Origin of the sequence: Streptomyces alboflavus (assembly GCF_000716675.1) — a bacterium.
Classification (GTDB): domain Bacteria; phylum Actinomycetota; class Actinomycetes; order Streptomycetales; family Streptomycetaceae; genus Streptomyces; species Streptomyces alboflavus.
In genome coordinates this window covers 1-57,671 of sequence record NZ_JNXT01000039.1, presented here as the reverse complement: position 1 = coordinate 57,671, position 57,671 = coordinate 1, and the positions used below count along the sequence as shown (strand labels likewise).

Genomic DNA, 57,671 nt, shown 5'->3' with positions numbered 1-57,671 from the left:
CCCCGAACTTGTGACCTACACCACATAAGAATTCTGTGAGTTCCAGGACAACCATTCCCGGCCCACGCAGGTCATCCATGCGTAACAACGGCCACTTCCGCGCCCCGCCGCGGAGGCCTCCACCTCCGTACCGCGCGGGCGCGGTGCGCCGGACTCTCTGAGGTCTTCATGAAGCTTCGCCGTGCTCTGGCCGCCGCGGCCGCGACGGCCGTGATCGCCCCGGTCGCACTGCTCTCGGCACCGGCCGCGTTCGCAACTGGGGACGCGAACACCACGCCGTCCGCGAGCGCGGGCGAGACGCCCCCGGCGGAGTCCCCCGGCCCGGAGGACCCGGCGAAGCCCGGCGACGACACGAAGCCCGGCGACGGCGACACCAAGCCCGAGGACCCGACGAAGCCCGAGGACCCGGCAGAGCCCGGCGACGACACCAAGCCCGAGGACCCCGCCGAGCCGGGTGACGACACCAAGCCGGGCGACGGCGACACGAAGCCCGGCGACGGCGACACCGACCCCGGTGACGACGCCGACCCCGGCGAGGACACCACCGAGCCCGGCGACGAGACCACGCCCACCGACGAGCCCACCGAGTGCGCCGTCGACGAGGAGACCGGCGAGGACGCCGAGAACCAGCTGGATCTCAAGCTCAAGGGCCTGCCCGGCAAGATCGTCGCGGGCAGCGGCTGGCACGAGTTCAAGCTGATCGCGGCCAACCCCAGCGACGAGGACCTCGGCAAGGTCCGCTGGCTGGCCGCCGCGGACAACTTCTCGGAGAGCGAGGACGAGAAGGACTGGCTGAGCAGCTACACGCGGATCCAGTTCTACGACCCCGAGGCCAAGGGCTGGAAGTCGATCGTCGACGAGGTCGAGAGCGGTGTCACCTTCGGCACGACGACGCTCGCCGCCAAGGAGCAGGTCGAGATCAGGCTGCGCCTGAACATCAACAAGAAGGCCCCGGCGGGCGACGGCTACGCGTTCGGCCTCGGCGGCTACGTGGACTCCGAGCTGAACTGCGAGCACAACGCCTTCGCGTTCTTCGACTTCACCGTCCTGAAGCCCGGCAGCGACAACGAGCACCCCGGTGAGGCCATCCCGAGGCCGGACGTCACCGAGCCGCCGGTCAACAGGGAGCCGCAGGGCGGCCGCGCCGACGAGGTGAAGCAGACGGTCGCGGAGATCCCGCCGACCGGCAGCCTCGCCCAGACCGGCTCCAGCTCCGCCCTTCCCACCATCGGCCTCGTCGGCGGCATCGCCGTCGTCGCGGGCGCCGGCGCGGTGTACGTCGTACGCCGCCGCTCGAACTCGGACGCCGCCGCGTAGGCGACGTACCGCGAGACGCGAAGGACCTGCACTCGGAGGGGGGTGCAGGTCCTTTCGCGTACACGGCCGGTTCCGTCGGGCACGCGGCGGGGGCGCGCGGCCGGGCACGCGCCCCTTCTCGCGTACGTACGCGGCTACTCCTTCTCGCGTACGTACGCGGCTACTTCTTCCTCGGCACCTCGGGCACCCCCAGGAACGGCAGCCGCAGCGCGCCGAAGGCGTGGGCCGGGACCGCCGGGGACTTCGGCTCGACCGGAGCGAGCCGCGCGTAGGCGGCGCCCTGGGCCGGACGCGGGTCCGCCTCGCCCTTGTTGGGCCAGAACGACATGGCGCGCTCGGCCTGCGCGGTGATCGTGAGCGAGGGGTTCACGCCGAGGTTCGCGGAGACGGCGGCGCCGTCGACCACGGAGATGCCGGGGTGGCCGTAAAGGCGGTGGTAGGGGTCGATGACGCCGGTGTCGGCGCCGTCGCCGATCGGGCAGCCGCCGAGGAAGTGCGCGGTCAGCGGGGTGCCCATCAGCTCGCCGACGTTGGAGCCGGGGAAGCCGTTGATCTCCTCGGCGATGAGGGTCGCGGCGCGGGTGGCCTCGGCGATCTGGTCCGGGTTGGGCGCGCCGTGGCCCTGCCGCGCGGTCAGCAGGCCCTTGCCGATGCCCTTCTCCTTGCGGTACGTGGTCAGCGAGTTGTCGAGGGTCTGCATGACCAGGCCGATGATGGTGCGCTCCGACCAGCGGTAGTTGGACAGGGAGCGCACGGTCAGGAGCGGGTGGCGCACGGTGTTGGCGAGCCACCCGGCGACGCGCGCCTTGCCGCCCTTCACGGTGTACGGGACCTGGAGCAGCGTCATGCCGCCCATCGCGTTGGACTTCCTGCCGTAGCGGACGGGCTCGATGTGGGTGGTGTCGTTCGGGTGGATGGACGAGGTGATGGCCACGCCCTTGGTGAAGTCGACCTTGCCGCCCGCGCCCGCGAGGCCGCCGTGGCGCTTGCGGTAGCGGCGGTCCGTCGTCTGGGCGCCCACCAGCGCCTCGGAGTTGGTGCGGGTGAGGTCGCCGAGGCGCCCCGATATGCGGGGCAGCAGATGGCTGTCCTTCATGCGGTGCAGGAGCGTCTGGGTGCCGTACGTCCCGGCGGCGAGGACGACGCGGCGGGCACGGAAGGTGCGGCCCCTGCCCTTGCGTTTGTTGTCGGTGGGCAGCGTGCCCACGGCGTAGCCGCCGCGCGAGTCCTCGGTGAGCGCCACGACGGACGTCATCGGGTGGATGACGGCTCCGGCCTTCTCGGCGAGGTAGAGGTAGTTCTCGTTGAGGGTGTTCTTCGCGCCGTGGCGGCAGCCCGTCATGCACTCGCCGCACTCGGTGCAGGCACGCCGGGCGGGTCCGGCGCCGCCGAAGTAGGGGTCGGGAACTTCCTTGCCGGGCTCGGCCGTTGACTCACCGGTGGCGTCCCGTCCGTCACCGAAGAAGACGCCGACCGGCGCCATGTGGAAGCTGTCGCCCACTCCCATGGCCTGCGCGGCGGCCTTGAGGTGGACGTCGGAGGGGGTGGTCGTGGGGTTGAGCCGCACGCCGAGCATCCGCTTGGCCTGCTCGTAGTACGGACGCAGCTCGTCCTGCCAGTCCGTGATGTCCTTCCACTGCGGATCGTCGAAGAACGCCGCAGGCGGTACGTAGAGCGTGTTCGCGTAGTTCAGCGATCCGCCGCCCACGCCCGCGCCCGCCAGGACCATCACATTGCCGAGCAGATGGATGCGCTGGATGCCGTAGAGGCCGAGCGCCGGGGCCCAGAGGTAGTTCTTGATGTCCCAGGAGTTCTTGGGCAGTTGCCCGCGCGTGAAGCGGCGGCCCGCCTCCAGGACGCCGACGCGGTAGCCCTTCTCCGTGAGCCGCAGCGCCGATACGGAGCCGCCGAAGCCGGAGCCGACGACGATGACGTCGTAGTCGTAGCCGTCGTCGCCCTGGTCCCGGACAGAGTTCTCCCGTGCCATTGACTCTCCTCGTCGAAAACTGGCGCGCTGAGCGCTTCGCTGGACAGTGCGGTGTCGAGTCTGCGGGCCGTCTGTGGCTGGTCGCGCGGTTCCCGCGCCCCTCCAGGACGCTTCCGCACCGCAGCGGACTCCGCACGCCCACTTACCTCAGGCGGAAGGCCTTCATGAGCCGCAAGCTCGTCGTCATGAACGCCGCGTGCTTCTCGTCGGTCATGCCGAAGGACGGGGCGAGCGGGATGAGTCGCTGGTGGGCGACGGTCTGCGCCTCGGTGTACTTGAGGATGCCCTCGGAGCCGTGGCGGCGGCCGAGGCCCGAGTCCTTCATGCCGCCCATCGGGGACTGCACGCTGCCGTAGGCGGGCGCGAAGCCCTCGTTGACGTTGACGGTGCCGGTGCGCAGGCGGGCGGCGAGGGCGCGGCCGCGCCTGCCGTCCTTCGTCCAGACCGAGGAGTTCAGACCGTAGGAGGTGGAGTTGGCGAGTTCGACGGCCTCGTTCTCGTCGGTGAAGCGGTAGAGCGAGACGACCGGGCCGAAGGTCTCCTCCGTGCACACCGCCATGGGCGACTCGACGCCGTCCAGGATGGTCGGCTCGTAGAAGTAGGGGCCGATGTCGGGCCGGGCCACGCCGCCCGCGACGAGTGTGGCGCCCTTGGCGACGGCCTCGTCGACGTGCCGCCGGGTGGCCTCCAGCTGCCGCTCGCCGACGAGGGAGCCCATCTCGGCGCCGTACGCGAGCGACCGGCCGAGCCGCATCGCCCTGGTCTTCGCCGCGAACCGCTCCACGAAGGCGTCGGCGACGGCCTCGTGGACGTACAACCGCTCGATGGAGATGCACAGTTGACCGGCGGAGGAGAAGCAGGCGCGGACCGCGCCCGCGGCGGCCTTCTCCACGTCGGCGTCGTGCAGGACCAGCATGGCGTTCTTGCCGCCGAGTTCGAGGGAGACGCCGACGAGGCGGGCGGCGGCGCCGGTGGCGACCTCGCGGCCGGTGCGGGTGGAGCCGGTGAAGGAGACGTAGTCGGCGCGCTGGACGATCTCGGGGCCGATGACGGGGCCGTCGCCGAGGACGACCTGGAACACCTCGGCGGGAAGCCCCGCCTCGATGATCAGGTCCCGGGCCCAGAGCGCCGTCAGGGCGGTCTCGGTGTCGGGCTTCATGACCAGGGCGTTGCCCGCGACGAGGGCGGGCAGGGCGTCGCCGATGGACAGTTCGAGGGGGTAGTTCCAGGGGGCGATCTGGCCGACGACGCCGCGCGGCTGGCGCAGTTCGGTGACCTTGGTGAGGGTCGGTACGACGCCGGTGTGGCGCTTGGGGTTCAGATACGCCCCGGCGCGGCGGCCGTAGTGGCGAGCCGCGACGACGACGGCCTGGATCTCCTCGTGCGCGTGCAGGCGCGCCTTGCCGGTCTCCAGCTGGATGAGGTCGAGGGCCTCCGCCTGGCGCTGGAGCACGAGGTCGTGGAAGCGCAGCAGGACGGCGGCGCGTCGGCGCACCGGCGTGCGGGCCCACGCGACCTGCGCCGCGCGCGCCCGCTCGAAGGCGGTGGCCACGTCCTCGGGGGTGGACTCCGGCAGGTCGGCCAGCTTCTCGCCGGTGAACGGCGTGTGGTTGGCCGTCCGGCCCGAGCCGATCACATCACGGGTGAGCTGGGCGACCAGCTCCGGCGTGACCACGTCGGCGGCGGTGCGTGCGCCGCTGGGGGCCGGGGCGACCGGGTTCGTACCGAGGGGCGTGGCGGGGGCCTGCGAGTCCGTCATGACGGTGAGCGTATGCCTGAGCGGACGCTTTGGGTACCCATGGGTAACGAGCTTTCACCGAGCACGCACACGTGGCCGCGGGCCACTTCGTTCGCTGCCAGTGCCTGCTGGCGACAAAGGTGCTGATCAGGGCGTTCCCCGGGGGCGAACGGGCAAGTCCACAGCGGGCGTCAGCCCTTCACCGAGTCCTTGCCGACCTTGAGCCGCGCCCGCACGCCCTTGAACAGTTCGGTGCCCTCCTTCTCCTGTGCCGTGCCCTTCGGCATGTCCACGCGCAGCTCGTAGAACTCCTGGTCGGCCGTGATGATCATGAGCTGTAGGCAGCGGACCGGGGTGGTCATGGAGTCGTCGTCGTACGTGGTGTCGGCGATCGCCGCGTCGTCGCCGCGGTGGGACGTCTTCGTGTAGTTCGTCCTGGCGCCGTTGTCCGAGTCGTGCCAGGTCTCGGCCGCCTGGCGGGCCCAGGTGAGGGCGGGCGTCGAGCCGCCGTCCTCCTTGGTCAGGCGCACCGTGACGTCGCTGTTCTCGTCCTCGGCGTAGATCACGAGCCGGGATCCCGTCCGCTGCCGGTCGTCGTCGCCGTCCTCGCGCACGACGACCTTGTAGCGCGCGGGCACGGGCATCTCGGCGACGAGCGCCCGCTCCGGGCGGACCTTCCACCGGGGCGCGGGGGTGGCGGACCCGCGGGCTCCGGACTCCCCGCCCTCCGACCCCTTCGTACGCTCAGCGCGCGTCTCCCCGGAGCCACCGCCCGCAGAACCCATCGACGTACCGAGCCACACCCCGCCCCCGACCAGCAGCGCGCCGACCAGCGCGGCGGCGACCAAGGCAGGCGTACGCCGTCCACCGGCACGCCCCCGACCCGCGCCCGACCCCACATCCGCCACCACGCCCGGCCCCGCCCCGGGGCCGACACCCCCACCGGCACCCCCACCGGCTCCCGCACCCCCCGCGCCCCCGCGAGAAAGCCGCACCGTCCCCACGTCGTCCGACAACTCCCGCATACCCGAAGGGTCCTGCGCCACCACCGTCCCGAACGGCTCCGGCAGCGGCCGCCCCTCCGCCACCGCCTCCAGCGCCGCCGCCACCTCCCCCGCGCCGGGCCGAAACCCGGGGTCGCGGGACAGCAGCCGCGAGATGAGCGGCGCCAGCTCGCCCGCCCGCGCCGGCTCCGGCACGTCCGCGGAGAGCACCGCCGCCAGCGTGGACTCAAGCGTCGTACGCCGGAACGGGGACCAGCCCTCCACCGCCGCGAACAGCAGCACCCCGAGCGACCACAGGTCGGACGCGGGCTCCGCCCCGTGCCCCGCCATCCGCTCCGGCGCGATGAACTCCAGGGACCCGACGAACTCGCCGCTGACGGTGAGGGATTCCTCGCCCTGCACCCGCGCGATGCCGAAGTCCGTGAGGACGACCCGGCCGTGCGCGCCGAGCAGCACGTTCGCGGGCTTCACATCGCGGTGCACGATGCCCTGGGCGTGCGCCGCGGCGAGCGCGCCGACGAGTGCGAGGCCGATGCGGGCCGACTCGGCGGGTGCCAGCGCCCCGCGCCTCAGGACCTCGTGCAGGGACTCGCCCCGGACCAGCTCCATGACGATCCAGGGCCGTCCGTCGTCGACGACCACGTCGTGGATCGCGACCGCGGCCGGGTGGTCGACGGACGCCGCGGCGCGCGCCTCACGCCGCAACCGCTCGTACGCCCGCCGTGCCGCCGCGTCGTGCGGATCACCGGGAAGGCGCGGCTCCTTGACCGCGACCTCCCGCCCGACCAGCTCGTCGACGGCACGCCATACCGTTCCCATGCCCCCCGATCCGATGCGCTCGGCGAGCCGATAGCGGCCGCCGAGCACACGTCCCCCGTCAGCACTCATGCCGCATGCCTATCGCGCGCGGGCGTACGAGGGCCAGCACGGTGACGCTCCTGTGACTCCGGACCACCGGCCGCTCAGGGCTTCGCGATCTCCAGGCCCTCGATCGCCTTCTTCGCGACCTCGCGCCCCCGCTCGGTGAAGTCGCTCTTGGCCGGGTAGTCGATCCACAGCTTGTACATGTCGCCCGCCGAGGTCCGGTAGTAGAAGACCTTGGCCTCGCGCGGGTAGACGACCGAGGACTCCTTGTTGGTGTACGGGATCAGGTTCTCGGCCGACTGCTTGCCCTTGTAGTCGCCCTGCGTCGTCTTCTTGCCGGACCCCACCCCGTCCGACGGGCTCAGCGAACCGAGCACCGTGCTGCCGTTCTCCAGGTCCTTCATGTCCTCGTACGCCTCGGCCATCGAGGTGCCCGCGATGTACTTGAGGTCGTCCTCGGACTTCTTGCTGAGCTGCAGCGACACGAAGAGGCTGCCGCTCTGGTCCGTGTACGTGACCCAGTGCTCCTTGGGCGTCTCGCCCCCGTCGTCGGTCTTGCGGTAGCCCTCGGGCACGGACAGCGTCGCGCCCAGCGACTTCTCCTCGTGCTGCGTCCACTTCCCCGCGTCCGAGTCGCCCCCGAACGGCTTCACGGCGAGGACCACCGCGGCGGCCACCGCGAGGACGACGACACCGCCGACGGCCACGAGCGCCTTGCGGCCGAGGAAGACGCCCTTGCCGCGGTCCGGCGCCGGAGCACCGGCGTCCGCGTGGCCCGCCGTCACGAAGCGCGTCGCGGGCAGCTGCGGGGGCTGCGGCGGCTTCGCGGCCTCCTCCAGCATGGCCCTGACCTGGGCGGCACTCGGGCGGTGGGCGGGTTCCTTGTGCAGCAGGCCGTTGATGGCGTCGGCGAGCGGGCCCTGCGCGGACGCGGGCGCGGCGGGCGTGGCGTTCAGGACGGACTGGAGCGTGGCGGGCGTGTTGTTGCGGCGGAACGGCGAGACGCCCTCGGTCGCCGCGTACAGCACGACGCCCAGCGACCACAGGTCGGACGCCGGTCCGGGGCGCTGCCCGAGGACCCGCTCCGGGGCGATGAACTCCGGCGAGCCGACGAAGCCGCCGGTGTCCGTCAGGTTCGTCTCGCCCTCGATCTGGGCGATGCCGAAGTCGGTGAGGACGACACGGTCGTGCCCGCCGATCATCACGTTGTCCGGCTTCACGTCGCGGTGCAGGACGCCCGCCGCGTGCGCGGCCTCCAGGGCACCGAGCACCTCGAGGCCGACCCGGGCCGCGTCCCGGGCGCCGAGCGTGCCCTCGTCGCGCAGCGCGGCGCCGAGCGAGCGGCCCCGCACGAACTCCATCACGATCCACGGCTGGCCGTCCTCGACGACGACGTCGTGGACGTTGACCACGGCCGGGTGGTCGAGGCGGGCCGCGGCGCGTGCCTCGCGGCGCATCCGCTCGAAGGCGTTGGCGCGCTCCCGCTCCGGCAGATGGTCCGGAACCCTCGGCTCCTTGACGGCGACCTCGCGGTCCACCGTCTCGTCCTTGGCCCGCCACACCGTGCCCATGCCGCCGTGGCCGAGCTTGGAGAGCAGCCGGTAGCGCCCGCCGACCAGGCGGCCGGAACCGGGCTCGGCCCGCGTCGCCTCCGTGGCCCGGGCGTCCGGCACGGGCTGGCCGTGGTGGCCGGGCTGTGCGGGCTGGCCGTGGTGGCCGGGCTGCGAGCCCTGTGCGGACTGCGCGGGCGCCTCGGGGCGCGGCTGGTTCGGTACCACCTGGGTGGGCTGGGCGTACGGATTGGGGTACGGCTCGCCGCCACCTTGCTGCGGGGGCTGCGGTGGCTGCAGGCCGTAGCTGGTGGTCTCGTTCGGGCCGTGAGAGGCTCCCCCGTCGTTACTCATGCCCCCATGAGTACCGTGCGGGGTACCTCGGGTTCCAGCCAGGGTCCCCAGTTGTGACCGGGGTGATGCAGGAACCGGGAACTTCGGCGACGTACGTGCGGAAAGGCGCACGTAACGGCGCGTCTGAGTCGATCTCCCACCCTCCGCACGCCCCTGTGCGCCACCGCACATTCGCGCCACCGCCGGACCGCCACCGGCAGGCCCTCACCGCCGGACCCTCACCGCCGCACGAACGTGTCCACCGCCGTGTCGAAGTGCCGCCGCCCCTCCCGCGCCTGCCCCGTCGGCGCCGACACCCACACGTCGTACCTCCGGCCGCCCTCCTGCCAGCACAGGTCGTATGTGCGCCGGGCGCCCGCCTCGCCGCCGGAGCCGTCCCGGGTGTACTGCCACAGTGCGGCGGGGCGGCCGTTGCGGGTGGTCGCGGTGACCTCGGCGTCGCGGTAACCGGGGTGGTCGCGGGGTCCTTCGGCGGCGGCGCGGCGCTGCGCGGCGAGCGGGCCGCCGGGGACGGGGTCGGCCGCCTCGATGCCGATGCGGACGGCGCCGCCCGGCGAGACGTAGAAGGTGTGCGGGCCGTCCGTGCGGCGGGTGTAGCCCTGGGGGACGGCGAGGGCGAAGCCGCGCGGGTCCTTGGCGAGGCGGTAGCCCACGGGGGCGTCGGGGGTGGAGGGAGAAACCGTGTCCGGGGTCTTGGTGACCGTCGACGTCGCCGTGGGGCGCGGGCCGCCGGAGTCCGTCGGGGTGTCGGGCGACGCCGAACTGGGCGGCGTGTTCCGGCCGCCGTCCCCGTCGGCGTCCTGCCCGAGCAGCAGCGTCGCGGCCGACACGGCGCCGCCCGCCACGGCCGCGACCAGCGCTGCGGCGATCAGCATGATGCGGTTCTGGCGGCGGCGCGCGGGGGCGGACAGGTGTGCGGCGGATTCGTCCGGGTGGCCGGGGCGTGCGGGCGGCGGCTGCGTGCGCGGGCTCCGGGGCGGGTGGCGGCCGGGGAGCAGGGAGAGGAGGGGGCGCCGCCCCGACGGGGGCCCCGCGCGCCCTGAGCGCCACGACCGGCCCGAGCCCCACGTCCGGCCCGAACGGCCCGAGCCCCGTGAACGCCCCTCCCCGCGGCCCTCCGAGCGCCCTTCCACCCGCCCTGACAACCGCCCGGGCGCACGCCCCGGCACGCGCCCCCGCGCACGCCCCGACAGCCGCCCCCGCGCGGACGCGAGCACAGGACGCCGGGCGCCGTCCCCCGCGCCCGGCAGCCCCGGCATGACCCCGGTGTCGACGTACGCGCGCAGCAGCCGCTCCGCCCCGGCCGCGTCCAGGCGCCGCTCCGGGTCGCGTTCGAGGAGGCCGAGGACGAGCGGAGCGATCGGCTCCGCCGCGGGCGGCGGGCGGATCTCGTCGAAGACGACGGCGTGCAGCACCCCGCCGATCGAGTCCCGCCGGAACGGCGACTCGCCGGTGACCACGGCCACGAGCAACGCGCCGAGGGACCACAGGTCGGACGCGGGCCCGGTGCGCTCGCCCGACATGCGCTCCGGCGCGGTGTACTCCGGCGAGCCCACGAACGACCCGTTCTCCGTGAGCGTCGTCGCCCCGCTGACCTGCGCGATGCCGAAGTCCGTGAGCACGACCCTGCCGGTCGCCTCCTCCAGGAGCACATTGGCGGGCTTCAGGTCGCGGTGCAGGACGCCCGCGGCGTGCGCGACGCCGAGCGCGCCGAGCAGGTCGAGGCCGATGCGGGCGGCGGCCTGCGGGCCGAGCGGTCCTGACCGGCCGATGCGCAGGGCCAGCGTGGGGCCCTCGATCAACTCCATGACCAGGTACGGGCGTTCGTCGTGGACGACGACGTCGTGCACCACGATGATGTGCGGATGCCGCAGCTGCGCGACGGCACGCGCCTCGCGCAGGGTGCGCTCGCGCTGCCGCGCGGCCTCTTCGGCGGAGAGCGTCTCGTCGAGCGGGATCTCCTTGACGGCGACGCGACGGCCGAGGAGCTGGTCGGTCGCGCGCCACACGACACCCATGCCGCCCTGGCCCACCCGCACCTCCAGGCGGTAACGGCCGGCGATCACACGGGTGCTGTCACCCAGGCTCCCCATGCGGCCATCATGCCCCAGAGGTGTGGTCACGGATCCTCTCCGCCCGGACAAGGGCCAGTTCAGGCCGTATCCAGCGGAGTTCGGGCCACGGCCTTCCGCGGTCGGGTCGTGTCCCCCGGCGAGCGGGCCGGATCAGTCGCGCCAGCCGCGCAGCACCGCGTCGAACTGCTGCCGGGTCTTCTTCCAGTTCGCCTCCGGCGCCGACATGTAGATCACGTACTCGGTGCCCGCGCGGCTGACGTAGCTCTGCGAGATGGCGCGCCGCGGGCCCTTCGTGGTGTCGCTCGCGCCCGCCGTCCAGCTGAACTCCCAGAGGGCGCCGGGCCGGTCGCGGAAGGTGTTGGAGTTGAGGTGCAGCCGCCGGTACTCGGGCAGCCTCTTCAGCTGTTTCTCCAGGTCGAGCTGGTGGGCGTACGGGCTGTCGAAGTCGGGGTCGGGGTCGACGCTGATGCGCACGAAGTGGCGGCCGTCGTCCGGGGTGTAGTCGATCTGGGTGCCGTCCACCCGCCGCTCCCAGCCCTTGGGCAGCATGAGGCTGAAGCCCTCCGCGTCGTGCACGCGCACCCAGCTCTTGGGGATCGCACCGACGACCTCACCGGCCTTGTCGCCCTTGCCCTTCCCGTCCTTGCCCTCGCTGCCGCCGCCGAGGTACAGATAGCCGGCCACCGCACCCCCGCCGACCGCCGCGGCCGCCGCGATCGGCACGAGGGCCCGGAGCAGGCGCCGACGCCCTGGCCCTGTGGGCGTGGCGCCCGTGTCGGACGGGCCGTGGGCGCCGTACGAGGGGGGCGTGCCGTACGAGGTCGGCGCGGCGTGCGTCTGCGAAGTGCCGTACGGGGACGGTGTGGCGCGGCCGGACGGATCGGCGGCCTGCCCCGACGTCGGCCCGCCCGGACCTACGTGGCCGGAATGCGCCGCTCCCGGGACCGGGGTGGACGAGGGCGGGGTGTGCGCCCCGGGGAGGGACGCGGGAGGCACGGCGGACGGGTGGTGCGGGGGCGTGGGGGCTGTCAGTTCCTCCTGCACCGTCGTCGGCACGTACGCCTGCGCCGCCCCCGGACGCCGCCCCTCCGCCGCCTCCGCGAGCATCTGCTCCGCCTCGGCCGCGTCCGGCCGCGCGTCCGGATCCTTGGCCAGGAGCGCCGAGATGACGGGCCCGAGCGGCCCCGCGTACCGCACCGGATCGGGCTCCTCCGTCACCACGGCCTGCATCGTGCCGAGCGGCGACGTGCGCCGGAACGGCGAGTTGCCCTCGACCGCCGTGTACAGGGTGGCGCCGAGCGCCCACAGGTCGGCGGCGGGGCCGGGGTTGGCGCCGCTGACCCGCTCGGGCGCCAGATAGTCGACGGAGCCGACGACCTCGCCGGTGCGCGTGATCGTCGAGTCGCCCTCGATCGAGGCGATCCCGAAGTCGGTGAGCAGCACCCGGCCGTCCTCGGAGAGCAGGACGTTGCCCGGCTTGATGTCGCGGTGCAGGACCCCGGCGCCGTGTGCGGCGCGCAGGGCCCGCAGGACCCACAGGCCGACGCGGGCGGCCTCGCGGGGCTCGATGCGGCCCCGCTCCTTGACCGCGTCGGCGAGCGAGGGGCCCTCGACCAGCTCCATCACGATCCAGGGCCGGTCGTCGTACTCGAGGACGTCGTGGACCGTGACGACCGCGGAGTGGTTGATCTGGGCCTGGGCGCGCGCCTCCGTCTGCGTCCGGGTGAGCAGCACCTCGCGGTCGGCCTCCTGCACCCACTGGGCCGCCGTCAGTTCCTTGACGGCGACGACGCGGTGCAGCACCTCGTCCCGCGCACGCCACACGCGGCCCATGCCACCACTGCCGATGGACTCGCCGAGCCGGTAGCGGCCGGCGAGGAGCAGGCCCTGCATCTGATTCACGTTCCCCCGCAGTTGGTCTTGACAGGGCCAGGTTCCTGAGGTTTGCCAGAGCCCAGGTTAAGGAGGGGGGCGCGTACAGGGAACGGGAGGGGGTCATCGGAGACCGCACTGTGACGCGGGCGGGGTGCGGACGCCTGCCCGGCGAGGGCCAGTTGGCGTGCCCGCGGCGGGCGGCCGGGGGTCCGTCGGTGTGCCCGCGGCGGGCGGTCGGGAGTCAGCCAGCGTGCCCGCGGCGGACGGTCGGGGGCCCGTCGGCGTGCCCGCGGCGGACGGTCGGGAGTCAGCCGGAGGGCCGGTAGGACGTCGACGCCTGCTCGAACAGACGCGTCACCTCGTCCCGCTCCGCCTCGGGCCCGCGCACCTGGAGCACGTGGTACTTCCCGTCCACGGCCATCGCGAGATTGCGTACGAAGACCTCGGTGCCGTCGGTGTCCTGCCACGTGAACTGCCCCTCGGCCCGGGACTTTCCGCCCACGTCGACGAGCCGGAGTCCGCTGGACGTGGCCCACGACGAGTCGCGGAACGGCTGGAGTTCGCGCTCGTCCTCCTTCTGGTACTTCATCGGGTCCGTGCCGAAGTCGCCGGTGCTGTCGCGGCCGGGGACGACGAGGAGCTCGAAGCGGCCGTGGCTGTAGAGGACCTGACCGCGGCCGTTCTTGGGATGCCGGTCCCAGCCGTCGGCCACGGCCACCCGGAAGCCCTCGGCGTCCTTGCGCAGCGTGAAGCCGGACGCGAGGTCCGGGTCGGTGGTCTGGGGCTCCTGCGAACCGGGCGTCTTCTCCGGGTCCGACGCCTTCCCGTCGTCACCGTCGCCCGTGCCCTTGCCGTCGTCGTCCGGCGCCTCGCCTCCGCTCGGGCGCTCGCCGTTGCCGTCGGGCGCCGGGCTGACCTCGCCCGCGTTTCCGGTGCGGCCGGTGCCCTCGCCCTCGCCGGACTCGGGCATGAACAGCATCGCGTACGCGACGGCCGCCACCAGACCGGCCAGGATCACGACGAGCAGGACACGGCCAAGGGACCTCGGTCCCCGGGCGCTCGGTGCCCGCTCGGGGCGCGGCGCCCGCACCGGCCTGGTGTCCCTGCCGCGCTCCTTGACGCGCTCCCGACCGCGCTTGTGGCGGCCGTGGCCCTGGCCGCCGTCGTCCCCGGCCGGGACCGGCGCGGGCGAGCGGCGCTTGCGGACGACCTCGCCGCGGCGGCGTACGACGGGCAGCTTGCCGCCGTCGTACGGCGGCGCGGGCACCACGTGCACGCCCGCGTCCGGCTCCGGCGCCGACCGCACCAGGGAGCGCAGCCAGCCGCTCAGCTCCTCGAAGTCGATGCGCTCGGTCGGGTCCTGACGCAGCAGCGACTCGACGACGGGCCGCAGCGGACCGCACTCCTCCGCGAACGCGGGCGGCTCCGCGCACACCAGCTGCACCAGCTCGGCGGTGCTGTCCTCCGGATACGGGGCGTGGCCCTGGACGGCGCGGAACAGCAGCGCGCCGAGCGCCCACAGGTCGGTGGCGGGCCCGATCGGCGCGGCCAGCTGCCAGTTGTCGTGCACCGGCCCGGCCTGCTCCGGCGCCCACCGCTCCGTGACGGCGCCGACGACGGTCATCCGGGCGTGCCGGGCGCGCTCGGCGGCGAGCGCGGTGGTCGGACCACGGCGCGCGCGCAGCTCACCGGCGGGGTCGTCCCACTCGCCCTCACGAGGACGGGCGTTGCCCTCGGGGGCACCGGTCGTGCCCCTGTGGCCGGGCGACTTGGCGAGGTCGGGCGCGGGGCGGGCGGCGGGCGCGGGGAGGTTCTGCCTGGGCTGGTACGGAGTCGGGGCGTACGGGGTCGACTCGCGCGGGGCCGAGGAGGCCGACGCGTGCGGGGTCGAGGGGTACGGGGTGGACTCTCGCGGCGCCGACGCGTGCGGGGCCGAGGGGTACGGCGCCGGGCGCGCGGGGGCCTGCCGGTCCGGGGCGGGCTGCGTCCGGGCGGAGGGGAGCTGTGCGGACGGGAGCTGTGCGGACGGGAGCTGCTTGGTGAAGGGGTGGGGCGGGGGGCTCTGCGCGCCGCCCTGTGCGCCGGGGGCGCGTTGCGGGGCCGGGGCGCCGTGCGGGCCCGGGGCGTGGTGGGCGTCGGGTGCGCCGTGGGAACCCGGCGCGTTGTGGGAGCCCGGTGCGCCGTGCGAACCCGGCGCGCCGCCCTGCGCGGGCACGGCTCCTGCGCGCGGCACAGCCCCGTGCCACGGCTTCTTCTGCCGCTCCCGGACCCCGTACGGATCCGAGATGTGCCCGACGGAGCCGCCCGCGCCGACGGAACCACCGTCGCCGTCCGCGCCCTCGCCGCCATAGGTGTCGTACGCGCCGTCGCCGCGCTCGGCGCCGCCGTCCGCCTCGGCCCGCCCCGCCGCGCCGCGCTCGCTCACCCGGGCCGCGGCCCGCGCCGCGCCCGCCCGGTACGCGGCGATGGCCCCGGCCCGCGCCGCCCTGAGGTCCCGCTCGGCGCTGCCGTACGGCGGCTCGGCCCCGCCGTCGTCCGCCTGCCGCGCGGCCTCGATCGCGGCGTGCCCACGCGATCCGTTGCCGCCGTGCTCGCGGTGGGAGCCGTTGTCTCCGTACGCGCCGTGCTCGCCGTGCTCACCGTGCTCGTCGTACCCGGCGTACTCAGCCGACTCGTCGTACCCGGCGTACTCGCCGTCCCCGTCCGCCCCCGCGGCCTCCAGCGCCGCGTACCCCGCGCCGCCCACCGGCTCGGGCACCGCGCCCTCGGGCTCGGTGAAGCCCGCGAAGTCGTCCTCCTCGGGCCGCGGGTCGTACCCGCACAGGGCCTCCTCCGCAGCGCCCGCGGCGAGCCCCGTCAGCATGACGCGGCCGTCGTCGCAGACGAGCACCGTGCGCGCGGTGATGTTCCGGTGCACCCAGCCGTGCGCGTGCAGGACGCGCAGGGCCGTGACGACGTCCGCCGCGACCTCCGCCGCGCGGAAGGGGTTCAGCGGCCGGTCGGCCAATAACGCCGCGAGCGGCCGGGCCGCGACCAGTTCGCTCACTATCCACAGCGAGCCGTCCTCCGCGAACACGTCGAAGACCTGGTCGAGCCGCGGGTGGTCGGGGATGCGCGCGGCGGCCTGGGCGGCCTCGATGGCCCGCAGGACCGCGGGGTCGCTCGGCCTGCGCGTCGCGCGCGAGCCCGCGCGCCGGGCGCCGCCACGGGCCGCGCTCCCGCGCGCGCTCCGGAAACCCTCGGGCAGCCCGCCGGGCAGGACGTCGCTCAGATCGCCGTCGCCGTACGCCTCGTCGCCGAGCACCTCCGCCTCGACGATCTCGGGCAGCGGCACCTGCCGGACCAGGACCTCCTGGCCGCTGTAGGTGTCGAAGGCGCGGGTCTCGGCGAGTTCGTACTCGTCGGACGGGGGCAGCGGCAGGCGGTAGCGGTCGGCGAGCACCCGTCCCGCATAGTCGTCCACGATGCCTCCCCCATCCGCCCGGTGGTCAATTCCGTTCGACTTACGGCTCGTTGCGGCTGCTTACCCTCCGCAAGCACTCACGATACGTGCCACAACCGAACCGTTTTGGGGGGATGCGAGATCTCGCCGGTCATCGCCCGGCCATCTCACCGGTCCCGCCCCACCGTCACTTCTTCGGCTCGAAGGTCCGTGTGAACGTCCGCCAGGCTTCGCGTCGCTGATCGCTGCCCCAGTCGTCCGCTTTCGCGGTGTACATCAGTCCGTAGCCCAGGCCGCCGTTGACGACGAAGCCGCGGTCCACGGAGCGGTACTTCGTACCGCCGTCCACGTAGGTGAATTCCCAGTCCGCCGTGTTCCAGCCGCGGAAGTCGACCTTCTCGATGCGGATCCGGTCGTACTGGGCCCGGCGCATGCCCAGTTCCTGGTTCTTCCAGTCCGCGACGGGGTTGTCCTTGGGCGTCGGGGTCCAGCCGATGAGCAGCTTCTGCCCGTTCGGCCCGGTGAAGCGCGCGCCCGCGCGGTCGGTGGTGCGGAACTTCCAGCCCTTGGGCAGGCCTATCGAGAAGCCCTGCGGATGCTTGTACGTCTCCTCGGCGCCGTCCTTGCCCTTGCCGTCGCCGCCGATGGGCGAGCCCTGCCCCGCGTCGTCGTCCTTGCCCGAGCCGGAGTTGTCGTCCTGCTCCTTGCCCTGGTCGCCCTGGCCGTCCTTGCCCTTGCCGGAACCGGAGTCGTCGTTCTTGCCCGAGTCCTTCCCCGAGTCCTTCCCGGAGCCCTTCTCCTCGCCCTCGCCGCCCGCGGTCGCCCCGCTGGACGAGGACGTGCCGCCGCCGCTCTTGTCGTCCTTGGCGCCGTCGCCGTTGAGCGCGAACGCGAGCACCGTGCCGAGCACGGCGAGTGCGACGACCACCGCGATGATCACCAGCGTCCGCCGGGGCACCACGTCCGTGAGCGGCGCCCGCGCGGGCGGCTTCGGCGGCCCACTGGGCTGCGCGGGGATCCGCGCGCCGCCGTGCGAACCCGCGCCCGCACCGGTGGAGTTCAGCCCCACGCCCGCGCCGGAACCGGCGCTCCCGGAGGCCACTCCCGAGGCTGAGCCCGCGCCACCCGAACCGGCGCCTCCGCCCCGCCCCACGCCACCAGCACCAGCACCAGCACCAGCACCACGCTCGGCGCCACCGCCCCCGGCCGCACCGCCGATACGTTCCCCCGCACCAACCACACCGGAAGCAGCCGCCCCCGAAGCGGCCGCCCCGCTCGCCGTGCCGGATGCAGCACCCGCTGCGCCACCACCGCCGTGCCCGGTCACCCCGGACCCGGCCGAAGCACCCGACGCCGGACCGGCGTTGCCCGCGCCACCACCGGCGACCGGACCGCCGACCGACGCGGCACCACCTGCCCCACCAGCCGCGGCACCGCCCGCCGCACCCGCACCGCGAGCCGACGTGGCCGCGGCCGCCGCCTTCTTGCGCACGGAGCGGAACGCGCCCTTCAGCCGCTCGGCGGCCTCCTCGCCCTTACGGGCACCGGGAGCACCGGACGGCGGCGCCTGCGGCGGGACCGGGGGCAGCGGCACGACCTTCGTCGCGTCCACCGGCTCCGCCGGTGCCTTGACCTCGGGGATGTCCGGGGCGTTGACGACCTCCAGGAGCATCGCCCGCGCGCTCGCGTCGTCGAGCCGCTGCTCGGGGTCCTTGGCGAGCAGGCCGTAGATGACCTTCTCCAGCAATGGTCCCGCGTTCTGCGGCGGTTCGACGGCCTCGGTCATCACGGCGGTGAGGGTCGCGATGGCCGAGCCCTTGTCGTACGGGGGCACGCCCTCCACGGCTGCGTAGATGAGCCCGCCGAGCGACCACAGGTCGGCCGCGGGTCCTGGCTTGTGGCCGCGTGCCCGCTCCGGCGAGATGTACGAGGGGGCGCCGACGAGCATGCCCGTCGACGTGATGGACGGGTCGCCCTCGACCTGGGCGATGCCGAAGTCGGTGAGGACGACGCGGCCGTCCTCGGCGATCAGCACGTTGGACGGCTTCACGTCGCGGTGCAGGATGCCCTCGCGGTGCGCCGAGCGCAGCACGTCGAGCACGGCGAGCCCGACCTCCGCGGCGCGCCTCGGCGTGAGCAGCCCGTCCTCGCGCACGGCCTCGGCCAGGGACTTGCCCTCGACCAGCTCCATCACGATCCACGGCCGGTCGTCCTCGTCGACCACGTCGAAGACCGTCACGGCACTGGTGTTGCGGATCCGGGCGATCGCCTTGGCCTCGCGCAGCGTGCGCGTGATGAGCCGGCGCTTCTCGTCCTCGTCGATGCTCGACGGGAAGCGCAGCTCCTTGACCGCGACCGTGCGGCCCAGTGTCTCGTCCTTGGCCCGCCAGACGGTTCCCATGCCGCCGCGGCCGAGCACGTCACCGAGCCGGTACCGGCCCGCGAGGAGACGTGCGCTCTGATCCTGACGAGCCTCGCCCGTCCGCTCAGCCTCCGACATGCGTCCCCTCAACTACCCGCACAACCAGCCCCGACAGAGCCTTCATTGTCCCTCACCCGGGGACCTGCCGACGCCGCGGGTCCGTCGTCCCACATCATGGACATTCCCACCGGGTGAACCCCGGCGCACCACCCCAAACCTCGCTGTCCATACCCCCCTTGGCCACCCTCCTCGGGTCAAACCACCCAGAACCCCTGACCACTCCTTGACTACTTGCTGACAAGCGGAAGGTCAGCCTCCCCGTCTTCTCCCGAGGGGGAGGCCGAACTCCGGCGGCACGCCGTCCGACCGCGGCGGCCCGCGGCCGGAGCCGCCCGCGGCTACAGCGGCACGATGTCCGGCGCCCCGAGCCGCGCCGCGTCCGCCGTCAGGTCGTCCGGCTGGCGCTGCGACTCGCGCTCGGCCTCCACCCGCTTCTCGTAGTGCTGGACCTCGCGCTCGATCTGGTCCTTGTCCCAGCCGAGCACCGGCGCCATCAGCTCCGCGCACTCGCGGGCGCTGCGGGTGCCGCGGTCGAAGGTCTCGATGGAGATGCGGGTGCGGCGGGTGAGCACGTCGTCCAGGTGGCGGGCGCCCTCGTGCGACGCGGCGTAGACGACTTCGGCGCGCAGATAGTCCTCGGCCGCCGCGAGCGGCTCGCCCAGGGACGGGTCGGCGGTGACCAGCTCGAGCACTTCCTCCGCCAGGGAGCCGTACCGGTTCAACAGGTGCTCCACGCGCACCACATGGAGACCGGTGCGCGCCGCGATGCCCGCGCGGGCGTTCCACAGCGCGCGATATCCCTCCGCCCCGACCAGCGGGATGTCCTCCGTGACGCAGTCCGCGACCCGCTGGTCCAGACCGTGCACCGCCTCGTCGACCGCGTCCTTGGCCATGACGCGGTACGTCGTGTACTTGCCGCCCGCGACGACGACCAGGCCCGGCGCGGGATGGGCGACCGTGTGCTCGCGGGACAGCTTGCTGGTGGCGTCCGACTCCCCGGCGAGCAGCGGCCGCAGGCCCGCGTACACCCCCTGCACGTCGTCGCGCGAGAGCGGCACCGCGAGCACCGAGTTCACATGCTCCAGGAGATAGTCGATGTCCGCGCTGGAGGCGGCCGGGTGGGCCTTGTCCAGGTCCCAGTCGGTGTCCGTGGTCCCGATGATCCAGTGCCTTCCCCAGGGGATCACGAAGAGCACGCTCTTCTCCGTGCGCAGGATGAGCCCGGTCGAGGAGTTGATCCGGTCCTTCGGCACCACCAGGTGGATGCCCTTGGACGCCCGCACGTGGAACTGGCCGCGCTCGCCGACCATGCCCTGGGTGTCGTCGGTCCACACGCCGGTGGCGTTCACGATCTGCTTGGCGCGGATCTCGTACTCCCCGCCGGCCTCGACGTCCTGGACGCGGGCGCCGACGACGCGCTCGCCCTCGCGCAGGAAGCCCGTGACCCGGGCGCGGTTGGCGGCCTTCGCGCCGTACGCCGCGGCCGTGCGCACGAGGGTGGCCACATAGCGGGCGTCGTCCATCTGCGCGTCGTAGTACTGCAGGGCGCCGACCATGGCGTCCTTCTTCAGGCACGGGGCCACGCGGTGGGCGTGACGGCGGGTCAGGTGGCGGTGCGTCGGCAGGCCGCGGCCGTGGCCGCGCGCCATCGACATGGCGTCGTAGAGCGCGACGCCCGAGCCCGCGTACAGCCGCTCCCAGCCCTTGTGCTGGAGGGGGTACAGGAACGGGACGGGCTTCACGAGGTGCGGCGCGAGCCGTTCGAGGAGCAGGCCGCGCTCCTTCAGCGCCTCGCGCACCAGCGCGAAGTCCAGCATCTCCAGATAGCGCAGGCCACCGTGGATCAGCTTGCTCGACCGGCTCGACGTGCCCGACGCCCAGTCCCTGGCCTCGACCAGACCAGTGCTCAGGCCGCGGGTGACGGCGTCGAGCGCGGTGCCCGCGCCGACCACGCCGGCGCCCACGACAAGAATGTCCAGCTCGTGCTCGGCCATGCCCGCGAGTGCCTCGGCGCGCTCCGCCGGGCCAAGAGTCGCTGTCCTCACCGCTGCCTCCCGTGCTTTTCGGGTGTGGTCGCGCTCACATCATGCCCAGATTCTGGTCGCGCCCGCCGAGTTCGGCCACGGCCTGTGGAAAACCTCGGGACCGATGAGTCCGCTGTGGCTGCTGTGTCTGCCGGGAGCAGCGGGGCCACCGGGAACCTCCGCGAGCGCGGAAACCGCCGCCAACACTCCGATGCCGGGAGGGGCCCAATCCCGCAAATCGGTCATATTTACTCCTAGTCTGACATTGCGCTCGCCCATCTTGTCCACAGGGCTTGCGCGAACGTCCCGCTTTGGCTATATCCGCCCCGGCTATTGGGAAGGACGGCTCACCGCCATGCCAGCTGACCTCGCCGTCATCGGTCTCGGCCACCTCGGCCTGCCCCTCGCCCAGGCCGCCGCCGCCGGCGGCATCGCCACCATCGGCTACGACCCCGGCCGCGCACCCGACCTGGCCGGGGGCCGCCTTCCGGGTGACGGCACCGAAGGGACCCTCACCGCCGCCGACGTCCGCCGGATGCTCTCGGGGGGCTTCCGGCCGACCACCGACCCCGCCGAACTCGGCCGCGTCCGCACGGCCGTCATCTGCGCCCCCACGCCCCCGGCCGCGGACGGCTCGCTCGACCTCGACCAGGTGGCCGAAGCCGCCCGCGCCCTCGCCGCCCGCCTTCGCCCGCACACCACGGTCATCCTGGAGTCGCCCGCGTACCCCGGCACCACCGAGGAGTTCCTGCGCCCCCTCCTCGAAGAGGGCTCGGGCCTGCGCGCCGGACGCGACTTCCACCTCGCCTACTCCCCCGCCCGCCTCGACCCCGGCAACCGCACCCACGGCTACGCGGGCACCCCCAAGGTCATCGGCGGCCTCACCCCCGCCTGCACCGAGTCCGCCGCCGCCTTCTACGGCCGTCTCACCGACAAGGTCGTCCGCGCGCGCGGCCCCCGGGAGGCCGAAACCGTGCACCTCCTGGAGACCAACTACCGGCACGTGAACATGGCGCTGGTCAACGAGATGGCGGTGCTCTGCCACGACCTCGGCATCGACCTGTGGGACGTCATCCGCTGCGCCGAGACCAAGCCGTTCGGCTTCCAGGCCTTCCGGCCCGGCCCCGGAGTCGGCGGCCACGGCGTCCCCCTGGACGTCCCCGGACCCGCGCGCGGCCTGCGCCCCCTGCGCCTGGTCGAACTGGCCCAGCAGGTCAACGACCGGATGCCGGGCTATGTGATCCAGCGCGCCGCGACCCTGCTCAACGAGCACGGCAAGTCCGCGCGCGGCGCCCGCGTGCTGCTCCTCGGCGTCACCTACAAGCCGGACGTCGCCGACCAGCAGGGCGCCCCCGCCCAGGAGATCGCGGTCCGCCTCATGGAGCTCGGCGCCGCCGTCAGCTACCACGACCCCTACGTGGGGCACTGGAACGTTCTCGGCCATCCCGTGCCCCGCGCGGACACCCTCTACGAAGCGGCCGCCGACGCCGACCTGACGATCCTGCTCCAGCACCACCGCACCTACGACCTCCAGGGCCTCGCCGTGAAGGCCCAGCTCCTGCTCGACACGAGGGGCGCGACCCCGGCGGGCGCCGCCCACCGCCTCTGATCCCACACACAACCCCCTGGGGCCCTTCGCGTGCTGCTGCTACCGTGCGGATCCAGTCACTTACCGCACACCAGTGCGCTCACTTCCCAGGGGGACACCAGATGACGCAGCCCACGCCTCCAGGCCAGGGCGGGCAGCCGTACGGCCAGCCGCAGCAGCCGCACGGCGGCCAGCCCGGATACGGCTACCCGCAGCAGCCGCAACAGCCCTACGGCCAGCAGCCGCAGCAGCCGTACAACCCCTTCCCGCAGCAGCCGCAGCCCGGTGGCTTCCCGCCGCCGCCCCCGGCCGCGCGGGGCAACGTGGGCCTCGGCGTGGTGGCCGCCCTCGTCGCCGCCCTGGTCGCCGCCGGCGTCTACGGAGGCATCATCGGCGCCACCGAGCACGAGATCGGCTGGGCGGCGGTCGGCGTCGGCTTCGTCGTGGGTCTGGCCGCGGGCAAGGTGGGCGGCCCGAACCCGGCGGTCGGCGCCCTCGCCGCGGTCTTCTCGCTCGGCGCGGTGTACCTGGGCCAGCTCGTCGGCGCCTCCATCGTCATCGCCGACAAGCTGAACCTCGACTTCACCGAGGTCTTCTTCGACCACTTCGACTTCGTGCAGGAGGCGTGGAAGCACGACGCCGACGCGATGACGTACGTGTTCTTCGCCATAGCCGCCTTCGCGGCCTTCGGCAGCGCCAAGCGCGCCTCGCAGTAGGCCGTCGAGGGCGCCCCGGCGAACACGACCGGGACCCGGAACGCCAAGGAGCCCGGGCCGCCGACAGGCGGTCCGGGCTCCTTGCTGCTCAAGCCCCGTGCAGCGGTCAGCGGCGGTGCTGCGAGTCCGCCACCGTGACCTCGACGCGCTGGAACTCCTTCAGCTCGCTGTAGCCCGTGGTGGCCATCGCGCGGCGCAGCGCTCCGAAGAAGTTCATCGAGCCGTCCGGGATGTGCGACGGGCCGGTGAGGATCTCCTCAGTGGTGCCGACGGTGCCGAGGTCGACCTTCTTGCCGCGCGGCACGTCCTCGTGGACGGCCTCCATGCCCCAGTGGTGGCCCTTGCCGGGCGCGTCCGTGGCGCGCGCCAGCGGGGAGCCCATCATCACGGCGTCCGCGCCGCAGGCGACGGCCTTGGGCAGGTCGCCGGACCAGCCGACGCCGCCGTCGGCGATGACGTGGACGTACCGGCCGCCGGACTCGTCCATGTAGTCGCGGCGGGCCGCGGCGACGTCGGCCACGGCGGTGGCCATCGGCACCTGGATGCCGAGGACGTTGCGCGTGGTGTGCGCGGCGCCGCCGCCGAAGCCGACCAGGACACCGGCCGCGCCGGTGCGCATCAGGTGCAGGGCGGCGGTGTACGTGGCGCAGCCGCCGACGATCACGGGGACGTCGAGTTCGTAGATGAACTGCTTCAGGTTCAGCGGCTCGGCGGCACCGGAGACGTGCTCCGCCGACACCGTCGTGCCGCGGATCACGAAGATGTCCACGCCCGCGTCCACGACGGCCTTGGAGAACTGCGCGGTGCGCTGCGGCGAAAGGGCGGCGGCGGTGACGACTCCGGAGTCGCGCACCTCCTTGATGCGCTGCCCGATCAGCTCCTCCTTGATGGGAGCGGCGTAGATCTCCTGGAGGCGGCGGGTGGCCTCGTCGGCGGGCAGCTCCGCGATCTCGTCGAGCAGCGGCTGCGGGTCCTCGTACCGCGTCCACAGGCCTTCGAGGTTCAGCACGCCGAGGCCGCCGAGCTCACCGATGCGGATGGCGGTCTGCGGCGACACGACGGAGTCCATGGGGGCCGCGAGGAAGGGCAGCTCGAAGCGGTAGGCGTCGATCTGCCAGGCGATCGAGACCTCCTTGGGGTCCCGGGTGCGCCGGCTCGGCACGACGGCGATGTCGTCGAAGGCGTACGCCCGGCGGCCGCGCTTGCCGCGGCCGATCTCGATCTCAGTCACGTGTGTGGCCCTTCAGCTTTCCTATGGCGCTCCGTATGCCGTTCCAGTATCCCCGACACGCGCGTGGCCACCGGTTGCGGCGGCGACACGTCACGCCGGTGAATCGACTACTTGTTGCGGCTGTAGTTCGGCGCCTCGACCGTCATCTGGATGTCGTGCGGGTGGCTCTCCTTGAGGCCCGCGGACGTGATCCGTACGAACCGGCCATTGGCCTGCAGCTCGGGCACCGTGCGCCCGCCCACGTAGAACATCGACTGGCGCAGACCGCCCACCAGCTGGTGCACGACCGCCGACAGGGGGCCCCGGTAGGGCACCTGGCCCTCGATGCCCTCGGGCACCAGCTTCTCGTCGGAGGCGACGCCCTCCTGGAAGTACCGGTCCTTGGAGAACGACCGCTGCTCGCCGCGCGACTGCATGGCGCCGAGCGAACCCATGCCCCGGTACGACTTGAACTGCTTGCCGTTGATGAAGAGCAGCTCTCCGGGAGACTCCTCACAGCCCGCGAGCAGCGAGCCCAGCATGACCGTGTCCGCACCGGCCACGAGCGCCTTGGCGATGTCTCCGGAGTACTGCAGGCCGCCGTCGCCGATGACCGGGACGCCGGCTTCCTTGGCGGCGAGCGACGCTTCGTAGATGGCCGTTACCTGCGGTACGCCGATGCCGGCGACGACGCGGGTCGTGCAGATGGAGCCCGGGCCGACGCCGACCTTGATGCCGTCGACACCGGCGTCGATGAGCGCCTTGGCGCCGTCACGGGTGGCGATGTTGCCGCCGATGACGTCCACGCCGCCCGCGTTCGACTTGATCTTGGCGACCATGTCGCCGACGAGCCGGGAGTGGCCGTGCGCGGTGTCGACGACGATGAAGTCGACGCCCGCCTCGATGAGCGCCTGGGCGCGGTCGAAGGCGTCCCCGGCGACGCCGACGGCGGCACCGACGAGGAGGCGGCCCTCGGAGTCCTTGGCGGCGTTCGGGTACTTCTCGGCCTTCACGAAGTCCTTGACCGTGATCAGGCCCTTGAGGACACCGGCGTCGTCGACCAGCGGCAGCTTCTCGATCTTGTGGCGGCGCAGCAGCTCCATGGCGTCCACGCCGGAGATGCCGACCTTGCCGGTGACGAGCGGCATCGGGGTCATGACCTCGCGCACCTGGCGCGTGCGGTCGGCCTCGAAGGCCATGTCGCGGTTGGTGACGATGCCGAGCAGCTTGCCGCCGCCGTCGGTCACGGGGACGCCGCTGATGCGGAACTTGGCGCAGATCGCGTCGGCCTCGGCGAGCGTGGCGTCCGGGTGCACCGTGATCGGGTCGGTGACCATGCCGGACTCGGACCGCTTGACCAGGTCGACCTGGTTGGCCTGGTCGGCGATGGAGAGGTTGCGGTGCAGCACGCCGACGCCGCCCTGGCGGGCCATGGCGATGGCCATCCGGGACTCGGTGACCTTGTCCATCGCCGCGGAGAGCAGCGGGACGTTCACCCGGACGTTCTTCGAGATGGACGAGGCGGTGTCGATGTCGCCGGGCGCCATGTCGGACGCGCCCGGCAGCAGCAGCACGTCGTCGTAGGTCAGCCCGAGTGTCGCGAATTTCTCGGGCACTCCGTCGACGTTTGCAGTCATGACACCTTCCCCAATGGCCTTGATCGGTGCGGATGTCCATGCTAACGGGAAGCAAGGCTCTCTCATTCCACAGTGCCGGTGGGGGCCGGGGTTCGTAGGTTTCTACAGCTGCGCTGTGGCGGGGTGGCCCCCCTTGGGCCGGGGGCGGCTTGGCATCGCCGTGATGTGCCGTGCGGGCTGGGCACCGCTGCGGCGGAAAGCGGCGGAAAGCGGCGGAAAAAGGGTCCCGGCTCCGCCGGGGGAAGGAATCCCGGCGGAGCCGGGAGGGCGAGGCCGTGTCCCACGGGGTGGTGAACGTCTCCCTCCCCACCGCACCCTCACCGTTCACGCCCTACGGGAACCACCCACGCCGACCTCGACCCATTTTCAGCCTGTCCGGCGTTTGAGTTTGAGGACGAGCGCGCAGCGCGATGAAAGGGCGGGCGGGTGGGGGAAAAACTACTGCTCGGCCAGCGCCCGCAGGCGGCTCAGCGCGCGGTGCTGGGCCACACGGACCGCCCCCGGCGACATCCCCAGCATCTGCCCGGTCTCCTCGGCCGTGAGGCCGACGGCGACGCGCAGGAGCAACAGCTCGCGCTGGTTGTCCGGCAGGTTGGCGAGCAACTTCTTGGCCCACTCGGCGTCGCTGCTGAGCAGCGCCCGCTCCTCGGGCCCGAGGGAGTCGTCGGGCCGCTCGGGCATCTCGTCCGAGGGCACGGCGGTGGAACCGGGGTGGCGCATCGCGGCGCGCTGCAGGTCGGCGACCTTGTGCGCGGCGATGGCGAAGACGAAGGCCTCGAAGGGCCGTCCGGTGTCCCGGTAGCGCGGCAGCGCGAGCAGCACCGCGACGCAGACCTCCTGCGCGAGGTCCTCGACGAAGTGCCGCGCGTCACCGGGAAGTCGGGAGAGCCGGGTGCGGCAGTACCGCAGCGCGAGCGGGTGGACGTGGGCCAACAGGTCGTGCGTGGCCTGCTCGTCCCCCTCGACGGCGCGTAGGACGAGGGCACCGATCACCGTCGTCTTGTCATCGCGCATCGGTCCATGGTGCCTTGGCGCTGACTGATCTGTGGCACCGCGTCCATAGTTGTGCATCGAAGCGTTATGAGCGGGTGCGCCGGAACTCACCTCCCGCACCCTCCCCTCCCGCTCGGCCGACTCGTCCCCAAGGAACTCCACACCTCAAGGATGCGGCATCGGCGGCGAAGCGCCACAAGCCGCTCCCGAGGCGGGTGCTTGCGGGCCTCCATGGCCCCGTCCGCCGCACGGCGGACGGGAATCACCATGCCCCCGCCACAGCACACTCAGCGAACCAGGCCCCAGCGGAAGCCGAGCGCCACCGCGTGCGCGCGGTCCGAGGCACCGAGCTTCTTGAACAGCCGCCTGGCGTGCGTCTTCACCGTGTCCTCGGAGAGGAAGAGCTCGCGGCCGATCTCGGCGTTCGACCGGCCATGGCTCATCCCTTCGAGGACCTGGATCTCACGCGCGGTGAGCGTGGGCGCCGCGCCCATCTCGGCCGAGCGGAGCCGGCGCGGGGCCAGCCGCCAGGTCGGGTCGGCGAGCGCCTGTGTGACGGTCGCGCGCAGTTCGGCGCGCGAGGCGTCCTTGTGCAGATAGCCGCGGGCCCCGGCGGCGACCGCGAGCGCGACCCCGTCCAGGTCCTCGGCGACCGTGAGCATGATGATGCGTGCTCCCGGGTCGGCCGAGAGCAGCCGCCGCACGGTCTCCACGCCGCCCAGTCCGGGCATGCGTACGTCCATCAGAATCAGATCCGAGCGGTCGGCGCCCCAGCGGCGGAGGACTTCCTCGCCGTTGGCCGCTGTCGTCACGCGCTCGACGCCGGGCACGGTCGCGACCGCGCGGCGCAGCGCCTCTCGGGCGAGCGGGGAGTCGTCGCAGACGAGGACGGATGTCATGGCCGTCCTCCGCAGCTGATGCGCGTCACCTTGAGCCTCCAGGCTGGTACAAGTCGTCACCTGTGCGGTTGACGCACTCGGACACCTGCCCGAGCACTTGTTCTTTCAACCGCCTCCGCACTCTCAACGACGGTCACTCGAAAGAGTTACGGGTCAGTCAGCCGTCTTCGGCACTCTACGTGAGGGCGCGGACACGGCACAGGCGGCGCGGGCGGATGCGCCCTCCCAACGGGCCCCGACGAGCGCCATCAAGAGCTATGCCCCATTTAGCGGCTTTTCTTCCCTTTTCCTGGTGTCTGTGGCTAGATTCGCAATGAGTCATATTTTCATCTCCTTAGACAGTAGATGTACGGTCATGGGCACCGTATCCGCGTCAGAACGGCTACCAGGAGACACGCAATGGCAGATTTCTCCCGCCTTCCCGGACCGAACGCAGATCTGTGGGACTGGCAGCTCCTCGCGGCCTGCCGTGGGGTGGACAGCTCGCTCTTCTTCCACCCGGAGGGCGAGCGCGGTGCGGCACGGAGCGCACGTGAGAACTCGGCCAAGGAGGTCTGCATGCGCTGCCCGGTGCGCGCGGAGTGTGCGGCGCACGCGCTCGCGGTCCGCGAGCCGTACGGCGTGTGGGGCGGGCTGACCGAGGACGAGCGCGAGGAACTGATGGGCCGGGCCCGCAACCGCCTGGTCACGGCGGCGGGCAGCGGCGCGACGCCCTGAAGGAACGTTTCTTCAAGCGTGCCCCGGCTCTGCGGGTGCGCCTCAGCGCGCGGCGGCCCGCGCCAGGTGGTCGAGGGTGGCGGCGACGGCCGGCACCTGCGCCAGGTCGGGCAGCGTGAGCGCGACGATCTCCCGGCGCACGGCGGGCTCCACCGTCACCGCGCGGGCCCCCTTGGGCCGTACCGACTCGATCGCGAGCTCGGGCAGCACCGCGACCCCCAGACCCGCCCCGACCAGGCCGATCACCGCCGGATAGTCGTCCGTGGCGAAGTCGATGCGGGGTGCGAAGCCCGCGCTCTCGCAGACCTCCACCAGCTGGCGCCGGCAGCGCGGGCAGCCCGCGATCCACGACTCGTCGGCCAGCTCACCGATGGTGACGCTGTCGGCCTTCGCCAGGCGGTGCTCCTCCGGTACGAGGCCGACGAGCCGGTCGTCGAGCAGCGGCCGTACGACGAGGTCGTCCCACTCGTCCGCGGCGGCGGCCCCCGCGTACCGGAAGGCGAGCGCCACGTCGCAGTCGCCCTCGCGCAGCATCTCCACCGAGCGCGGGGGCTCGGCCTCCTCCAGGGAGACGCGGGTGCCGGGGTGCGCGGCGCGCAGCGCGGCGAGCGCGCCCGGCACGAGGGTGGAGGAACCGCTCGGGAAGGAGACGAGGCGGACGCGGCCCGCGCGCAGCCCGGCGATGGCGGCGACCTCCTCCTCGGCCGCGGTCAGCCCGGCGAGAATCCCCGCGGCATGCCTGACCAGGGCTTCTCCGGCCTGCGTGAGGCGCATCTCGCGGCCGGTGCGGATCAGCAGAGGCGTGCCGACCGACGCCTCCAGGGCCTTCATCTGCTGGCTGACGGCGGGCTGGGTGCAGCCGAGCTCGCGGGCCGCCGCGGAGAAGGAGCCGGTGGCGGCCACGGCGCGCAGGACACGGAGATGACGGGCCTCGATCATGGTTCGAGCATAAGCGACCCTTGGGCCCATCGCCCAATAATGCGTGGCCGCTTTGAGGAGCGCTCGCTTAGCCTGGCCGTATGAAGCTTCTCTCCGTGAATGTGGGCCGGCCCAAGACCGTCGACTACACCGACTCTCCCGGCGGCCGCACCGGGATCGACAAGCAGCCCGTCGACGGGGCCGTCCGGGTGACCGCGCCCGGCCCCAAGGGCACCGGCGGCAGCGGCCTCACCGGAGACACCATCTGCGACCTGCGCCACCACGGCGGCAACGACCAGGCGGTGTACGCCTTCGCGCGCGAGGACCTCGACGCATGGGAGCGGCTGCTCGGCCGGACGCTGCCCAACGGCGGCTTCGGCGAGAACCTCACGACGTCCGGCGTGGACGTGAACGGCGCACTGATCGGGGAGCGTTGGCGCGTGGGCCCGGACCTGCTCCTGGAGGTGACCTCCTCGCGCATCCCATGCCGCACGTTCCAGGGCCACGTGGGTGAGACGGGCTGGGTGCGGCGGTTCACGCAGGCCGTGCTGCCGGGCGCCTATCTGCGGGTCATCGAGCCGGGCGAGATCCAGGCGGGCGACACGGTCGAGATCGTGCACCGCCCGGACCACGAGGTCACCGTCGCCGTGCAGTTCCGGGCCGTGACCACGGAGCGCGCCCTGCTGCCTTCGCTGCTCGCGGCCGAGGACGCGCTGCACCCGGAGACGGTGAAGAAGGCGCGGAAGTACGTGGAGAAGCTCGGCGCGTAGCGATCCGGGACGACACGAGCCGTACGAGCCGCACATAGCCGCACATAGGGGAAGTCCCTAGGGGCGCACGGGAGTTGAATCGGGGTCGGGTGGGGGCCGTCCCCGATACTCCCGGGCCGGCCGAGCCGCGAGTCTCGAATCATGTCCCGACTCACGAGCAGGCCACGCCTCAAGCGTGTCCTCATCATCCTCGGCAGCGTCGTCACCGTCGTCGCGCTGGCGCTCGGCGGCGGCCTGCTGTGGCTGTGGCAGGACGCCGAGATCAGCACCGTCGGCAAGGAATCCTTCGACAACGCCCTGGCGATACCGCCGCTGGCGAAGTCCCGCGTGGACAAGGACGGCACCCGCGTCTTCGACCTGCGCATGCAGTCCGGCGAGAAGGAGTTCAAGGCCGGACGCGCGACGCCGACCTGGGGCTTCAACGGCGACCATCTGGGCCCGACCCTGCGCGCGAAGCGCGGCGAGAAGGTCCGCGTGCGGATCCGCAACGGCCTCGACGAGGCGTCGACCGTCCACTGGCACGGCATGCACCTGCCCGCGAAGATGGACGGCGGCCCGCACCAGATGATCCGGCCCGGCGGCAGCTGGAGCCCGCACTGGACGGTGGACCAGCCCGCGGCCACGCTCTGGTACCACCCGCATCCGCACGGCGTGACGGAGAAGCACGTGCAGCGCGGCCTCGCGGGCCTGTTCCTCCTCGACGACGAGCGCAGCGCACGCCTCGCGCTGCCGAAGAAGTACGGCGTCGACGACCTGCCGGTGATCGTGCAGGACGTGAGGTTCGACGGCGCGAAGTTCGACCACGGCCACAAGATGATGCGCAACGTCGGCTTCCTCGGCGACCGGACCATGGTCAACGGCACACTCGCGCCGTACCAGGAGGTGGGCGACGAACTCATACGCCTGCGGCTCCTGAACGCTTCCACCGCGCGTACGTACGACTTCGGCTTCCCGGACGACCGCGCCTTCTCCCTGGTGGGCACGGACGGCGGCGCCCTGGAGCGGCCGGCGCGGATGCAGCGGATACAGCTGTCGCCGGGTGAGCGCGCCGAGATCGTGGTACGGATGCGGCCCGGCGAGAGGACCGTGCTGCGCAGCTTCCCGCAGGACAACTACGGGGGCGCCTGGCAGCAGCGGTTCAGCGGGGGCGACGACTCCTTCGACGTGCTCCAGCTGCGGGCGGCGGAGCGGCTGCGTCCATCGCCCGCGCTGCCCTCGGAGCTGGGCGAGCTGGAGGTGCCGGACGGCGCGGGGGCGAGCCGGGCGCGGTTCTTCGACCTGAAGCAGTCCGGGATCAACGGCCGGGCGATGCGGATGGACCGGATCGACGAGGTGGTCACGCGCGGTGCCACGGAGACCTGGACCGTGCGCAACGACAACGGCATGCCGCACAACTTCCATGTGCACGACGTGCAGTTCCGGGTCCTGGAGGTGAACGGCGAGGCGCCGCCGCCGGAGCTGCGCGGCCCCAAGGACACGGTGTTCCTGCCGAACGGCACGACCATGAAGCTGGCCCTGCGCTTCGAGGGCCCGGCCGACCCGAAGACGCCGTACATGTACCACTGCCATCTGCTGAGTCACGAGGACGGAGGAATGATGGGCCAGTTCGTGGTCGTCGAGAAGGGCCAGAAGGCGGGCAAGCCGTCCGGGCGGCACAGCGGGCACTGAGGCTCACTAGCCTTGGTCCATGACTACGGCTCTGATTACGGGATCGACCGCCGGTATCGGCGCTGCCTTCGCGCGGCGGCTCGCCGGTGACGGGCACAACCTGGTCCTGGTGGCACGCGACACCAAGCGGCTGCGCGAGCAGGCGACCGAGCTGCACGACCGGCACGGCATCGAGGCGGAGGTCCTGACCGCCGACCTCGCCACGGAGGACGGCATCACGGCCGTCGAGGAGCGGCTCGCCCGTCGCCGCGACGGAGTCGACCTGCTGGTCAACAACGCCGGATTCGGCAACAAGGGCCACTACTTGGAGGTGCCGCTCGCCGACGAGCTGACGATGCTGAAGGTGCACTGCGAGGCCGTGCTCCGGCTGACGTCGGCGGCGACGGGGGCGATGCGGGAGCGGGGCCGGGGCGGCGTCGTCAACGTCGCGTCGGTGGCGGCGTTCGTGCCGCGCGGGACGTACGGCGCGTCCAAGGCGTGGGTCGTGCAGTTCACGCAGGGCGCGGCGCGGGACCTGGCGGGCACGGGGGTGCGGCTGATGGCGCTGTGCCCCGGCTTCGTCCGCACGGAGTTCCACGAGCGGGCGGGCATGGGCACGGACAACATCCCCAAGTGGATGTGGCTGGACGCCGACAAGCTGGTGGCCGCGGCCCTCACCGACCTGGCCCGCGGCAAGTCCCTGTCCATCCCGGACCCGAGGTACAAGACCCTGATGGGAGTGGTGAAGGTGACCCCGAGGGCACTGCTGGGCGGGGTGACATCGAGGACGGGCCGCAAGTACGGCCCGAAGTAGCCCTGGGAACACGCCCCGAAGGGGTACCGCTCCGCTGAAGGGCGCCCCGCACAAGGACGCCCCGAACCAGGGCGCCCCGCACGAGGAGCGCCCCGAAGGGGCGCGGGGAACTGCGCGAGGACGGACCACGCCCCGCACCCGGCACCCTTGAGAAACCCGGCAGACGCGAACCCGCAAGCGCGAAGTCGAACCGCACGGCGCGGAGCCGAAATCGCGAAGGCCCGGCATCCCGCGACGGGATGCCGGGCCTTCGACCGAGCTCAGGCAGCTCAGGCCGACCAGGGCCGACCCGGACTCAGGTCACCGCTCAGTGCGAGTGACCGTGCCCGTGCCCGTGACCGGCGTCAGCCTCTTCCTCGGCCGGCTTCTCGACGACCAGCGTCTCGGTCGTGAGCAGCAGGGAGGCGATGGACGCGGCGTTCTCCAGGGCGGAGCGCGTCACCTTGACCGGGTCGATGACGCCGGCCTTGACCAGGTCGACGTACTCGCCGGTGGCGGCGTTGAAGCCGAAGCCCTTGTCCAGCTCCGCCACCTTGGTGGTGATGACGTAGCCCTCGAGGCCGGCGTTCTCGGCGATCCAGCGCAGCGGCTCGACGACGGCGCGGCGCACGACCGCGACACCGGTGGCCTCGTCGCCGGTCAGGTCGAGGTTGCCCTCGAGGACCTTCGCGGCGTGGACGAGCGCGGAGCCACCACCGGAGACGATGCCCTCCTCGACCGCGGCGCGGGTCGCGGAGATGGCGTCCTCCAGACGGTGCTTCTTCTCCTTCAGCTCCACCTCGGTGGCGGCGCCGACCTTGATGACGCACACGCCGCCGGCCAGCTTCGCGAGGCGCTCCTGGAGCTTCTCGCGGTCCCAGTCGGAGTCCGTGGCCTCGATCTCGGCCTTGATCTGGGCGACGCGGCCCTCGACGTCAGCGGAGTTGCCGCCGCCGTCGACGATGGTCGTGTCGTCCTTGGTGATGGTGACGCGGCGGGCGGAGCCGAGCACGTCCAGGCCGACCTGGTCGAGCTTGAGGCCGACCTCCTCGGCGATGACGGTGCCGCCCGTGAGGGTGGCCATGTCGCCGAGCATCGCCTTGCGGCGGTCGCCGAAGCCGGGGGCCTTCACCGCGACGGCGTTGAAGGTGCCGCGGATCTTGTTCACGACCAGGGTCGACAGGGCCTCGCCCTCGACGTCCTCGGCGATGATCAGGAGCGGCTTGGAGGAGCCGGCCTGGATGACCTTCTCCAGGAGCGGCAGCAGGTCCTGGATGGAGGAGATCTTGCCCTGGTGGATCAGGATGTACGGGTCGTCGAGGACGGCCTCCATACGCTCCTGGTCGGACACCATGTACGGCGACAGGTAGCCCTTGTCGAAGGCCATGCCCTCGGTGAAGTCCAGCTCCAGGCCGAAGGTGTTGGACTCCTCGACGGTGATGACACCGTCCTTGCCGACCTTGTCCATCGCCTCGGCGATGAGCTCGCCGACCTGCGTGTCCTGGGCGGAGAGCCCGGCCACGGCGGCGATGTCGGACTTGTCGTCGATCGGGCGGGCGGTGGCGAGGAGGTCCTCGGAGACCGCCTTGACCGCGGCGTCGATGCCCTTCTTCAGGGCGGCCGGGGAGGCACCGGCGGCGACGTTGCGCAGGCCCTCCTTGACCAGGGCCTGGGCCAGCACGGTGGCGGTGGTGGTGCCGTCACCAGCGATGTCGTTGGTCTTGGTCGCCACCTCCTTCACCAGCTGGGCGCCGAGGTTCTCGTACGGGTCCTCGACCTCGACCTCACGGGCGATGGTGACGCCGTCGTTGGTGATGGTGGGGGCGCCGAACTTCTTGTCGATGACGACGTTGCGGCCCTTGGGGCCGATCGTCACCTTGACCGTGTCGGCAAGCTTGTTGACGCCGCGCTCGAGGGCGCGACGGGCGTCCTCGTCGAACTTCAGGATCTTCGCCATGGGAGCGGTTCAGCCCTCTCGGAAACTCGGGTCCGGGGGAAGCCCCCGGGAAATATGCTCGGCAAACGCGCTGCGCCCCTCGCCGCCCGGCAATCAGCGGGGTGACCAGGGGCGCAGCGGAAAGCAAATCTGCAGGTGAAGCCGTACGGCTACTTCTCGATGATCGCGAGCACGTCGCGGGCCGAGAGGACGAGGTACTCGTCGCCGTTGTACTTCACCTCGGTGCCGCCGTACTTGCTGTAGAGCACGACGTCGCCGACCTTCACGTCGAGCGGCAGGCGCTCGCCGTTCTCGAAGCGGCCCGGGCCCACGGCGAGGACAGCCCCCTCCTGGGGCTTCTCCTTCGCGGTGTCCGGGATGACCAGGCCAGAGGCCGTGGTCTGCTCGGCGTCGAGCGGCTGGACCACGATGCGGTCCTCAAGCGGCTTGATGGCAACCTTGGAGCTGGCGGTCGTCACGATCCGACCTCCCCCTTCGGAGATCTCGCGGGGTTAACTGATCTGAGGTGGCGACCAGGTGGATCCGTCGTCGCGGGTGCCGGACCTGCCCGTCGCTGTTGGCACTCTCCAGTGGGGAGTGCCAGGCCCGAGACTAGGACGACGATTAGCACTCGGTCAAGCGGAGTGCCAATGCAGGCGGCGTTACGGGGGGTCGGCGGGGCACTTGTGGGCCGGAGCCCGGGCTCACGCCTTCGGACAACGTCCCGCGCGGGCGCAGGGTTCCGAGCGGTCCGGGCCCGCACCGCTGCTCCGCCTGCGGCAGCTTGGGCGGGAGTTTCCGCGGGATCTTCTCGGCCGCCTTCCGGCCGAGGCGCTCGATCGGGTCGACCGACTGCGCGCAGCCGGTGAGCAGCAGGACGGGGGCGAGCACCCCCGCCGCGACCGCCGCCACCCGGCCCCTGGAAACCCAGGCCCTGGAAGCCCGGACCCTCGAAACCCGGCCCCGCGCGGGTCGGCCCCGCGCGGGTCGGCCCCGCGCGGGTCGGTTCACAGGTAGTCCTCGAGCCGCGCCACCGCGTACCCCTTCGCCGTGACCGTCTTCAGGACCGTGCGGACCATGTCGGGCATCGTGCCCTTCCAGTCCTCGCGGCCGCGGAAGTGCGTGAGGATGATGTCGCCCGGGTGCAGGTCCTTGTCCCACTCCCGCCACTCCATGTGCCGGGCGAAGCCCTCGGACGCCCACAGCGGCACCGCCTTGACGCCGCAGGACTTGGCGGCGCGCAGGGTGTCGCGGTTGTAGTTGCCGTACGGCGGCCGGAACAGCTCGGGCCGCTTCCCGTACCGCTTCTGGATGGTGTCCTGCATCCCGCAGATCTCCCGCCGCTGCCCCTCGTAGGACAGTCCCGGCAGATAGCGGTGGTTGAGCGTGTGGTTGTTCAGCACGACGCCGCTCTTCTGCATCCGCTTGAAGTAGCCGTAGTCCTCCTTGACCAGGTAGTCGCTGAGGAAGGCGGTGTACGGGATCTTCAGGTCGCGCATCATCCGCAGGAACGCCGGGTCCTTCTCGGCGCCGTCGTCGATCGTCAGGAAGACGACCTTGTCCTTGGTCGGGACGGTGGTGAACACCGGCGGCAGCTGCGCCTGTCCCTCGACCTCGAAGCCCTTGCGGGTGGTGATGCGGGGCTTGACGGCGGGCGCGGGGGGCGCGGCCAGCGGGGTCTGCGCGAGCCCCCAGCGCTTCGCCGCCGCGGCGCGCGCGGCCTGCTTCGCGCGCAGCGCGTCGGCGTACTCCCGCAGCGCCTGGGCGGGCGGACCGAGGCGCGGCTGCTGGCCGTGCGCGCCGGAGCCGCCCCGCTCGTCGCCGTCGGCGGCGCAGCCGGAGGCGATCGCGGTGGCGACGACGGCGGTGCTGACGGCCAGGGCGGCGAGGCGGCCGCGCCTGCGCCGCCCGCGCGCACCGCGCCGCCCGTCCGGCCCGCCCCTCCCGATCCGTTCGCCCCGCCCGCCCCGTCCACCCTCCCGGGAAAATTGTTCGTTTTGTCGTACTAGTCGCATGGCGCCGCATCCTCGCAGCTCAGGCAGGCCCTACGGGGCCGACACCGCCGCCGTACGCGCACCTTCCACCGACTGGCCCACAATGGGCGACGTGAACGATCCGCTTGCCTCCTTCGCCGCGCTCCGCACCGCCGAGGGCCAGGGCCTCCTCGACGCCGTACGGGACGTGGAACCGAGCCAGGAGCTCGCGGTGGCCACCCGGCTGCGCCGTGAGCACCCCGCCGACCTGGTCTCCGCCGCGCTCGCGCAGGCGCGGCTGCGGCAGCGGGCGGCTGCGAAGTTCGGCGCGGCGGACGCCGCCCGCATGTACTTCACACCGAACGGCGTCGAGCAGTCCACGCGCGCGTCCGTGGCGACGTACCGCGCGCGGCGCTTCAGCGACCCCGGCGAACTCGGCGGTCTCGGCGTACGCTCCGTCGCCGACCTCTGCTGCGGCATCGGCGGCGATGCCATCGCCCTCGCGCGCGCCGGGATCGCCGTCCTCGCCGTCGACCGCGACCCGCTGACCTGCGCGGTCGCCCGCGCCAACGCCGAAGTCCTCGGCCTCGCCGACCTCATCGAGGTCCGCGAGGCGGACGTGACCGACGTCGACACCTCCCCCTACGACGCCGTCTTCGTCGACCCCGCGCGGCGCGGCGGGCGCGGCCGCGTCTTCGACCCCGAGGCGTACTCGCCACCCCTCTCCTGGGCCGTCGAGACCGCCCGCAAGGCGCCCCGCGCCGCCCTCAAGATCGCCCCCGGTATCCCGCACGACGCCGTGCCCGGCGAGGCCGAGGCCGAGTGGATCTCGGACGGGGGTGACGTGAAGGAGGCCGTGCTGTGGTTCGGCGGTGACGCGCCCGGCTCACACCGGGCCACGCTGCTGCCGTCCGGTGACACCCTCGCCTCCCCCCTCGCCACGATGCTCCCCGACCCGGATGTGCGGGCCGTCGGGCGCTTCCTGTACGAGCCCGACGGGGCCGTCATCCGCGCCCATCTCGTCGCCGAGGTCGCCGCGCGGGTCGGCGGTGGGCTCATCGACGAGACCATCGCCTACGTCACCTCCGACGCCGCCGTCGTCACGCCCTACGCCCCTGGGTCCGCCACGGTGTTCCTCACCCGGGTCGGGGGCGCGCCGACGATGCTGGTGGGGCACCCGGTGGGGTAGGCCTCGCGGGGGCGCCCCAGTCCCACCCCTTCTCCGAAACCGGGGGCTGCCGCCCCCTGGACCCCCGCTATCGGCGCTCCGCGCCTCGTCCTCAAACGCCGGACGGGCTAAAACCTTGCCGCACCGGCGACATATCCAGCCCCTCCGGCGTTTGAGGAGCGGGGGTCTGGGGGCAGCGCCCCCCCCCCCCCCCCCCGCCTCGGCGAACCGCCCGAGCAGATCAAGATTCTTCGGATACGTACGTCTCCGCAGGTCGCGAGGGTGTCGCCGCCGACGGCGCGGACGCGCTCCGCCGCCCGTGCAGCACCGCCGTCGCCACCGCAGCCCCCACGAGCAGCGCCGCCGCCACCCCGAACGCCGCCGCGTACCCCTCCGCGAGCGCCCCGGGCCCCGGCCCCGCCCCCGGACCTTCCCCCGCCCTCGTCGCACTCGTCGCACTCGACGCACTCGACGCACTCGACGCACTCGACGCACTCGACGCCACCGTCACCAGCACCGCGAGCCCGATCGAACCCCCGAGCTGCCGCGAGGCGTTGAGCAGCCCGGACGCCATCCCGGTCTCCCCCGCCGCGACGCCCGACGTCGCCGCCGTGCCGAGCGGTACGAAGCACATGCCGATGCCGACGCTGGCCACGAGCGAAGGGCCGAGGATCGACCCCGCGAACGTGCCGCCCGCCTCGACCGCGAGCGCGAACCACGCGAACCCGGCGGCCCCGAGCAGCCCGCCCGCCACGAGGAGCGCCCGCTCCCCGACCCGGCCCACCGTGCGGGTCGCGATCACCGTGCCCGCGACGACGCCCGCGCAGAACGGCAGGAAGGCCGCTCCGGCGCGCGTGGGCCCGTACGCCATGACGTCCTGGAGGTAGAGCGAGGTGAAGTAGAACGCGGCGAACTGGCCCGAGGACATCAGGAGCGCGAAGACGTTCGCCGACAGGACGGGGCGGTGCGTGAGCAGGCCCAGGCGGAGCAGCGGGCCGCGCGCGTGCCGTTCGCCGCGCCGCTCGACCACGCAGAACGCGGCCAGGAGCACGGCCGCCGCGGCCAGCGTGCCCACGGTCGTCGCCGAGCCCCAGCCGTGGGTCTCGGTGCGGACCAGGCCGAGGACGAGCGCGCTCGTACCCGCCGTGACCAGGAGCGCGCCCGCCACGTCCAGGCGCGGCGCGGGCCCCGTGCGCCGGTCGGCGGGGATGCCGGAGCGGCTCGCCGCGAGCGCCACGAGCACCACCGGCACGTTGATCAGCATCACCGAGCGCCAGCCCACCCAGTCCGTGAGCAGTCCGCCCGCCATGATCCCGACGGCACCGCCGAGCGCGCCCGAAGCGCCCCAGAGCCCGAGGGCCCGCGCCCGCTCCCGGCCCGCCGCGAAGTGGACGGTGATCAGAGCGAGCGCCACCGGCGCGAGGGCGGCGGCACCCGCCCCCTGCACCGCCCGCGCCGCGATCAGCTGCCCCGGGCTCTGCGCGAGACCGCCGACGAGGCTCGCGGCCCCGAACACCAGGAACCCGGCGACCAGCGTGCGCCTGCGCCCCACGAGGTCGGCCAGTCTGCCGCCGAGCATGAGCAGTCCGCCGAACGCGAGCGCGTACGCGTTGACGACCCAGGTCAGCGACTCGGGCGCGAAGCCGAGATCGGAGCCCATGTCGGGCAGGGCGATGTTGACGACGGACATGTCGAGGGAGACGAGGAACTGGACGGTCAGGAGGACGGGGAGCAGGAGCGGGCCGGGCGGAGGGGTCGAAGAGGCCGGAGAGGCCGGAGAGGCCGGAGAGGTCGTCATGCGGCGCACATTATTATACGCGTACAGAAATTAGCTATACGCGTACGGAAATTGACCGGAGGCAAGGCCCCGGGGGTCGGCCCCCGCACCTCCGGACGCGACAATGAGCGCGTGGCAGCGCGAGCGAACGGCGAGAAACCCGGCACGGCCGGGAACGGCACGGCCGGGAACGGCACGGCCGGGAACGGCACGGCCGGACAGACCCCGACCGGGCAGAAGCGCCGCGTCGGGCGCCCCCGGCGGATCGAGCCGGAGGCGATCGTCGACGTGGCGCGGCGCATCCTCCAGGAGGAGGGCGTCGCGGCGCTCAGCATGCGCCGGGTCGCCAAGGAGGTCGGCGCCACCCCCATGGCGCTCTACCACCACGTGCGCGACAAGGACGAGCTGCTGATGCTCACCCTGGCCGGGACGGCCGCGACCCTGCCCCGCCCCGAGCTGCCCGCCGACCCCCGCGACCGGCTGCTCGCCGTCGCCCTGCACATGCACGGCATCCTGCGGGAGCTGCCCTGGGTGGTGGAGGTCCTGAGCCTCGGCGACCTCAGCGACAAGGGCGCGATGTGGATGGTCGACGAGATCATCGGCGCGGGCGTCGCCTGCGGGCTCTCCCCCGTCGAGGCCGCGCACGCCTACCGCACCGTCTGGCACTGCGTGTACGGCGACCTCGCCTTCCGGAACGCGATGACGCGCCGCGCCGAGGAGCCCGACCGCAAGCGGTACTTCCCCGACACCCTCACGGAGGCCGACACCGCCGACCTGCCCCACGTCGCCCCGCTGGCCTCCCGCTGGGCGGAGCTGCGGGAGACCTACGACTTCGCCCGCCAGCTCGGCGCGGTGGTGGACGGCCTGCTCGGCCGCGCCACCCGCCCGACGCCGTCGCACCCGCGAGCGGACACGCCATAGACAACGCGGTTACCGACCGACTACACAGGGCTCTGCGCAGCACGCACGCCACAGGGGGGCACGCATGGCCGCATGGGGTCAAGGTGGGGCAGGGCAGGGCATACCCGGGCAAGGCATACCCGGGCAGGGCTCATGGGGGCAGGGCTTCAGGGGACGCGTCGCACCGCACGACGCCCCGGCCCTCCAGTGGACCGGCGCGGCCGTCCTGCTGTACGCGCTCACGGCGACGATCTGGATCGGGCACGAGGCCAACGAGGCCGTGGACGCCCCGTACTCCAGGTTCTCCTTCAAGGCCCTGTACGACCCGCGGCAGTTCCTGACGCCGGTCGCGCAGACCCACTACGACTGGGCGTTCCTCGTGACCGCCGTCGTCGTCGGCGCCCTCGCGCTCGGGCGGCTCCGGGTGGCGCGCGGGGGCCTCGCCCTGGTGGCGGCGCTCCTGATCTGCCTGTGCCTGCGGGAAGTCGTCGGCCTCATGGCCTCGGACGAGTACGGCGACCGCATCACCGAGATCGGCTATGGCAAGGCCCTGCTCACCTTCCGGTTCACGGGCATCGCCCTGGGGTGCGCGATCTGGGCGGCCGTCGCCCGCACCCGCGACCGGACGGACGGCACCCCGCCCCCGGCCCACCCTCCGGCCCCGCCACACCCCCCGTACGCGGACGCCCCGCCCCCGCCGTCCTACGCCCCCTACGGCGACCTGTACTCCGCCCGGCCCGGCGCGAACGTCCGCCGGCCGGCCTTCGTGGCGTCCGGCATCGCGCTGCTCCTGAGCGGCGCGATCGAGGTGAGCTGGCTGATCTACTCCCTCAACCGGGACCACGTCTACTTCATCGGCAGCAGGCCGGGCTCCGACGCGGGCGACTTCTTCCGGGCGGCGGTCGACGCCTCCCGCGGCTTCCCGCTCCCCCAGGCCTTCTACGCCCTGGCCCTGGTGGCCGCGCCCCTGCTCGTCGGCGCCCTGCTGCTCGCCGGGCGCCCAGCGGCCCGCGGCGCCGCGCTCGCCCTGGCGCTCGCCTCGACCTACTTCGACATCCGCACCCTGGTCCCGGCCTTCGACGACGGCTTCGACCTGTACTGGGACTCGACGCTCGGCACGCTCACCATCCTGACGCCGTTCGTCACCCTGCCGCTCCAGGCGCTGGTGGTGATCGCGCTGCTCGGGGCGCGCGAGGACGGCGCGGGCGCCTACGGGGGGCAGCCCTGGCCGAGGGACTCGAACCGCCACCGGTGAGGCGGCCGGGCGGACAACTCCACGGGGGGCTCGGCGAGTTCGGGCAGGTCGGCGTCGTACGCCGCGTCCCACCAGGTGATCACGAGGACGCGGTCCTGCGGCGCCTGGAAGGTCTCCCGGCGCAGCGGCGCGGGCTCAAGGGTCTGGGCCCGCGCCCACGCGAGGAGTTCCGGGCCCCGGCCCGCACCGGCCCGCGCCTCCCACATCAACGCGACGCTCATGAGCAGAGGTTGCCCTTCACGAGTAGAGGTTGTCCTTGCTGACCTCGTGCACATGGTCGTGGTCGTGGCTGTGCGCGTGCGCGCCCGGCACATGCGGCTCCGTCACCGGCAGCGAGGAGTCGGCCGAGAGCCCGAGGTCGGAGGCGGCGCGGTTGCGGGCGACCATCTCCGCGCCGAGCGCGGCGACCATCGCGCCGTTGTCCGTGCACAGCTTCGGCCGCGGCACCCGCAGCCGGATCCCGGCCCGCTCGCACCGCTCCTGGGCCATCGCCCGCAGCCGGGTGTTCGCGGCCACACCGCCCCCGATCATGAGGTGGTCCACGCCCTCGTCCTTGCAGGCGCGCACCGCCTTGCGGGTCAGCACGTCGACCACGGCCTCCTGGAAGGACGCCGCCACGTCCCGCACCGGAACCTCCTCGCCCGCGGCCCGCTTCGCCTCGATCCAGCGCGCCACCGAGGTCTTCAGGCCGGAGAAGGAGAAGTCGTACGCGGGATCGCGCGGCCCGGTCAGACCGCGCGGGAACGCGATGGCGTCCGGGTCGCCCTCACGGGCGTAACGGTCGATGACGGGACCACCCGGGAAGCCCAGGTTCAGGACCCGGGCGATCTTGTCGAAGGCCTCGCCCGCCGCGTCGTCGATCGTCGCCCCGAGGGGCCGCACGTCGGAGGTGATGTCGGTGGACAGGAGCAGCGAGGAGTGCCCGCCGGACACGAGGAGCGCCATCGTCGGCTCCGGCAGCGCCCCGTGCTCCAGCTGGTCCACGCAGATGTGCGACGCCAGGTGGTTCACGCCGTACAGCGGCTTGCCGAGCGCGTACGCGTACGCCTTCGCCGCCGAGACCCCGACGAGCAGCGCGCCCGCGAGGCCGGGGCCCGCGGTGACGGCGATGCCGTCCAGGTCCTTGGCGCTCACACCCGCGTCCTTCAGGGCGCGCTGGATGGTGGGGACCATCGCCTCCAGGTGCGCGCGGGACGCCACCTCGGGCACGACGCCGCCGAAGCGCGCGTGCTCGTCGACGCTGGACGCGACCGCGTCCGCGAGCAGCGTCGTGCCGCGGACGACGCCGACGCCCGTCTCGTCGCAGGAGGTCTCGATGCCGAGGACGAGGGGCTCGTCACGGGTGTCAGCCATGGATCTCGGTTCCTTGTACGCCGTTCAGCGGGCCAGGGGCCCGGCCGTCGGTGGGGCCGTCGGCCGATCCTTCGGCCGCGGGGTCGGGGGCGCCGTGCGCGGAGCAGTCCGCTGCGGCGGACGGGTCGGACAGGCGCATCACCAGCGCGTCCACGTTGCCCGGCTGGTAGTAGCCGCGGCGGAAGCCGATCGGCTCGAAGCCGAAGCGCTGGTAGAGCTTCTGCGCGCGGGTGTTGTCCACCCGCACTTCGAGCATCACCTCGGTCGCCTCGAAGGCCGTGGCGTGCCGCAGCAGTTCGGTGAGCAGCCGCGCGCCGAGGCCGGAGCCCCAGTGGTCGCGCGCGACGGCGATGGTCTGCACGTCGGCGGCGACCGCGGCGCCGCCGTCGGAGTCCGTCCCGGCGACGGCGAGGCCGCCATAGCCGACGAGGCGTTCGCCCTCGTACGCCACCAGGTAGCGGCGGGTCGAGCCGGGTCCGCGGGCATGCGCGAGCTCGGACCAGAACATGCCGCGCGACCAGGCGTCGTCCGGGAAGAGCTCCTTCTCCAGGGCGAGCACGGCGTCGATGTCCCACCAGCGCATCTCGCGCGGCACGACGGCGGGGGGCGGCGTCTTCGACGGCACGGTGGTCACTTGGGGGTGACCACCTTGTAGTTCTTGGGGACCTGGGCGTCGGGGCGGCGCAGGTACAGCGGGCGGGGTTCGAGCAGTTCCTCGCCCGCGGCGAGCCGCTCCGCCGCGAGCGCGGCCAGCGCCGCGGCCGACACGTGCTCGGGGCCGCGCACGTCCGTGAAGGTGTCCGGGTAGAGGGCGGCGCCCGCGCCGACGGCGGGGAGCCCGGCTACCTGCTCCGCGATGTCGGCGGGCCGGTCGACAGCCGGTCCGCCGACCCTCGTACGGGCGTCTTCGTAGCGCGCCCAGTAGACCTCCTTGCGGCGGGCGTCGGTCGCCACGACGAACGGCCCGTTCTCGATGCCCGCCGCGTACGCGAGGCCGTCGAGGGTGCACACCCCGTGCACCGGGACGCCGAGGGCGAGGCCGAAGGTGTCGGCGGTCATCAGGCCGACGCGCAGGCCCGTGTAGGGGCCGGGGCCGACGCCGACGACGACGTCCGTCACCGCGTCGAGTCCGAGGCCCGCCTCGGCGAGGACCCGGTCGACGGCGGGCAGCAGCAGCTCGCCGTGGCGGCGGGCGTCGACCTGGCTCGATTCGGCGACTGTTCCGAAGGAGGCCGTGCCGTCGTGCAGGGCGACGGTGACGGCGGGGGTGGCGGTATCCAGAGCGAGCAAGAGCACGCGAACAGCCTACGGCTCCGACGCCCGGCGCACGGCCGCCCCGGCACGGGCCGCGCCTGCTGCTACCGTCACCCCATAGCCGTACGTAGGAGAGGTGGGCCAGGTGTCAAGGAGCAGCTCGGGATTCGTGGCCGGGCTCACCGCGGCGGCACTCGCCGTGGTCGGCTTCCTCGCCTACCAGGCCTCCGCGAACGCCCCGGACGACCTCAACGCCCGCCCGGACAAGTCCCCGACGGCCCCCTCGCGCTCCCCCGGCGGCAAGACCGATCCGCTGAAGCTGCCCGCGGGTTCCGGCGCCGGCAAGCGCGTCGTGTACTCCCTCGAAGGGGACCGGGTGTGGCTGGTCGGTGAGTCCGGCAAGGTGAAGCGCACGTACAAGGTCACGCCGAGCACCGTGGACCCCGTGCCGGGTGCGTACGCCGTCACCTCGCGGACGGGTCAGGTCATAGGGTCCGACGGCGTGCAGATCGAGCACGTGGTGCGGTTCACGAGTGTCGACGGCATAGCGGTCGGGTTCAGCGCGGCGCTCAACGGCTCGACGCAGAAGCCGGACCCGGCGAAGAAGACCGGCGGTATCCGCTCCTCGCGTGAGGACGGCAACGTGATGTGGGACTTCGCCCTGTACGAGACGAAGGTCGTCGTGGTCCGCTAGGGCCGACCCGTCAGGCCACGCCCCCGTACTCCACCCCGCCCCCGTACTCCATCCACCCCGCGCCGCGGCGCCCGCTCAGGCGGCGTCGCGGCGTCGCTCGTCCGTGTGCACGGGCGCCGGACGCGCCGGTTCCTCGGGGGCGGGGGGCGGCGTGGAGACGGCGCTCGCGGCGGCGCAGGACGCCAGCAGATCGCTCATCGAGTACGCGTGGAAGGTCGTCGACGGCCCGTGCGGCCGGGGCTGCGCATCGCGTTCTGAAGCCGGCATGGACGCCTCCTGGGGCTCCGGGGGCAGACGTGGTTAGGTAGACCTAACCCGTACCTGGTATCCATGTGACCACGTACGACGCTCGGCGCGCAACATCTTGCCGACGGCTTGTCGGAAAGTTCGGGCGAACCGACGAGAACGCGTCACCTCGGGAACGCCCTTAGGGCCCCTCGGCCTCGGAGGGACCCCGCGCCGCCCCTCAGGCGGAGAGAACCGTCAGATCGGCCGCGGCCCACCGCTCCCCGATCCCCCGCAGCGTCACCTCGCGCACCTCGTCCGTGGTGTCCCCGACCGCGCGGTGGATGAGGACGTGCAGGCGATCCTCCGAGAGCTCCTCGACCTTGCCGTCGCCCCACTCGACGACGATCACGGAGTCGGGCAGCGACACGTCGAGGTCCAGGTCCTCCATCTCGTCGAGGCCACCGCCCAGGCGGTACGCGTCGACGTGGACCAGCGGCGGACCGTCGCCGAGGGAGGGGTGGACGCGGGCGATGACGAAGGTCGGGGAGGTGACGGCGCCGCGCACGCCGAGGCCCTCCCCGAGCCCGCGGGTCAGCGTCGTCTTGCCCGCGCCGAGCTCGCCGGTGAGCATGACGAGGTCTCCGGGGCGCAGGATCTTGGCCAGGCGGCGGCCCAACTCGCCCATCTGTCCGGGCGAGTTCACGGTGAGCTCGAGAGCGATGGCGGGGGCCGGGCTGTGCGGTGCTTCCATGACAGAAACGTTAGCCGCTCGGCGCACCCGCCCCGGCCCGGCCGACACCGGGCCCGGCGCCTCACATGGCGGCGCTCCCTGCCTGTTCCTTGGCCCTGACCAGCAGATCGGCGATGCGGTCGGTGACCACCTCGGGGTGTTCGAGCATCACCAGGTGCCCGGCGTCGGGGACGAGCACCAGTTCGGCGTCCGGCAGCAGGTCCGCGATGGCCTCGCTGTGCTCGCTCGGGGTGACGAGGTCCTTGTCACCCGCGAGGACGAGCACGGGAAGCCCGGCGAAGTGGACGAGCGCCTCGGCCTTGTCGTGCTCGGCGAAGGCGGGGTAGAACTCGGCGACCACGTCGATGGGCGTGGACTCGATGAGCCGCTCCGCGAACCGGGCGACGGCGGGGTCGACGTCCTTCGAGGCGAACGAGTAGCGCTTGATGACGCCCGCGAACAGGTCGGCGGTGGCGCGGCGCCCCTTCTCCACCAGGTCGGCCTGCGAGCCGAGCGCCTTCAGGACCCCGGGCAGCACCCGCCGCACGGCGTTCATCCCCGCGACGGGAAGCCCGAAGCTGACCTCGCCGAGCTTGCCGGAGGAGGTGCCGACGAGGACCACACCCACCACGCGGTCGCGGATCAGCTCCGGGAACTGGTCGGCGAGGGCCATCGTCGTCATGCCGCCCATGGAGTGGCCGACGAGGACGAGGGGCCCGGTGGGCGCGGCCGCGTCGATGACGGCCTTCAGGTCCCGGCCGAGCTGATCGATGGAGACGGGCTTGTCGTCGTGGATCTGGGCCATGCCGCGACCGGAGCGGCCGTGGCTGCGCTGGTCCCAGTAGACGCAGCGCACGACACCGCGCAGGGCGGCGCGCTGGAAGTGCCAGGAGTCCTGGCCGAGACAGTAGCCGTGGCTGAAGACGACGGTGACGGGATCGGGCGCCTTACGCCCGAAGAGCCGCAACCGCCGAGGAGTCTGCGCACCGTCCCCGGCCCCCTCCCCACGGCCGTCCCCCACCTCGTCGACTTCATAGGCGAGCTCCGTGCCGTCGTCGGCGTAGGCCTTGCCGGGCATGCCGCGCAGCGAGCCGAAGGGCCCGGAGGCGTCGAGGGCGAGGCGGGCCTTCTTGCGCATGCCGCGTCCGACGGTCATCCGCTCGATGGCGACGCCGGCCGCGGCGCCCGCGGCGATGACTCCTATGGCGGCGCCCGCGATGCCGGCCCGCCGCCAGTTGCTGCCCGCGGAACCGGCGGCCTCGGCCACTTCGGTCACCAAGTCCGCGGCGGCCGCCCCCGTGCTGCCCTCGCCCACGTGCCGCTCCTCTTCAGTCGTCGCTGCCGCTGTGCCGCTCGTCGACATAGACGCGCGGAACGCGGGAACCGATGCGAGTCACGATCTCGTACGCGATGGTGCCCGCCGCGCGCGCCCAGTCCTCGGCGGTCGGCTCACCCCGGTCACCGGCCCCGAAGAGCACGGCCTCCGCCCCGGCCTCGGGCTCGTCGCCGCCCAGGTCGACCACGAACTGGTCCATGGCGATGCGGCCCGCGGCGGTACGCCACTTGCCGCTGACCAGGACGGGTCCGGAGCCGGAGGCGTGCCGGGGGATGCCGTCGCCGTACCCGGCAGGGACCAGGCCGAGGGTGGTGGCGACGGGGGTGGTGTAGTGGTGGCCGTAGCTCACGCCGTGGTCGGCCGGGGCGTGCTTGACCGAGGCCAGGGCGGCGGCGACGGTCATGACGGGGCGCAGACCGAAGTCCTGCGGGGTGCCGATCTCGGGACTGGGAGAGACGCCGTACATGGCGATGCCGGGCCGTACGAGATCGAAGTGGGCCTCGGGAACAGTCAGAGTCGCCGGCGAATTGGCGATGTGCCGCACCTCGGCGCGCACCCCCTCCCCCTCCGCGTACGCGAGCATCTCCCGGAACACATCGAGCTGACTCTTGATGGAGGGGTGCCCCGGCTCGTCGGCGCAGGCGAAGTGGGACCACAGCCCGGTCACCTGCACGAGCCCGTCCGCCTCGGCGCGCAGGGCCGCCGCGATCAGCTCGGGCCAGTCCTCGGGCATGCAGCCGTTGCGGCCGAGGCCGGTGTCCGCCTTGAGCTGGACGCGGGCCGTACGGCCTGCGGCGCGGGCGGCCGCGGTGACCTCACGCAGGGCCCACATGCCGCTCACCGAAACGTCCACGTCGGCCTCGACGGCCTCGCGCCAGGGGCCGCCCGGGGTCCAGAGCCAGCACATCACGCGGCCGCCGACGCCTGCCGCGCGCAGGGCGAGGGCTTCCTCCGGGGTGGCGGTGCCCACCCAGGTGGCGCCCGCCTCCAGGGCGGCGCGGGCGCACGGGATCATTCCGTGGCCGTAGCCGTCCGCCTTCACGACGGCCATGAAGGCGGCCGTGGGGGCGTGGGCGCGGAGCGTACGCACGTTGGCCCTCAGGGCGGCGAGGTCGATCTCGGCGCGGACGCGCGGCAGTGCAGTGTCAGTCATCGCGCCCAAGTCTCTCAGAGCCGCATCTGGCCGGGGGCCCACACCCGTCCCACTCCCGCACCGTGGGGCCTCGCGTGCCCCACACCACCGCCGGCGTGGGCCGCCCCTCTCCCCACATCCACGCACCCCCTTGCCCGGGGCCGTTCCCTCGCCTCACATCACGGGCACCGTCGGCCGTGGGCTGTGCCCACCCGTGCCGCCCCTGGCGGCCCAGATGCCCACAGGGTGGGACGGCAGGCATCGCCGCCCACCGGACCGAAAGCAAGGCGGGAAACCCCACCGAACCGCCGGACGAACGAGGCACCCCCACCGAACCGTCGAACGAACGAGGCGCCCCCACCGGACCGTCGGACAAACCGGGAACCTCCACCCGACCGTCGGACAAAACGGGACCCCCCACCGGACCGAAAGCCGAATGGGGGACCCCCACCGAACAGACCCCCGCAATCCGAACCGGAGGGGACGTGCCGGTATGTCCGCGCGCAGCTCGGCTCACCACGAGGGGCGTACAGGGAACGTGGGCGACGACGCACACGCGTGCAGGAACGCCCCCACGGCCCCCGCGTCCCGAGCCTCGAGCCCGGCGGCCAGCAACGACCCGGCAAGCCCCGAGAGCACGTCCCCGCTCCCGGCCGTGGCCAGCCACGCGGTCCCCGTCGGATTGACCCGCACCGCCCGCCCCCCACCGGGCGACGCCACCAACGTGGTCGACCCCTTCAACAGCACCGTGGCCGCGTACCGCCCAGCCAACTCCCGCACCGAGTCGAGCCGAGCCCCCTCGACCTCGGCCCGCGACACTCCGAGCAGCGCAGCCGCCTCCCCGGCGTGCGGGGTGAGCAGGGTGGGCGCGGCACGCCCCCGCACGGCGTCGCGGTCGACGAGCCGCAGCCCGTCGGCGTCGATGAGGACGGGCACATCGGCGGCCACGACGTCACGCAACCGCCCGGCGTCGTCCCCGAGCCCGGGCCCGGCCACCCAGGCCTGCACCCGCCCGGCCTTGGCGGGCGGCCCGTCGGACACGAGGGCTTCGGGGAAACGGGCGATGACGGCGTCGGCGGCGGGCCCGACGTACCGCACGGCCCCGGCCCCGCCCCGCAGGGCACCGGCGACGGCGAGGACGGCGGCACCGGGGTAGCGGGCGGATCCGGCGACGACGCCGACGACCCCGCGCCGGTACTTGTCGCTCTCGGCGCCGGGCACGGGCAACAGCCGGTCGACGTCGACGTACTGAAGGGCTTCGAGCGCGGCTTCGTGTGGTCGGAGCGAGCCGTCGAGCCCGATGTCGACGAGCCGGACGGCCCCGGCGTACTCCCGCCCGGGGTCGACGAGCAACCCGGGCTTGTAGGTCCCGAAGGTCACGGTCGCGTCGGCGCGCACGGCGTCCCCGGCCACCTGCCCGGTGTCGGCGTCGACGCCACTCGGCAGATCCACGGCGACGACCAGGGCACCGGAGTCATCGGCGGCACGCACGAGCCGGGCGGCGAGGGGCCGCAGCGCACCCTTGCCGCCGATGCCGACGATGCCGTCGACGACGAGCTGGGCACGGCCGACGGCGGCGAGCGCGCCCTCCGAGACGACACCCCCGTCGCCGCTGGAGCCCTCACCACCCTCCGCACCGTCCACAGCGCGAACAACCCGCCCCCCGGCCCCCCGAAAAGCGGCGAGCCCACCCCCATGAACCCGCTCAGGAGCAAGCAGCACAGCGGTCACTCCAGCACCACGCCGAGCGAGCCGCGCCCCGGCGTACAGGGCGTCGCCCCCGTTGTCCCCGCTGCCGACGAGAAGCACGACCCGCGCCCCGTACACCTTGCCGAGCAACTGCCCGCAGGCGACGGCGAGCCCGGCGGCGGCGCGCTGCATCAGGGCGCCGTCGGGGACGCGGGCCATCAAGGCGTGCTCGGCGGCGCGAACACTCTCCACGCTGTAGGCGGTACGCATCCCCCAAGTCTCCCGCACGGGGGAACCCCGCGCCTGAGAGGCACCGCCCCCTACCCGTCAGCTACCCCCCTCAGCTCCCCCCAGCTACCCCTCAGCGATCACCACAGCGGAAGCGACCCCCGCGTCATGGCTCAACGAGACATGCCACCCCCGAACCCCCAGAGCCTCGGCCCGAGCGGCAACGGTCCCCGAGACACGCAGCCGGGGCTGCCCGCTGTCCTCGACGTACACCTCGGCATCGGTCCACCGCAGCCCGGCAGGCGCACCAAGGGCCTTGGCCAGAGCCTCCTTCGCGGCGAAGCGGGCGGCGAGGGAGGCGACCCCGCGCGGCTCCCCGCTGGGAAGGAACAACTCCGGCTCGACGAAGAGCCGTTCCCGCATCCCGGGGGTCCGCTCCAGAGAGGCGGCGAACCGCTCGATCTCGGCGACGTCGATCCCGACCCCAATAATCACGAACTCACTCCCCTGCTCACAGCCCCGCGCCCCCGCTCACAAGCTCACTCCACGGTCACCGACTTGGCCAGATTCCGAGGCTGATCCACCTCGTTGCCCCGGGCCACAGCGAGCTCACAGGCGAAGACCTGCAACGGCACCGTGGTCACGAGGGGCTGAAGCAGCGTAGGCGTAACGGGCACCCGGACCACATGATCGGCGTACGGGAGCACCGCGTCGTCGCCCTCCTCGGCGATGACGATGGTGCGGGCGCCCCGGGCCCGGATCTCCTGGATGTTGGAGACGATCTTGTCGTGGAGGACGGAGCGCCCACGGGGCGAGGGCACGACCACGACGACGGGCAGGCCCGGCTCCACGAGGGCGATGGGCCCGTGCTTGAGCTCACCGGCGGCGAAGCCCTCGGCGTGCATGTAGGCGAGTTCCTTGAGCTTGAGGGCGCCTTCGAGGGCGACGGGATACCCCACGTGCCGCCCGAGGAAGAGCACGGTCCCGGCCCCGGCGAGGGACCGGGCGAGCGCGCGGACGGGCTCCATCCCGGCGAGCACCCGCTCGACGGCGTCGCCGATGTCGGCCAGGTCCCGGACGACGCCGAGCACTTCGTCGCCCCACTTGGTGCCGCGCACCTGCCCCAGATACAGCGCCACCAGGTAACAGGCCACCAGCTGGGTCAGGAACGCCTTCGTGGAGGCGACGGCGACCTCGGGCCCGGCGTGGGTGTAGAGCACGGCGTCGGACTCGCGCGGAATCGTGGAGCCGTTGGTGTTGCAGATAGCGAGGACGCGGGAGCCCTGCTCACGGGCGTGCCGCAGGGCCATCAGGGTGTCCATGGTCTCGCCGGACTGCGAGATGGCGATGACGAGGGAGCGGGCGTCCAGGATCGGATCGCGGTATCGGAACTCGCTGGCGAGCTCGACCTCGCAGGGCAGCCGCGTCCAGTGCTCGATGGCGTACTTGGCGATGAGCCCGGCGTGGAAGGCGGTGCCGCAGGCGACGACCACGACCTTGTCGACGTCGCGCAGGTCGGCGGCGGGGATGCGCAGCTCGTCGAGGGTGAGCGCGCCGTCCGCGCCGATGCGGCCGAGGAGGGTGTCGGCGACGGCGCGCGGCTGCTCGGCGATCTCCTTGTGCATGAAGGAGGGGTACCCGCCCTTCTCGGCGGCGGCCGCGTCCCAGTCGACGCGGAAGTGCCGGACCTCGGCGGGGCGCCCGTCGAAGTCGGTGACGGTGACCTCGACGCCGCCGTCGCGCCGCACCTCGACGACCTGGTCCTGCCCCAGCTCGACGGCGGACCGGGTGTGCGCGATGAACGCGGCGACGTCGGAGGCGAGGAAGGCCTCGCCCTCGCCCACGCCGACCACGAGGGGCGAGTTCCGGCGCGCCCCCACGACCACGTCCGGGACGTCGGCGTGCACGGCGACCAGCGTGAACGCGCCCTGGAGCCGCCGGCACACAAGGCGCATGGCCTCGGCGAGGTCGGCGCAGCCCGAGAACTCCTCGGCGAGGAGGTGGGCGACGACCTCGGTGTCGGTCTCGGAGGACAGGACGTGCCCCCGTTCGGCCAGCTCGGCCCGCAGGGCGGCGAAGTTCTCGATGATGCCGTTGTGGACGACGGCGACGCGCCCGGCGTTGTCGAGGTGGGGGTGGGCGTTGCTGTCGGTGGGGCCGCCGTGGGTGGCCCAGCGGGTGTGTCCGATGCCGGTGGCGCCAGCCGGGAGCGGCCGGTCCACCAGGGCCTTCTCCAGGTTGACGAGCTTTCCGGACTTGCGGGCCGAGGCGATCTGGCCATCGGCGAGTACGGCCACTCCGGCCGAGTCGTATCCCCGGTACTCCAGGCGTCTGAGCCCGGCGAGCACCACTTCGAGCGCCGACTGCGAGCCGACGTATCCGACGATTCCGCACATGCCGGGAAGCGTACGTCCCGATATGCCCCGATACGCGTACCACGGGTACGACGCGTGCGCCCAAGGTGACGCACCCCACCCGCCCAGCTGTTCAAACAGCCGTAACAATGGAACGTGATCTCTTCGGTCTCAGCGCCCACGAAGGCGCCACGGGGCGCCCACCGGCACAAGCCGGAGGCGACCCCTTATGTCGACCTCACCCGATCCGAGTGGAGCGCGCTGCGCGAGAAGACGCCGCTGCCCCTCACCGCCGACGAAGTCGAGAAGCTGCGCGGCCTCGGCGACGTCATCGACCTCGACGAGGTCCGTGACATCTACCTGCCGCTGTCGCGCCTGCTGAATCTGTACGTGGGCGCGACGGACGGCCTGCGCGGCGCCCTGAACACGTTCCTGGGCGAGACGGGCGAGAAGGCCGCCCAGTCGGGCACGCCGTTCGTGATAGGCGTCGCCGGATCGGTGGCCGTCGGCAAGTCGACGGTCGCCCGCCTCCTGCAGGCCCTGCTCTCGCGCTGGCCGGAGCACCCGCGCGTGGAGCTGGTCACCACCGACGGCTTCCTGCTGCCCACCAAGGAGCTGCAGGCCCGCGGCCTGATGTCGCGCAAGGGCTTCCCCGAGTCGTACGACCGGCGGGCCCTGACCCGCTTCGTCGCCGACATCAAGGCGGGCAAGGACGAGGTGACGGCCCCCGTCTACTCGCACCTGATCTACGACATCGTGCCCGGCGAGCGCCTCACGGTCCGCCGCCCGGACATCCTCATCGTCGAGGGCCTGAACGTCCTGCAGCCGGCCCTGCCCGGCAAGGACGGCCGCACCCGCGTGGGCCTCGCCGACTACTTCGACTTCAGTGTGTACGTGGACGCCCGCCCCGAGGACATCGAGCGCTGGTACCTGAACCGTTTCCGCAAGCTGCGCGCCACGGCCTTCCAGAACCCGTCCTCGTACTTCCGCAAGTACACCCAGGTCTCCGAGGAGGAGGCCCTGGACTACGCCCGCACCACCTGGCGGACCATCAACAAGGTCAACCTCCTGGAGAACGTGGCCCCCACCCGCGGCCGCGCCACCCTCGTCGTCCGCAAGGGACCCGACCACAAGGTGCAGCGCCTCAGCCTGCGCAAGCTCTGAAGGCCCTGTCAGGCCCGCGTTAAGGTGCGGACATGCTGCATCTGCGCCTGATCACCCCGCCGGACAGGACCGATGACGTGGTGCGCCTGATCGAGAAGACACCGGGCACCACGCATCTGGCCGTCGTGGCGGGCGCGGCGCGCAACCCCTCGGGCGACATCGTCATGTGCGACGTCGCGCGCGAGGCGGGCGACGAGCTGATCGACGGGCTGCGGACGCTGGAGATCGACAAGTGCGGCTCGATCGCGCTGGAGAACATCGACCTGTCGCTGTCGCTGCGCGCCGACAAGGCGGAGGACGAGGCGCCGGGCGAGGGCGCGGACGCGGTCCTGTGGGAGCACCTGGAGGACGCCACCCACGAGGAGTCCACGCTCTCCGTCACCTACGTCGCCTTCATCACGCTCGCCACGATGATCGCCGCGTGCGGCGTGGTCCTCGACAACGCCATCCTGATCGTCGGCGCGATGGCGGTGGGCCCGGAGTTCGGGCCGCTCGCGGGCTTCTGCACGGCGCTCGTGCAGCGCACGCCCCGGCTGGCGCTGCGCTCGATGATCGCGCTGCTCGTGGGCTTCGCGGTGGCGATGGTGGTGACGGTGGGCTTCAGCTTCTTCATGGACGCGGTCGACCTGTTCGACGCGGAGTCCCTGGACGCCGCCCGCCCCAACACCCACTTCATCTACCGGCCCGACTGGTTCTCCTTCGTCGTGGCCGTCCTCGCGGGCGCCGCGGGCACACTCTCGCTGACGTCCGCGAAGTCGGGCGCCCTGGTGGGCGTCGCGATCTCGGTGACGACGGTCCCGGCGGCGGCGAACGCCGCGGTCGCCTTCAGCTACGACAAGTACAACCAGGCCTGGGGCTCCACCGAACAGCTGCTCCTGAACCTGCTCGGCATCGTCCTCGCCGGTACGTGCACGCTGGCCGCCCAGAAGCTGCTCTGGGCGCGACAGCGCGAACGTACCGCGAGGACACGCGAACTGGGCTAGCCCAGCGCGGACTTCACCACGTCGGCGAGGCGCCCGGCGACGGAGCGGGCCTGCTCGATGTCGGCGGCCTCGACCATCACGCGCACCAGCGGCTCGGTGCCGGAGGGACGGAGCAGCACCCGCCCGGTCTGGCCAAGATCCCGCTCGGCGTCGGCGACGGCCGAGGACAGCTCCGCGGAGGTCTTGACCCGGGACTTGTCGACGTCGGGGACGTTGATGAGGACCTGCGGCAGGCGCTCCATGACGGCGGCGAGCTCGGCGAGGCTCCGGCCGGTCTCGGCGACGCGGGCGGCGAGGAGCAGGCCGGTGAGGGTGCCGTCGCCGGTGGTGGCGTGGTCGAGGACGATGACGTGTCCCGACTGCTCGCCGCCGAGGGCGTAGCCGTGCTCCTTCATCGACTCCAGGACGTACCGGTCGCCGACGGCCGTCTGCACCAGGGACAGGCCCTCGCGCTCCATGGCCAGCTTGAAGCCGAGGTTCGACATGACGGTCGCGACAACGGTGTCCTGGCGCAGCACGCCGCGCTCGCGCATGGCGAGGGCGAGCACGGCGAGGATCTGGTCGCCGTCGACCTCGGCGCCGGTGTGGTCCACGGCCAGGCAGCGGTCGGCGTCGCCGTCGTGGGCGATGCCGAGGGCGGCGCCGTGCTCGACGACGGCGGCCTTCAGGAGGTCGAGGTGGGTGGAGCCGCAGCCGTCGTTGATGTTGAGGCCGTCCGGCTTGGCGCCGATGGTGATGATCTCGGCACCGGCGCGGGCGAACGCCTCGGGCGAGACCCGCGCGGCCGCGCCGTGCGCCTCGTCCAGGACGACCTTGAGCCCGTCGAGCCGGTTGGGCAGCACACCGATGAGGTGGGCGACGTACTGGTCGAAGCCTTCGTCGTACGTCGTCACGCGGCCGACGCCCGCACCCGTGGGGCGCTCCCAGGGGGCGCCGGTGCGGTGCTCGTCGTACACGGCCTCGATGCGGTCCTCGAGGTCGTCGGCGAGCTTGTGGCCGCCGCGGGCGAAGAACTTGATGCCGTTGTCGGGCATCGCGTTGTGGCTGGCGGAGAGCATCACGCCGAGGTCGGCGCCCAGCGCACCGGTGAGATGCGCCACCGCGGGGGTGGGCAGCACACCGACGCGCAGGACGTCCACGCCCGCGCTGGCGAGACCCGCGACGACCGCGGCCTCAAGGAACTCCCCGGACGCCCGCGGATCTCGTCCGACCACCGCCGTCGGGCGATGGCCTTCGAAGGTGCCCGCTTCGGCGAGCACATGTGCCGCGGCGACCGAGAGCCCGAGCGCGAGCTCGGCCGTCAGATCCGCGTTGGCGACACCGCGCACACCGTCCGTGCCGAAGAGTCGTCCCACTGCTGTCCTCCGAACATTGAGTGTCGGCTGGTCCTGCGGACGCGGTGACGTCAGCGGCTCCACCGCACGGTCCCGGACGCTCAGCCTGTCGAACTTCTACCCCAGATCATGGGGTGCTGATAAACGAACGCCCCGACAGCACACAGGGTGCCGCCGGGGCGTTCGAGAAGTACTAGCAGGCAGCGGTGATTAGCGCTTGCTGTACTGCGGGGCCTTGCGGGCCTTCTTCAGACCGGCCTTCTTGCGCTCGACCGCACGGTCGTCACGCTTGAGGTAACCGGCCTTCTTGAGGGCGCCACGGTTGTTGTCGACGTCGGCCTCGTTCAGCGCACGGGCGACACCGAGACGGAGCGCACCGGCCTGACCGGAGACGCCGCCACCCGAGATGCGGGCGATGACGTCGTAGCGGCCGTCGAGCTCGAGCACCTTGAAGGGCTCGTTGACTTCCTGCTGGTGGACCTTGTTCGGGAAGTAGTCCTCGAGCGTACGCCCGTTGACCTTCCACTTGCCGGTGCCCGGGACGATCCGGACGCGGGCGATGGCGTTCTTGCGACGGCCCAGGCCGGCGGCCGGCTGCGGGTCGCCGAAGCGCGCGGCGTTGGACTCCGAGGTGTACTCGCCCTCCACGGGCGCGTCCGACTCGGTGGTGTACGACTCGATGTCGATGTTCTCGGCGGTCTCGTCGAGCGGCTGCTCAGCGGTGGTCTCGGCCACGATGCTCCTCAGATTCTTTTTCGTCTTAGGGGGTGGCCGGAACTACTGCGCGACCTGGGTGATCTCGAACGGGACCGGCTGCTGAGCGCCGTGCGGGTGCTGGTCGCCCGCGTAGACCTTCAGCTTCGAGAGCATCTGACGGCCCAGGGTGTTCTTCGGGAGCATGCCCTTGACGGCCTTCTCGACGGCCTTCTCGGGGTTCTTCTCAAGCAGCTCGTCGTAGCGGACCGAGCGGAGGCCGCCCGGGTACCCGGAGTGGCGGTACGCCATCTTCTGGGTCCGCTTGTTGCCGGACAGGTGCACCTTGTCGGCGTTGATGATGATGACGAAGTCACCAGCGTCGACATGCGGCGCGTAGATCGGCTTGTGCTTGCCCCGCAGGAGGGTGGCGGCAGTGGTCGCCAGGCGTCCCAGGACGACGTCCTGGGCGTCGATGACGTGCCACTGGCGGGTCACATCGCCGGGCTTGGGGCTGTACGTACGCACGGTTCGTAGCCTTCGCTTCTTCAGAGGTGGGGTTTCCCGGAGTCCAGCTCGGACCTCGGGAAAGGGTCCTGACAAGGCCACCTCGGACGATGGACGACAGCCTTGGCGGACCTCGGTGACGCAACCGAGTCCTGCCGCTGGTCATCGGCCCGGTGGGCCGGTGTAAGAGCCCCTCACGTGAGAATGAGAAAGCCAATACACATAACGAACAGGCAGAATACCCGCCGTGCCCCGTACGGGTCAAAACGGTGCCGCCACCCTCGCGGGCAGAAGCCGCCTCCCCCCTCCCTCACACCCCGCACACCGGGTCAGGCCCCCCCTTCCCCCCCCCCCCCGCAACAAGCCATTCCCACCCACCTGCC

The 57,671-nt window shown here is 72.7% G+C and carries 45 protein-coding genes; 13 read left to right on the top strand and 32 right to left on the bottom strand.

The genetic code is table 11. The annotated features are described in order from the left end of the window. Window positions 1–168: 168 nt before the first annotated feature. The gene (locus OO63_RS44935) at window positions 169–1,317 is read left to right on the top strand and encodes an LPXTG cell wall anchor domain-containing protein (RefSeq protein WP_030361437.1); all 1,149 of its coding nucleotides are present in this window, start codon (window positions 169–171) and stop codon (window positions 1,315–1,317) included. Window positions 1,318–1,477: 160 nt separating this feature from the next. Here OO63_RS44935 and OO63_RS26830 read toward each other — a convergent pair whose 3' ends face one another. The 9 genes from OO63_RS26830 to OO63_RS26790 form a co-directional block, all read right to left on the bottom strand. Then, the gene (locus OO63_RS26830; RefSeq protein WP_030361436.1) at window positions 1,478–3,304 is read right to left on the bottom strand and encodes a GMC family oxidoreductase N-terminal domain-containing protein; all 1,827 of its coding nucleotides are present in this window, start codon (window positions 3,302–3,304) and stop codon (window positions 1,478–1,480) included. Window positions 3,305–3,446: 142 nt separating this feature from the next. Further along, entirely contained in the window at window positions 3,447–5,063 is a 1,617-nt protein-coding gene (locus tag OO63_RS26825) for a succinic semialdehyde dehydrogenase (RefSeq protein ID WP_030361435.1), read from the bottom strand. A 170-nt stretch (window positions 5,064–5,233) separates the two neighbouring features. Next, window positions 5,234–6,934, bottom strand: a complete 1,701-nt coding sequence (locus OO63_RS26820; protein WP_030361434.1) for a serine/threonine-protein kinase — start codon at window positions 6,932–6,934, stop codon at window positions 5,234–5,236. A 74-nt stretch (window positions 6,935–7,008) separates the two neighbouring features. Continuing rightward, a complete protein-coding gene (locus OO63_RS26815) occupies window positions 7,009–8,814 on the bottom strand; it encodes a serine/threonine-protein kinase (protein ID WP_030361433.1) in 1,806 nt (601 codons plus the stop codon). A gap of 218 nt (window positions 8,815–9,032) precedes the next feature. Continuing rightward, on the bottom strand, window positions 9,033–10,907 hold the full coding sequence (locus tag OO63_RS26810) for a serine/threonine-protein kinase (protein WP_030361432.1): 1,875 nt from the start codon (window positions 10,905–10,907) through the stop codon (window positions 9,033–9,035). Between the two features lie 132 nt (window positions 10,908–11,039). Then, on the bottom strand, window positions 11,040–12,782 hold the full coding sequence (locus tag OO63_RS26805) for a serine/threonine-protein kinase (protein WP_030361431.1): 1,743 nt from the start codon (window positions 12,780–12,782) through the stop codon (window positions 11,040–11,042). Between the two features lie 289 nt (window positions 12,783–13,071). Beyond that, complete coding sequence (locus OO63_RS26800) at window positions 13,072–16,227, bottom strand: protein kinase (RefSeq protein ID WP_031192520.1); 3,156 nt, start codon at window positions 16,225–16,227, stop codon at window positions 13,072–13,074. Window positions 16,228–16,393: 166 nt separating this feature from the next. After that, window positions 16,394–18,706: a serine/threonine-protein kinase gene (locus tag OO63_RS26795; RefSeq protein ID WP_030361429.1), complete on the bottom strand. Its 2,313-nt coding sequence runs from the start codon at window positions 18,704–18,706 to the stop codon at window positions 16,394–16,396. 320 nt (window positions 18,707–19,026) lie between these two features. Next, window positions 19,027–20,733 (bottom strand): glycerol-3-phosphate dehydrogenase/oxidase, encoded by a 1,707-nt coding sequence (locus OO63_RS26790; protein ID WP_030361428.1) that lies wholly within the window; start codon window positions 20,731–20,733, stop codon window positions 19,027–19,029. A 334-nt stretch (window positions 20,734–21,067) separates the two neighbouring features. On the opposite strand from OO63_RS26790, the gene OO63_RS26785 reads away from it, so the two are divergent. Both OO63_RS26785 and OO63_RS26780 read left to right on the top strand, forming a co-directional pair. After that, window positions 21,068–22,321 carry a nucleotide sugar dehydrogenase gene (locus tag OO63_RS26785; protein ID WP_030361427.1) on the top strand — a complete coding sequence of 418 codons (1,254 nt, stop codon included), beginning with the start codon at window positions 21,068–21,070 and terminating at the stop codon, window positions 22,319–22,321. Between the two features lie 101 nt (window positions 22,322–22,422). Then, window positions 22,423–23,016: a hypothetical protein gene (locus tag OO63_RS26780; protein WP_030361426.1), complete on the top strand. Its 594-nt coding sequence runs from the start codon at window positions 22,423–22,425 to the stop codon at window positions 23,014–23,016. Window positions 23,017–23,122: 106 nt separating this feature from the next. Here OO63_RS26780 and OO63_RS26775 read toward each other — a convergent pair whose 3' ends face one another. The 4 genes from OO63_RS26775 to OO63_RS26760 all read right to left on the bottom strand — a co-directional run bounded on the left by OO63_RS26775 (window position 23,123) and on the right by OO63_RS26760 (window position 27,755). Beyond that, complete coding sequence (locus OO63_RS26775; RefSeq protein WP_030361425.1) at window positions 23,123–24,247, bottom strand: GuaB3 family IMP dehydrogenase-related protein; 1,125 nt, start codon at window positions 24,245–24,247, stop codon at window positions 23,123–23,125. A gap of 107 nt (window positions 24,248–24,354) precedes the next feature. Further along, entirely contained in the window at window positions 24,355–25,863 is a 1,509-nt protein-coding gene (gene guaB, locus OO63_RS26770; RefSeq protein ID WP_030361424.1) for an IMP dehydrogenase, read from the bottom strand. A 438-nt stretch (window positions 25,864–26,301) separates the two neighbouring features. Next, entirely contained in the window at window positions 26,302–26,877 is a 576-nt protein-coding gene (locus tag OO63_RS26765) for a sigma-70 family RNA polymerase sigma factor (protein WP_030361423.1), read from the bottom strand. A gap of 266 nt (window positions 26,878–27,143) precedes the next feature. Further along, on the bottom strand, window positions 27,144–27,755 hold the full coding sequence (locus OO63_RS26760; protein ID WP_003948568.1) for a response regulator transcription factor: 612 nt from the start codon (window positions 27,753–27,755) through the stop codon (window positions 27,144–27,146). Between the two features lie 399 nt (window positions 27,756–28,154). On the opposite strand from OO63_RS26760, the gene OO63_RS26755 reads away from it, so the two are divergent. After that, complete coding sequence (locus OO63_RS26755) at window positions 28,155–28,472, top strand: WhiB family transcriptional regulator (RefSeq protein ID WP_030361422.1); 318 nt, start codon at window positions 28,155–28,157, stop codon at window positions 28,470–28,472. 42 nt (window positions 28,473–28,514) lie between these two features. Here the strand turns inward: OO63_RS26755 and OO63_RS26750 are convergent, their stop codons facing one another. Then, entirely contained in the window at window positions 28,515–29,411 is an 897-nt protein-coding gene (locus OO63_RS26750) for a LysR family transcriptional regulator (protein ID WP_030361421.1), read from the bottom strand. Between the two features lie 80 nt (window positions 29,412–29,491). Between OO63_RS26750 and OO63_RS26745 the strand changes: the two genes are divergently transcribed. From OO63_RS26745 to OO63_RS26735, 3 genes are all read left to right on the top strand, one after another. Continuing rightward, complete coding sequence (locus OO63_RS26745) at window positions 29,492–30,160, top strand: MOSC domain-containing protein (RefSeq protein WP_030361420.1); 669 nt, start codon at window positions 29,492–29,494, stop codon at window positions 30,158–30,160. A 141-nt stretch (window positions 30,161–30,301) separates the two neighbouring features. After that, a complete protein-coding gene (locus OO63_RS26740) occupies window positions 30,302–31,828 on the top strand; it encodes a multicopper oxidase family protein (protein ID WP_078619377.1) in 1,527 nt (508 codons plus the stop codon). 19 nt (window positions 31,829–31,847) lie between these two features. Further along, window positions 31,848–32,621 carry an SDR family NAD(P)-dependent oxidoreductase gene (locus OO63_RS26735; RefSeq protein WP_030361418.1) on the top strand — a complete coding sequence of 258 codons (774 nt, stop codon included), beginning with the start codon at window positions 31,848–31,850 and terminating at the stop codon, window positions 32,619–32,621. Window positions 32,622–32,928: 307 nt separating this feature from the next. Here OO63_RS26735 and groL read toward each other — a convergent pair whose 3' ends face one another. The 3 genes from groL to OO63_RS26720 form a co-directional block, all read right to left on the bottom strand. After that, complete coding sequence (gene groL / locus OO63_RS26730) at window positions 32,929–34,557, bottom strand: chaperonin GroEL (RefSeq protein WP_030361417.1); 1,629 nt, start codon at window positions 34,555–34,557, stop codon at window positions 32,929–32,931. A gap of 149 nt (window positions 34,558–34,706) precedes the next feature. Continuing rightward, entirely contained in the window at window positions 34,707–35,015 is a 309-nt protein-coding gene (gene groES, locus OO63_RS26725) for a co-chaperone GroES (protein ID WP_004955293.1), read from the bottom strand. Window positions 35,016–35,543: 528 nt separating this feature from the next. Then, a complete protein-coding gene (locus tag OO63_RS26720) occupies window positions 35,544–36,551 on the bottom strand; it encodes a polysaccharide deacetylase family protein (RefSeq protein ID WP_078619376.1) in 1,008 nt (335 codons plus the stop codon). A gap of 82 nt (window positions 36,552–36,633) precedes the next feature. Here OO63_RS26720 and OO63_RS26715 point away from each other — a divergent pair, with 82 nt between their 5' ends. Next, the gene (locus OO63_RS26715) at window positions 36,634–37,698 is read left to right on the top strand and encodes a methyltransferase domain-containing protein (protein WP_033264496.1); all 1,065 of its coding nucleotides are present in this window, start codon (window positions 36,634–36,636) and stop codon (window positions 37,696–37,698) included. 220 nt (window positions 37,699–37,918) lie between these two features. Here the strand turns inward: OO63_RS26715 and OO63_RS26710 are convergent, their stop codons facing one another. Then, the gene (locus OO63_RS26710; protein ID WP_051811227.1) at window positions 37,919–39,475 is read right to left on the bottom strand and encodes an MFS transporter; all 1,557 of its coding nucleotides are present in this window, start codon (window positions 39,473–39,475) and stop codon (window positions 37,919–37,921) included. A 111-nt stretch (window positions 39,476–39,586) separates the two neighbouring features. Between OO63_RS26710 and OO63_RS26705 the strand changes: the two genes are divergently transcribed. Beyond that, on the top strand, window positions 39,587–40,375 hold the full coding sequence (locus OO63_RS26705) for a TetR/AcrR family transcriptional regulator (RefSeq protein WP_031192522.1): 789 nt from the start codon (window positions 39,587–39,589) through the stop codon (window positions 40,373–40,375). A 64-nt stretch (window positions 40,376–40,439) separates the two neighbouring features. Next, a complete protein-coding gene (locus OO63_RS26700) occupies window positions 40,440–41,609 on the top strand; it encodes a hypothetical protein (RefSeq protein ID WP_031192523.1) in 1,170 nt (389 codons plus the stop codon). Here OO63_RS26700 and OO63_RS26695 read toward each other — a convergent pair. Genes OO63_RS26695 through tsaB form a run of 4 tightly spaced genes read right to left on the bottom strand, consistent with a single transcriptional unit; the run spans window position 41,564 to window position 44,258 of the window. Continuing rightward, the gene (locus tag OO63_RS26695) at window positions 41,564–41,830 is read right to left on the bottom strand and encodes a hypothetical protein (protein ID WP_030361411.1); all 267 of its coding nucleotides are present in this window, start codon (window positions 41,828–41,830) and stop codon (window positions 41,564–41,566) included. The genes OO63_RS26700 and OO63_RS26695 overlap by 46 nt on opposite strands. Before the next feature lie 16 nt (window positions 41,831–41,846). Then, window positions 41,847–42,962 (bottom strand): tRNA (adenosine(37)-N6)-threonylcarbamoyltransferase complex transferase subunit TsaD, encoded by a 1,116-nt coding sequence (tsaD, locus tag OO63_RS26690; RefSeq protein ID WP_030361410.1) that lies wholly within the window; start codon window positions 42,960–42,962, stop codon window positions 41,847–41,849. After that, window positions 42,955–43,545, bottom strand: a complete 591-nt coding sequence (gene rimI, locus OO63_RS26685) for a ribosomal protein S18-alanine N-acetyltransferase (RefSeq protein WP_078619381.1) — start codon at window positions 43,543–43,545, stop codon at window positions 42,955–42,957. Before rimI ends, tsaD begins: the two co-directional genes overlap by 8 nt. Before the next feature lie 47 nt (window positions 43,546–43,592). Then, entirely contained in the window at window positions 43,593–44,258 is a 666-nt protein-coding gene (gene tsaB, locus OO63_RS26680; RefSeq protein WP_030361408.1) for a tRNA (adenosine(37)-N6)-threonylcarbamoyltransferase complex dimerization subunit type 1 TsaB, read from the bottom strand. 103 nt (window positions 44,259–44,361) lie between these two features. On the opposite strand from tsaB, the gene OO63_RS26675 reads away from it, so the two are divergent. Beyond that, window positions 44,362–44,910 carry a hypothetical protein gene (locus OO63_RS26675; protein WP_078619380.1) on the top strand — a complete coding sequence of 183 codons (549 nt, stop codon included), beginning with the start codon at window positions 44,362–44,364 and terminating at the stop codon, window positions 44,908–44,910. 75 nt (window positions 44,911–44,985) lie between these two features. On the opposite strand, the gene OO63_RS26670 is transcribed toward OO63_RS26675, so the two are convergent. From OO63_RS26670 to glmS, 7 genes are all read right to left on the bottom strand, one after another. Then, complete coding sequence (locus OO63_RS26670; RefSeq protein ID WP_030361406.1) at window positions 44,986–45,177, bottom strand: hypothetical protein; 192 nt, start codon at window positions 45,175–45,177, stop codon at window positions 44,986–44,988. Between the two features lie 199 nt (window positions 45,178–45,376). Continuing rightward, window positions 45,377–45,889, bottom strand: coding sequence for a tRNA (adenosine(37)-N6)-threonylcarbamoyltransferase complex ATPase subunit type 1 TsaE (gene tsaE / locus OO63_RS26665; protein WP_030361405.1), 513 nt, complete (start codon window positions 45,887–45,889; stop codon window positions 45,377–45,379). A gap of 61 nt (window positions 45,890–45,950) precedes the next feature. Next, a complete protein-coding gene (locus tag OO63_RS26660) occupies window positions 45,951–47,183 on the bottom strand; it encodes an alpha/beta fold hydrolase (RefSeq protein WP_030361404.1) in 1,233 nt (410 codons plus the stop codon). 13 nt (window positions 47,184–47,196) lie between these two features. Next, window positions 47,197–48,357 carry an alanine racemase gene (gene alr, locus OO63_RS26655; RefSeq protein ID WP_030361403.1) on the bottom strand — a complete coding sequence of 387 codons (1,161 nt, stop codon included), beginning with the start codon at window positions 48,355–48,357 and terminating at the stop codon, window positions 47,197–47,199. 492 nt (window positions 48,358–48,849) lie between these two features. After that, window positions 48,850–50,295, bottom strand: coding sequence for an NAD(P)H-hydrate dehydratase (locus OO63_RS26650; protein ID WP_051811225.1), 1,446 nt, complete (start codon window positions 50,293–50,295; stop codon window positions 48,850–48,852). 84 nt (window positions 50,296–50,379) lie between these two features. Then, window positions 50,380–50,748 (bottom strand): holo-ACP synthase, encoded by a 369-nt coding sequence (locus OO63_RS26645; RefSeq protein WP_030361401.1) that lies wholly within the window; start codon window positions 50,746–50,748, stop codon window positions 50,380–50,382. A gap of 44 nt (window positions 50,749–50,792) precedes the next feature. Further along, entirely contained in the window at window positions 50,793–52,649 is a 1,857-nt protein-coding gene (gene glmS / locus OO63_RS26640) for a glutamine--fructose-6-phosphate transaminase (isomerizing) (RefSeq protein ID WP_030361400.1), read from the bottom strand. 114 nt (window positions 52,650–52,763) lie between these two features. On the opposite strand from glmS, the gene coaA reads away from it, so the two are divergent. Both coaA and OO63_RS26630 read left to right on the top strand, forming a co-directional pair. Further along, entirely contained in the window at window positions 52,764–53,771 is a 1,008-nt protein-coding gene (gene coaA, locus OO63_RS26635) for a type I pantothenate kinase (RefSeq protein ID WP_234311341.1), read from the top strand. A 32-nt stretch (window positions 53,772–53,803) separates the two neighbouring features. Beyond that, complete coding sequence (locus tag OO63_RS26630; protein WP_030361398.1) at window positions 53,804–54,754, top strand: DUF389 domain-containing protein; 951 nt, start codon at window positions 53,804–53,806, stop codon at window positions 54,752–54,754. Here the strand turns inward: OO63_RS26630 and glmM are convergent. From glmM to rplM, 3 genes are all read right to left on the bottom strand, one after another. Beyond that, complete coding sequence (glmM, locus tag OO63_RS26625; RefSeq protein ID WP_030361397.1) at window positions 54,751–56,109, bottom strand: phosphoglucosamine mutase; 1,359 nt, start codon at window positions 56,107–56,109, stop codon at window positions 54,751–54,753. The genes OO63_RS26630 and glmM overlap by 4 nt on opposite strands. Window positions 56,110–56,298: 189 nt before the next feature. Continuing rightward, complete coding sequence (gene rpsI / locus OO63_RS26620; protein ID WP_030361396.1) at window positions 56,299–56,823, bottom strand: 30S ribosomal protein S9; 525 nt, start codon at window positions 56,821–56,823, stop codon at window positions 56,299–56,301. A 42-nt stretch (window positions 56,824–56,865) separates the two neighbouring features. Next, window positions 56,866–57,309: a 50S ribosomal protein L13 gene (gene rplM / locus OO63_RS26615; RefSeq protein WP_030361395.1), complete on the bottom strand. Its 444-nt coding sequence runs from the start codon at window positions 57,307–57,309 to the stop codon at window positions 56,866–56,868. Window positions 57,310–57,671: the final 362 nt, after the last annotated feature.

Coding starts and splice junctions, on each gene's coding strand:
- OO63_RS44935 (WP_030361437.1), top strand. CDS start 169: ATGAAGCTTCGCCGTGCTCTGGCCGCCGCGGCCGCGACGGCCGTGATC.
- OO63_RS26830 (WP_030361436.1), bottom strand. CDS start 3,304: ATGGCACGGGAGAACTCTGTCCGGGACCAGGGCGACGACGGCTACGAC.
- OO63_RS26825 (WP_030361435.1), bottom strand. CDS start 5,063: ATGACGGACTCGCAGGCCCCCGCCACGCCCCTCGGTACGAACCCGGTC.
- OO63_RS26820 (WP_030361434.1), bottom strand. CDS start 6,934: ATGAGTGCTGACGGGGGACGTGTGCTCGGCGGCCGCTATCGGCTCGCC.
- OO63_RS26815 (WP_030361433.1), bottom strand. CDS start 8,814: ATGAGTAACGACGGGGGAGCCTCTCACGGCCCGAACGAGACCACCAGC.
- OO63_RS26810 (WP_030361432.1), bottom strand. CDS start 10,907: ATGGGGAGCCTGGGTGACAGCACCCGTGTGATCGCCGGCCGTTACCGC.
- OO63_RS26805 (WP_030361431.1), bottom strand. CDS start 12,782: ATGCAGGGCCTGCTCCTCGCCGGCCGCTACCGGCTCGGCGAGTCCATC.
- OO63_RS26795 (WP_030361429.1), bottom strand. CDS start 18,706: ATGTCGGAGGCTGAGCGGACGGGCGAGGCTCGTCAGGATCAGAGCGCA.
- OO63_RS26785 (WP_030361427.1), top strand. CDS start 21,068: ATGCCAGCTGACCTCGCCGTCATCGGTCTCGGCCACCTCGGCCTGCCC.
- OO63_RS26780 (WP_030361426.1), top strand. CDS start 22,423: ATGACGCAGCCCACGCCTCCAGGCCAGGGCGGGCAGCCGTACGGCCAG.
- guaB (WP_030361424.1), bottom strand. CDS start 25,863: ATGACTGCAAACGTCGACGGAGTGCCCGAGAAATTCGCGACACTCGGG.
- OO63_RS26765 (WP_030361423.1), bottom strand. CDS start 26,877: ATGCGCGATGACAAGACGACGGTGATCGGTGCCCTCGTCCTACGCGCC.
- OO63_RS26760 (WP_003948568.1), bottom strand. CDS start 27,755: ATGACATCCGTCCTCGTCTGCGACGACTCCCCGCTCGCCCGAGAGGCG.
- OO63_RS26755 (WP_030361422.1), top strand. CDS start 28,155: ATGGCAGATTTCTCCCGCCTTCCCGGACCGAACGCAGATCTGTGGGAC.
- OO63_RS26750 (WP_030361421.1), bottom strand. CDS start 29,411: ATGATCGAGGCCCGTCATCTCCGTGTCCTGCGCGCCGTGGCCGCCACC.
- OO63_RS26745 (WP_030361420.1), top strand. CDS start 29,492: ATGAAGCTTCTCTCCGTGAATGTGGGCCGGCCCAAGACCGTCGACTAC.
- OO63_RS26740 (WP_078619377.1), top strand. CDS start 30,302: ATGTCCCGACTCACGAGCAGGCCACGCCTCAAGCGTGTCCTCATCATC.
- OO63_RS26735 (WP_030361418.1), top strand. CDS start 31,848: ATGACTACGGCTCTGATTACGGGATCGACCGCCGGTATCGGCGCTGCC.
- groL (WP_030361417.1), bottom strand. CDS start 34,557: ATGGCGAAGATCCTGAAGTTCGACGAGGACGCCCGTCGCGCCCTCGAG.
- OO63_RS26720 (WP_078619376.1), bottom strand. CDS start 36,551: ATGCGACTAGTACGACAAAACGAACAATTTTCCCGGGAGGGTGGACGG.
- OO63_RS26715 (WP_033264496.1), top strand. CDS start 36,634: ATGGGCGACGTGAACGATCCGCTTGCCTCCTTCGCCGCGCTCCGCACC.
- OO63_RS26710 (WP_051811227.1), bottom strand. CDS start 39,475: ATGACGACCTCTCCGGCCTCTCCGGCCTCTCCGGCCTCTTCGACCCCT.
- OO63_RS26700 (WP_031192523.1), top strand. CDS start 40,440: ATGGCCGCATGGGGTCAAGGTGGGGCAGGGCAGGGCATACCCGGGCAA.
- OO63_RS26695 (WP_030361411.1), bottom strand. CDS start 41,830: ATGAGCGTCGCGTTGATGTGGGAGGCGCGGGCCGGTGCGGGCCGGGGC.
- tsaD (WP_030361410.1), bottom strand. CDS start 42,962: ATGGCTGACACCCGTGACGAGCCCCTCGTCCTCGGCATCGAGACCTCC.
- rimI (WP_078619381.1), bottom strand. CDS start 43,545: ATGCGCTGGTGGGACATCGACGCCGTGCTCGCCCTGGAGAAGGAGCTC.
- OO63_RS26670 (WP_030361406.1), bottom strand. CDS start 45,177: ATGCCGGCTTCAGAACGCGATGCGCAGCCCCGGCCGCACGGGCCGTCG.
- tsaE (WP_030361405.1), bottom strand. CDS start 45,889: ATGGAAGCACCGCACAGCCCGGCCCCCGCCATCGCTCTCGAGCTCACC.
- alr (WP_030361403.1), bottom strand. CDS start 48,357: ATGACTGACACTGCACTGCCGCGCGTCCGCGCCGAGATCGACCTCGCC.
- OO63_RS26650 (WP_051811225.1), bottom strand. CDS start 50,295: ATGCGTACCGCCTACAGCGTGGAGAGTGTTCGCGCCGCCGAGCACGCC.
- glmS (WP_030361400.1), bottom strand. CDS start 52,649: ATGTGCGGAATCGTCGGATACGTCGGCTCGCAGTCGGCGCTCGAAGTG.
- OO63_RS26630 (WP_030361398.1), top strand. CDS start 53,804: ATGCTGCATCTGCGCCTGATCACCCCGCCGGACAGGACCGATGACGTG.